This window comes from Novosphingobium malaysiense, assembly GCF_000802225.1.
GTDB lineage: Bacteria > Pseudomonadota > Alphaproteobacteria > Sphingomonadales > Sphingomonadaceae > Novosphingobium > Novosphingobium malaysiense.
In genome coordinates this window covers 170882-227810 of the sequence record NZ_JTDI01000004.1, presented here as the reverse complement: position 1 = coordinate 227810, position 56929 = coordinate 170882, and the positions used below count along the sequence as shown (strand labels likewise).

At 65.4% G+C, this 56929-nt stretch carries 50 protein-coding genes (2 of these 50 cut by a window edge); 25 read left to right on the top strand and 25 right to left on the bottom strand.

Annotated elements, in window-relative coordinates; genetic code table 11:
- The 7 genes from cysE to nifA form a co-directional block, all read left to right on the top strand.
- A protein-coding gene (cysE, locus tag LK12_RS15340; RefSeq protein ID WP_052223445.1) for a serine O-acetyltransferase crosses the window boundary here: on the top strand, positions 1–77 show its final stretch. 670 nt of this gene lie to the left of the window's left edge; the window shows 77 of its 747 coding nt (coding positions 671–747); its start codon lies beyond the left edge, outside the window; it ends in the stop codon at positions 75–77.
- Complete coding sequence (gene nifW / locus LK12_RS15335) at positions 64–423, top strand: nitrogenase stabilizing/protective protein NifW (protein ID WP_039285886.1); 360 nt, start codon at positions 64–66, stop codon at positions 421–423. The genes cysE and nifW overlap by 14 nt, the downstream gene beginning before the upstream one ends.
- Positions 424–425: 2 nt before the next feature.
- The gene (locus LK12_RS15330) at positions 426–1283 is read left to right on the top strand and encodes an electron transfer flavoprotein subunit beta/FixA family protein (RefSeq protein WP_039285884.1); all 858 of its coding nucleotides are present in this window, start codon (positions 426–428) and stop codon (positions 1281–1283) included.
- Between the two features lie 13 nt (positions 1284–1296).
- Entirely contained in the window at positions 1297–2397 is a 1101-nt protein-coding gene (locus LK12_RS15325) for an electron transfer flavoprotein subunit alpha/FixB family protein (RefSeq protein WP_039285881.1), read from the top strand.
- A 10-nt stretch (positions 2398–2407) separates the two neighbouring features.
- Positions 2408–3721 carry an FAD-dependent oxidoreductase gene (locus LK12_RS15320; RefSeq protein ID WP_039285878.1) on the top strand — a complete coding sequence of 438 codons (1314 nt, stop codon included), beginning with the start codon at positions 2408–2410 and terminating at the stop codon, positions 3719–3721.
- Positions 3722–3771: 50 nt separating this feature from the next.
- Positions 3772–4077 carry a ferredoxin family protein gene (locus LK12_RS15315; protein WP_039285875.1) on the top strand — a complete coding sequence of 102 codons (306 nt, stop codon included), beginning with the start codon at positions 3772–3774 and terminating at the stop codon, positions 4075–4077.
- A gap of 169 nt (positions 4078–4246) precedes the next feature.
- The gene (gene nifA, locus LK12_RS15310) at positions 4247–6004 is read left to right on the top strand and encodes a nif-specific transcriptional activator NifA (RefSeq protein WP_231568376.1); all 1758 of its coding nucleotides are present in this window, start codon (positions 4247–4249) and stop codon (positions 6002–6004) included.
- Positions 6005–6032: 28 nt separating this feature from the next.
- Here the strand turns inward: nifA and LK12_RS15305 are convergent, their stop codons facing one another.
- From LK12_RS15305 to cyoA, 7 genes are all read right to left on the bottom strand, one after another.
- Complete coding sequence (locus LK12_RS15305) at positions 6033–6575, bottom strand: response regulator transcription factor (RefSeq protein ID WP_039285872.1); 543 nt, start codon at positions 6573–6575, stop codon at positions 6033–6035.
- Positions 6572–7867: an ATP-binding protein gene (locus tag LK12_RS15300; protein WP_407938169.1), complete on the bottom strand. Its 1296-nt coding sequence runs from the start codon at positions 7865–7867 to the stop codon at positions 6572–6574. Before LK12_RS15300 ends, LK12_RS15305 begins: the two co-directional genes overlap by 4 nt.
- Positions 7868–7869: 2 nt before the next feature.
- A complete protein-coding gene (locus tag LK12_RS15295) occupies positions 7870–8553 on the bottom strand; it encodes an SURF1 family protein (RefSeq protein WP_039286128.1) in 684 nt (227 codons plus the stop codon).
- 77 nt (positions 8554–8630) lie between these two features.
- Positions 8631–9029 carry a cytochrome o ubiquinol oxidase subunit IV gene (gene cyoD / locus LK12_RS15290; protein WP_039285866.1) on the bottom strand — a complete coding sequence of 133 codons (399 nt, stop codon included), beginning with the start codon at positions 9027–9029 and terminating at the stop codon, positions 8631–8633.
- Positions 9026–9676, bottom strand: coding sequence for a cytochrome o ubiquinol oxidase subunit III (gene cyoC / locus LK12_RS15285; protein WP_039285864.1), 651 nt, complete (start codon positions 9674–9676; stop codon positions 9026–9028). The genes cyoD and cyoC overlap by 4 nt, the downstream gene beginning before the upstream one ends.
- Before the next feature lie 3 nt (positions 9677–9679).
- Positions 9680–11686 (bottom strand): cytochrome o ubiquinol oxidase subunit I, encoded by a 2007-nt coding sequence (gene cyoB, locus LK12_RS15280; RefSeq protein ID WP_039285860.1) that lies wholly within the window; start codon positions 11684–11686, stop codon positions 9680–9682.
- A 5-nt stretch (positions 11687–11691) separates the two neighbouring features.
- A complete protein-coding gene (gene cyoA, locus LK12_RS15275) occupies positions 11692–12936 on the bottom strand; it encodes a ubiquinol oxidase subunit II (protein WP_039286126.1) in 1245 nt (414 codons plus the stop codon).
- Positions 12937–13156: 220 nt separating this feature from the next.
- On the opposite strand from cyoA, the gene LK12_RS15270 reads away from it, so the two are divergent.
- The 4 genes from LK12_RS15270 to LK12_RS15250 all read left to right on the top strand — a co-directional run bounded on the left by LK12_RS15270 (position 13157) and on the right by LK12_RS15250 (position 21069).
- Positions 13157–14470: an MFS transporter gene (locus LK12_RS15270; protein WP_039286123.1), complete on the top strand. Its 1314-nt coding sequence runs from the start codon at positions 13157–13159 to the stop codon at positions 14468–14470.
- Positions 14471–15381: 911 nt separating this feature from the next.
- On the top strand, positions 15382–16899 hold the full coding sequence (locus LK12_RS15260; RefSeq protein WP_456237688.1) for a Y-family DNA polymerase: 1518 nt from the start codon (positions 15382–15384) through the stop codon (positions 16897–16899).
- Positions 16896–20084 carry an error-prone DNA polymerase gene (locus LK12_RS15255; protein ID WP_039285855.1) on the top strand — a complete coding sequence of 1063 codons (3189 nt, stop codon included), beginning with the start codon at positions 16896–16898 and terminating at the stop codon, positions 20082–20084. Before LK12_RS15260 ends, LK12_RS15255 begins: the two co-directional genes overlap by 4 nt.
- A gap of 199 nt (positions 20085–20283) precedes the next feature.
- Positions 20284–21069 (top strand): glycosyl hydrolase, encoded by a 786-nt coding sequence (locus LK12_RS15250; protein WP_231568380.1) that lies wholly within the window; start codon positions 20284–20286, stop codon positions 21067–21069.
- Between the two features lie 13 nt (positions 21070–21082).
- Here LK12_RS15250 and LK12_RS15245 read toward each other — a convergent pair whose 3' ends face one another.
- The gene (locus LK12_RS15245; RefSeq protein ID WP_039285853.1) at positions 21083–21976 is read right to left on the bottom strand and encodes a LysR family transcriptional regulator; all 894 of its coding nucleotides are present in this window, start codon (positions 21974–21976) and stop codon (positions 21083–21085) included.
- Between the two features lie 97 nt (positions 21977–22073).
- Here LK12_RS15245 and LK12_RS15240 point away from each other — a divergent pair, with 97 nt between their 5' ends.
- Positions 22074–23186, top strand: coding sequence for an S-(hydroxymethyl)glutathione dehydrogenase/class III alcohol dehydrogenase (locus LK12_RS15240; RefSeq protein WP_039285850.1), 1113 nt, complete (start codon positions 22074–22076; stop codon positions 23184–23186).
- Positions 23187–23277: 91 nt separating this feature from the next.
- Positions 23278–24108 carry an S-formylglutathione hydrolase gene (gene fghA, locus LK12_RS15235; protein ID WP_039285847.1) on the top strand — a complete coding sequence of 277 codons (831 nt, stop codon included), beginning with the start codon at positions 23278–23280 and terminating at the stop codon, positions 24106–24108.
- A gap of 67 nt (positions 24109–24175) precedes the next feature.
- Here fghA and LK12_RS15230 read toward each other — a convergent pair whose 3' ends face one another.
- Positions 24176–26569: an arylsulfatase gene (locus tag LK12_RS15230; protein WP_039285844.1), complete on the bottom strand. Its 2394-nt coding sequence runs from the start codon at positions 26567–26569 to the stop codon at positions 24176–24178.
- Positions 26570–26667: 98 nt separating this feature from the next.
- On the opposite strand from LK12_RS15230, the gene LK12_RS15225 reads away from it, so the two are divergent.
- Both LK12_RS15225 and LK12_RS15220 read left to right on the top strand, forming a co-directional pair.
- Complete coding sequence (locus LK12_RS15225) at positions 26668–27546, top strand: LysR family transcriptional regulator (RefSeq protein ID WP_039285842.1); 879 nt, start codon at positions 26668–26670, stop codon at positions 27544–27546.
- 140 nt (positions 27547–27686) lie between these two features.
- A complete protein-coding gene (locus LK12_RS15220; protein WP_039285840.1) occupies positions 27687–29774 on the top strand; it encodes a TonB-dependent siderophore receptor in 2088 nt (695 codons plus the stop codon).
- 24 nt (positions 29775–29798) lie between these two features.
- Here the strand turns inward: LK12_RS15220 and ggt are convergent, their stop codons facing one another.
- The gene (gene ggt, locus LK12_RS15215) at positions 29799–31553 is read right to left on the bottom strand and encodes a gamma-glutamyltransferase (protein ID WP_156135504.1); all 1755 of its coding nucleotides are present in this window, start codon (positions 31551–31553) and stop codon (positions 29799–29801) included.
- A 141-nt stretch (positions 31554–31694) separates the two neighbouring features.
- Between ggt and atpD the strand changes: the two genes are divergently transcribed.
- The 9 genes from atpD to LK12_RS15170 are packed head-to-tail and all read left to right on the top strand — an operon-like array spanning position 31695 to position 38210.
- Complete coding sequence (gene atpD / locus LK12_RS15210; protein WP_039285838.1) at positions 31695–33137, top strand: F0F1 ATP synthase subunit beta; 1443 nt, start codon at positions 31695–31697, stop codon at positions 33135–33137.
- Entirely contained in the window at positions 33134–33580 is a 447-nt protein-coding gene (locus LK12_RS15205) for a F0F1 ATP synthase subunit epsilon (protein WP_039285835.1), read from the top strand. Before atpD ends, LK12_RS15205 begins: the two co-directional genes overlap by 4 nt.
- The gene (locus tag LK12_RS15200; RefSeq protein WP_039285833.1) at positions 33577–33855 is read left to right on the top strand and encodes an AtpZ/AtpI family protein; all 279 of its coding nucleotides are present in this window, start codon (positions 33577–33579) and stop codon (positions 33853–33855) included. The genes LK12_RS15205 and LK12_RS15200 overlap by 4 nt, the downstream gene beginning before the upstream one ends.
- Entirely contained in the window at positions 33852–34133 is a 282-nt protein-coding gene (locus LK12_RS15195) for an N-ATPase subunit AtpR (protein ID WP_052223443.1), read from the top strand. The genes LK12_RS15200 and LK12_RS15195 overlap by 4 nt, the downstream gene beginning before the upstream one ends.
- Complete coding sequence (locus LK12_RS15190) at positions 34130–34822, top strand: F0F1 ATP synthase subunit A (protein ID WP_039285830.1); 693 nt, start codon at positions 34130–34132, stop codon at positions 34820–34822. Before LK12_RS15195 ends, LK12_RS15190 begins: the two co-directional genes overlap by 4 nt.
- The gene (locus LK12_RS15185) at positions 34819–35061 is read left to right on the top strand and encodes a F0F1 ATP synthase subunit C (RefSeq protein ID WP_039285828.1); all 243 of its coding nucleotides are present in this window, start codon (positions 34819–34821) and stop codon (positions 35059–35061) included. Before LK12_RS15190 ends, LK12_RS15185 begins: the two co-directional genes overlap by 4 nt.
- Positions 35062–35079: 18 nt before the next feature.
- Positions 35080–35820, top strand: a complete 741-nt coding sequence (locus LK12_RS15180; protein WP_039285825.1) for a F0F1 ATP synthase subunit delta — start codon at positions 35080–35082, stop codon at positions 35818–35820.
- A complete protein-coding gene (locus LK12_RS15175) occupies positions 35810–37351 on the top strand; it encodes a F0F1 ATP synthase subunit alpha (RefSeq protein ID WP_231568373.1) in 1542 nt (513 codons plus the stop codon). The genes LK12_RS15180 and LK12_RS15175 overlap by 11 nt, the downstream gene beginning before the upstream one ends.
- Positions 37344–38210: a F0F1 ATP synthase subunit gamma gene (locus LK12_RS15170; RefSeq protein ID WP_039286103.1), complete on the top strand. Its 867-nt coding sequence runs from the start codon at positions 37344–37346 to the stop codon at positions 38208–38210. Before LK12_RS15175 ends, LK12_RS15170 begins: the two co-directional genes overlap by 8 nt.
- Positions 38211–38364: 154 nt before the next feature.
- On the opposite strand, the gene LK12_RS15165 is transcribed toward LK12_RS15170, so the two are convergent.
- From LK12_RS15165 to LK12_RS15130, 8 genes are all read right to left on the bottom strand, one after another.
- A complete protein-coding gene (locus LK12_RS15165; RefSeq protein WP_039285823.1) occupies positions 38365–39627 on the bottom strand; it encodes an N-succinylarginine dihydrolase in 1263 nt (420 codons plus the stop codon).
- 224 nt (positions 39628–39851) lie between these two features.
- Positions 39852–40700, bottom strand: coding sequence for a DUF6895 family protein (locus tag LK12_RS15160; protein WP_039285821.1), 849 nt, complete (start codon positions 40698–40700; stop codon positions 39852–39854).
- An 11-nt stretch (positions 40701–40711) separates the two neighbouring features.
- The gene (locus tag LK12_RS15155) at positions 40712–40969 is read right to left on the bottom strand and encodes a hypothetical protein (RefSeq protein WP_156135503.1); all 258 of its coding nucleotides are present in this window, start codon (positions 40967–40969) and stop codon (positions 40712–40714) included.
- A 28-nt stretch (positions 40970–40997) separates the two neighbouring features.
- On the bottom strand, positions 40998–42440 hold the full coding sequence (locus LK12_RS15150) for a radical SAM/SPASM domain-containing protein (protein WP_039285816.1): 1443 nt from the start codon (positions 42438–42440) through the stop codon (positions 40998–41000).
- Between the two features lie 338 nt (positions 42441–42778).
- Positions 42779–43798 (bottom strand): arginine N-succinyltransferase, encoded by a 1020-nt coding sequence (locus LK12_RS15145; RefSeq protein ID WP_039285814.1) that lies wholly within the window; start codon positions 43796–43798, stop codon positions 42779–42781.
- Complete coding sequence (locus tag LK12_RS15140) at positions 43795–45000, bottom strand: hydrolase (RefSeq protein WP_039285811.1); 1206 nt, start codon at positions 44998–45000, stop codon at positions 43795–43797. The genes LK12_RS15145 and LK12_RS15140 overlap by 4 nt, the downstream gene beginning before the upstream one ends.
- Entirely contained in the window at positions 44997–46415 is a 1419-nt protein-coding gene (gene astD / locus LK12_RS15135; RefSeq protein ID WP_039285809.1) for a succinylglutamate-semialdehyde dehydrogenase, read from the bottom strand. Before astD ends, LK12_RS15140 begins: the two co-directional genes overlap by 4 nt.
- Complete coding sequence (locus tag LK12_RS15130; protein WP_039286101.1) at positions 46412–47443, bottom strand: 2-oxoadipate dioxygenase/decarboxylase family protein; 1032 nt, start codon at positions 47441–47443, stop codon at positions 46412–46414. Before LK12_RS15130 ends, astD begins: the two co-directional genes overlap by 4 nt.
- Positions 47444–47666: 223 nt before the next feature.
- Here LK12_RS15130 and LK12_RS15125 point away from each other — a divergent pair, with 223 nt between their 5' ends.
- Positions 47667–48470: an NAD(P)-dependent oxidoreductase gene (locus LK12_RS15125; protein ID WP_039285807.1), complete on the top strand. Its 804-nt coding sequence runs from the start codon at positions 47667–47669 to the stop codon at positions 48468–48470.
- A gap of 31 nt (positions 48471–48501) precedes the next feature.
- Here the strand turns inward: LK12_RS15125 and LK12_RS24275 are convergent, their stop codons facing one another.
- The 7 genes from LK12_RS24275 to zwf form a co-directional block, all read right to left on the bottom strand.
- The gene (locus LK12_RS24275) at positions 48502–48663 is read right to left on the bottom strand and encodes a YqaE/Pmp3 family membrane protein (protein WP_039285805.1); all 162 of its coding nucleotides are present in this window, start codon (positions 48661–48663) and stop codon (positions 48502–48504) included.
- Positions 48664–48876: 213 nt separating this feature from the next.
- Positions 48877–49503: a hypothetical protein gene (locus tag LK12_RS24675; protein ID WP_156135502.1), complete on the bottom strand. Its 627-nt coding sequence runs from the start codon at positions 49501–49503 to the stop codon at positions 48877–48879.
- 120 nt (positions 49504–49623) lie between these two features.
- Positions 49624–52410 (bottom strand): phosphoenolpyruvate carboxylase, encoded by a 2787-nt coding sequence (locus tag LK12_RS15115; RefSeq protein ID WP_039285803.1) that lies wholly within the window; start codon positions 52408–52410, stop codon positions 49624–49626.
- Entirely contained in the window at positions 52410–53048 is a 639-nt protein-coding gene (gene eda / locus LK12_RS15110; RefSeq protein WP_039285800.1) for a bifunctional 4-hydroxy-2-oxoglutarate aldolase/2-dehydro-3-deoxy-phosphogluconate aldolase, read from the bottom strand. The genes LK12_RS15115 and eda overlap by 1 nt, the downstream gene beginning before the upstream one ends.
- Positions 53048–54040 (bottom strand): glucokinase, encoded by a 993-nt coding sequence (locus tag LK12_RS15105; RefSeq protein WP_039285798.1) that lies wholly within the window; start codon positions 54038–54040, stop codon positions 53048–53050. Before LK12_RS15105 ends, eda begins: the two co-directional genes overlap by 1 nt.
- 52 nt (positions 54041–54092) lie before the next feature.
- Positions 54093–55919: a phosphogluconate dehydratase gene (edd, locus tag LK12_RS15100; protein ID WP_039285796.1), complete on the bottom strand. Its 1827-nt coding sequence runs from the start codon at positions 55917–55919 to the stop codon at positions 54093–54095.
- Positions 55920–56021: 102 nt separating this feature from the next.
- Positions 56022–56929: the 3' portion of a glucose-6-phosphate dehydrogenase gene (zwf, locus tag LK12_RS15095; protein ID WP_039285794.1), read on the bottom strand. 535 nt of this gene lie beyond the right edge of the window; only the last 908 of its 1443 coding nucleotides appear in the window; its start codon lies beyond the right edge, outside the window; it ends in the stop codon at positions 56022–56024.

Sequence of the window (56929 nt, the reverse complement as noted above, 5' to 3'; positions counted from 1 at the left end):
ACTTTCTCGAAATGCGCCTCGCCCATCGCGAAGGCCGCGAACCCACTTGCGAGGAGGACATCCATGAGCCTGCTTGACGATCTGCAAGGCCTGTCCAGCGCGGAGGACTTCTTCACGTTCCTCGGCGTGCCCTACGAGCCCTCGGTGGTGCATGTCGCCCGGCTGCACATCATGCGGCGCATGGGGCAGTACCTGCGCGGCAGCGAAGTCGAAGGCGCGCTGGAAGCGGCCGACGATGAAGCGCTCTTCGCGCTGTGCCGCGATCATCTGGCGCAGGCCTATGAGGACTTCGTCGGCTCCTCGCCGATCGCGGAGCGCGTGTTCAAGGTCCACAAGGACGCGGTCCTGCCCAAGCCCGAACCGAACGCGCCGTTTGTCCCGCTAACCGCCCTTACCGGCCAACCCCTTTCTGCAGGAGAGTGACCATGCATATCGTTGTATGCATCAAGCAGGTCCCCGATAGCGGCCAGATCCGCGTCCACCCCGTGACCAACACGATCATGCGTCAGGGCGTGCCGACGATCATCAATCCCTACGATCTCTTCGCGCTCGAAGAGGCGCTGCGCCTCAAGGACAAGCTGGGCGCGACGGTTACCGTGCTGACCATGGGCCCGCCCACGGCCGCGGATTCTCTCCGCAAGGCCCTGACGTTCGGTGCCGACCGCGCGGTGCTGCTGACCGACCGCTATTTCGCCGGGTCGGATACGCTGGCCACCAGTTTCGCGCTGTCGATGGCGCTCAAGAAGGTCGCCGAAGAGTTCGGCAAGCCCGAGATCATCTTCACCGGCAAGCAGACCATCGATGGCGATACCGCGCAGGTCGGCCCCGGCATCGCCAAGCGGCTGGATTACAACCAGCTCACCTACATTTCCCGGATCGTCGAGACCGATCTCGACGGCGGCAAGATCACAGTCGAACGGCGCGCGGAAGGCGGGCTGCAGGTTCTCGAAACGAAGCTGCCGGTGCTCATCACCATGCTGGAAGCCAGCAACGAGATGCGCCGCGGCTCGATCGAGAATGCACTGATCGCCGCCCGCGCCGATGTCGTCACCTGGAATGCCGAAGCAGTCGGCATCGAGGATCTGACCAAGTGCGGACTGCGCGGCTCGCCGACCATCGTGAAAAAGGTCTTCGCGCCCACGGCCCGTACGGAAAAGGCCGAAATCGTCGAAGCCGAAGGCAAGGCCGACGCCAGGGCGGCGGCGCTTGTCGAAGCCATTTTCGCCAAAGCTCCGGCCGTGGAGAGCGACCTGCTCGAACACGCCGCGCAGCACTACGTCTGAAGGAGGAACGACCATGGCCGAGGAGAAGAAACCCGCTCCCGCCGCTGGTGGAGGGCGTGCCAATACCAAGAAGGAACTGCCCGAGCACTTCAAGGCGTACAAACACGTCTGGGTCGCGGTCGAGATCGAGCACGGTCAGGTCCATTCGGTGTCGTTCGAACTGTTGGGTGAGGGCCGGAAGCTGGCCGACAAACGCGGTGTGGAACTCGCGGCAGTGGTTATGGGCGATGACCGGGCCAGCCTGGACGAGGCCGCCAAGGCCAGCTTCGAATATGGCGCGGACTGCGTCTATATCGTGCAGGACCCGGCGCTGAAGCACTACCGCAACGAGACCTCGACCAAGGTCCTCACCGATCTGGTCAACACCTATCAGCCGGAAATCCTGCTGCTGGGGGCGACCAACCTCGGTCGCGACCTCGCCGGCTCGGTGGCCACGACGCTGAAAACGGGCCTGACCGCCGATTGCACCGAACTCGCTATCGACGACGAAGGCTCGCTCGCGGCCACCCGCCCGACCTTCGGTGGATCGCTGCTCTGCACGATCTTCACGCTCAACTTCCGCCCGCAGATGGCGACCGTGCGCCCGCGCGTTCTTGCCATGCCGGAGCGCGAAGAAGGCCGCACCGGCAAGATCATCGAGTTCGATCCGAAGCTGGTCGAGGACGACGTCATCACCAAAGTGCTCGACTTCATTGCCGACCGCGATACCGACAAGGCGAACCTGCCTTATGCGGATATCGTCGTCGCCGGCGGACTGGGGCTCGGTTCGGCCGAGAACTTCCAGCTGGTGAAGGAACTGGCCGAGGTGCTGGGTGCCGAATACGGCGGCTCGCGCCCGCTGGTGCAGAAGGGCTGGATTACGTCGGACCGCCAGATCGGCCAGACCGGCAAGACAATCCGGCCCAAGCTCTACATCGCCGCCGGTATCTCCGGCGCGATCCAGCATCGGGTCGGCGTCGAGGGCGCCGACCTGATCGTGGCGATCAATACCGATCCCAATGCGCCGATCTTCGAGTTCGCGCACCTGGGTATCGTGGCCGACGCCGTCACCCTGCTGCCCGCGCTGACCGACGCCTTCGCGGCGCGGCTGCGCGTCAACCGTCTTGCAAGCTGAGGAGGCTCCGATGGGCGAATTCAACAAGCCGTTCGACGCCATCGTCGTGGGGGCAGGACCCTCCGGCAATGCCGCCGCCTATGTGATGGCCAAGGAAGGCCTCAACGTTCTGCAGATCGAGCGCGGCGAATACGCTGGCTCCAAAAACGTGCAGGGCGCGATCCTCTATGCCGATGCGTTGGAACAGATCATCCCGGAATTCCGCGACGAAGCGCCGCTCGAGCGTCATGTGATCGAGCAGCGCATGTGGACGATGGACGACAAGTCGCACACCGGCATGCATTACCGGTCCGACGACTTCAACGAAGAGAAGCCGAATCGCTACACCATCCTGCGCGCGCAGTTCGACAAGTGGTTCTCCTCCAAGGTGAAGGAAGCCGGCGCCCTCGTGCTCTATGAAACCACCGTGACGGAACTGGTCCGCGACTTGTCGGGCAAGGTGATCGGCGTGCGCACCGACCGGCAGGGCAGCCCGATCATGGCCAACGTCGTGGTTCTGGCCGAAGGCGTGAACGGGCTCGTCGGCCAGCGTTCGGGTCTGCGCGATGAAGTAGCGCCTGAAAGCGTCGCGCTCGCGGTCAAGGAAATGCACTTCCTGCCGCGCGAGACGATCGAGGCGCGCTTCAATCTCTCCGGCAATGAAGGCGTCGTGATCGAGGCCATGGGCACGATCACCAAGGGCATGACGGGCACCGGCTTCCTCTACACGAACGAGGAATCGATATCGGTGGGCATCGGCTGCATCGTCTCCGACTTCGCCGAAACCAACGTGACGCCGAACGAACTGCTCGAGGCGTTCAAGAACCACCCCTCGATCAAGCCGCTGCTGGCGGACTCGGAGTGCAAGGAATACGCCGCGCACCTCATTCCCGAGGGCGGCTACAAGGCGATCCCGCAGTTGACCGGGGCGGGCTGGATCGTCGTCGGGGATGCCGGTCAGTTCGTGAATGCGGTTCATCGCGAGGGTTCCAACCTCGCCATGACGACCGGCCGCGTAGCCGCGGAAACCGTCGTCTCGCTCACCCGCAAACGCGAGGAAATGACGGCGGCGAACCTTGCCGAGTACGAAAAGCGCCTCGCGCAGTCCTTCGTCATGAAGGACCTCAAGAAGTACAAGGGCATTCCCGAGCTGCTTCACAAGAACAAGGGCAACTTCTTCGGTACCTATCCCAGGCTGCTGAGCCAGGCGATGCAGACCTGGTTCCGCGTCGACGGGATCGACAAGGTCTCCAAGGAGAAAGCCATCTTCCGCAATTTCCGCGAGACGCGGTCCTTGTGGGGCATGATGGGCGACGCCTTCCGGGTGGTCCGCGCCTGGCGCTGAGCCGATGACGACAGCATTTCCCGAATTTGGATGAAACGAGGAGCAGGCAGATGAGTGACGTGATGACGGCGCCGCGCGCCAAGGTTGAGGAAAAGCTCTTCCAGAACCGCTATCTGGTCGATGCAGGCCGGCCGCACATCAAGGTGAAGGCGCACACCACGCCTTCGGCGAGCCTGCTGGCAATGACGACATTGTGCCCGGCCGGCTGCTACACGCAGACCGAATCGGGGCAAGTGGAAGTCGCTGCAGACGGCTGCCTGGAATGCGGGACCTGCCGGATCGTGACCCGCAAGACCGGCGAAATCGAGTGGAACTATCCACGCGGCGGGTTCGGCGTTCTGTATAAGTTCGGATAAACACTGGACTTTACGATAACGCAATTGAGAGTCTTTATCACTTTAAAGAAAGTGACATAGACGCTTGTAGAATCGCCGGAAAACTGAGACTTTTTTACTTCAACGCCCAGTGTCCCGGCAGTCGACCGGGAAGTTGCAAGCGGCGGTTGGAGAAGATGGCCTGGCGGTAATGAACTCTTCCGTCATGGGTGGTCTCGTGATCAGCTATTCGAACCCGTCACCGTCCGGATCCTACGTGAACACGTATAGCCGACAGCCGAGCCATACGCGGGCCGACATGGCCTTGCGCGGGGTTTATGAAATCTCCAAGGTGCTGGCCGTGCCGGGCCGGCTGGAGACCACGCTCGCCAATGTCCTGACGCTGCTGTCCAGCTTTCTCGACATGCGCCACGGTCTCGTCACCATCCTCGATGAGGAAGGCACGCCGATCAATGTCGTGGGTATCGGCTGGCGTGAGGAACGGGCAGGGGCCTGGTTCGGCCGATTGCCCGAGCAGGCGGTGGACCGGATTTTCGCCACCGGAATGCCGGTCGTGGTCCAGAACATGCAGAAAAGCTCGCTTTTCCCTGGTTGGCGTTTCGACGGGCCGATCGAACCCGATGGGCGCGTGTCGTTCATCGGCGTACCGATCAAGGACCGCAACGCCGTCGTCGGCACGCTTACGATCGAACAGGTCTGGGATGAAAGCACGACCTATCATGCCGCCGACGAGGACGTGCGTTTTCTCACCATGGTTGCCAACCTCATCGGGCAGACCATCCGTCTGCTGGAAATGGTCCAGCGGGATCGTGAGCGGCTGATGGAACAGCAGCGGATGCTGGAAAAGGGGCTGGTCCGAGAAGCTCCGGCTTCCGGTTCCGGCGCGAAGAAGGGCAAGGCCGGCAAGACGGGTATCGTCGGGTCGAGCCCGGCGCTCCAGAATGCCCTGCAGCAGATCCGGCGGGTCGCCCGCAGCCATTCCGCCGTACTGCTGCGCGGCGAATCCGGCACCGGCAAGGAGCTGTTTGCCCGGGCCACGCACGATTTCTCGCCGCGCGCGAAGAAGCCGTTCATAAAGCTCAACTGCGCCGCGCTGCCGGAATCCGTGCTGGAATCGGAACTGTTCGGGCACGAGAAGGGCGCCTTCACTGGCGCTGTTGCCCAGCGCAAAGGCCGCTTCGAGCTGGCCGATGGCGGCACGCTGTTTCTCGACGAGATCGGCGACACGACGCAGGCGTTTCAGGTCAAGCTGCTGCGCGTATTGCAGGAAGGCGAGTTCGAGCGCGTGGGTGGCACCCAGACCATCAAGGTCGATGTTCGCCTTGTCTGCGCCACCAACCGCAACCTGGAGGAAATGGTCTCCAGGGGCGAGTTCCGCGCGGATCTCTATTACCGCATCAACGTCGTCTCGGTCCGCCTGCCGGCCCTGCGCGACCGGCGCGAGGACATTCCCCAGCTCGCGCGGGAATTCCTGCGCCGCTTCGACGACGAGCACCACACCGAACACCAGCTTTCGCCCTCGGCGATTCGGGTGCTGGAAAGCTGCTATTTCCCCGGCAACGTGCGCGAACTGGAAAACTGCATTCGCCGTACAGCCACCCTCGCGCACGAAGATCGCATTGCCGAGGATGACTTCGCCTGCCGCCACGATGAGTGTCTTTCCGCCACCCTCTGGAAATCGGCGGTTTCGCCCCCATTCCCGATCGTTCAGCCGCGCACAGGCGAGGCGCCACCTGCCCGAGCCGACGTGCCACCACCGTTCTCGGCGGAACGAGACCTGATCGAAGACACGCCCGTCGACAACGTCAAGGTCGGACAGCGCGAATTGATGAAGGCGCTCGAGGCGACCGGTTGGGTACAGGCCAAGGCAGCACGGATGCTCGGCCTGACGCCCCGCCAGATCGGCTATGCGATCCGCAAGTACGGTATTGAAGTGCGCCGGTTCTGACAGCCGTCCGCCTCCTGCAGGCTGATCGTCAAAGCTGCCGTTTTTCCAGCTTGCGCGCCAGAGTGCGGCGGTGAAGGCCTAGACGGCGGGCGGCTTCGGAAATGTTGAAGTCGCACTCGACCAGCGTCTGGTGGATGTATTCCCACTCCAGCGTCTTGATAGAGCTCTTGCGCCCGTCGACCGGCACTTCCGGATTGCCTTGCGCGCTTGAAAATGCGGCTTCGATGTCGTCGGTGTTGGACGGCTTGGCTAGATAGTGCGCCGCGCCCAGCTTGATCGCCTCGACGGCAGTGGCGATGCTGGCATAGCCGGTGAGCACGACGATCAGGGTGTCGGGCCGCAAGGCGTGGAGCGACTGCACGACGGCCAGCCCGGAATCGTTGCCGAGCTTCAGATCGATCACCGCGTAGTCGAAGTCCGTTTCCTTCGCCTGTTCATCGGCTTCCTGTGCCGATGCGGCGGACGATACGCGATAGCCCCGGCGCTCGAACGAGCGGCGCAGCGTGCGGCCGAATGCCGGATCGTCCTCGACGATGAGGAGCGTGGCGCCGCCGTCCTGCTCTGTGCTCATGCCGGTTTCTCCTTCTGGTAGGCCAGCGCTGCAAGCGGCAGCGTGATCCGTACCGTCGCGCCGCCGGTTTCGCGGTTCTCGACCGTGACCTGGCCGCCCAGCTTGCGTACCACGTTGAAGACAAGAAACAGCCCCAGCCCGCCGCCATCGCGCCCTTTGGTGGAGGCGTAGGGCTGACCGACGCGGGCGAGCATTTCGGGCGCGAAACCGGGGCCTTCGTCGCTGACGGTAATCAGCAGGTCGTCGTTTTCGCGTGCAATTTCAAGAAGGACGAGGGCAGGAGAGACCTCCTGCGCATTGTCGATCACGTTGCCGATGATCTGGCGCAGGCCGGGGTCGGCAACGATGGCGACGTCGTCTCCGAAGCTGTCGACGAAGTGCAGCTCGCCGTCGATGCGCGATTGCCAGTCGGCGACGATGTCGGCGAAGAGAGCGTGCACGGTCGAAACACCGGGATTTTCTCCGCGAAGGTCGCCCGCGGACATCAGGATGCCGCTGACGATCGTCTTGCAGCGTTCCAGCTCGACCCGCATGTCGGCAAGATCCTCGCCGAGTTCGGCGTTGGAGGCGATGGCGGGCAGGTGGGCCCAGTCGCCGAGGATCACCGACATCGACGACAGCGGCGTGCCAAGTTCGTGCGCGGCGCCGGAAGCGAGCAGGCCCATGCGGATGATATGGTCTTCCTCGGTCGCCTGCTGCCGCAGCGCTTCGAGCGCCATGTCGCTTTCGCGCCGGTTGCGGTCGAGCCGGACGACGAAGAATACCAGCAGTACGGCGGCGAGAATGAAGCAGAACAGACTGCCGAGCTGGTAGAGGTGGAACTGGTTGGCAGCGTGCCGTGCGGGAAGGTCCAGAGGGACATAGGCGAAGGTCAGGAAGACCATCGCAAGACATGCCAGAACCGCGATGATCCAGCTCCAACGCGGTTGCAGGATCACCGCGCCTATCACGATCTGCAGCAGGAACAGGAACGTGAAGGGATTGGTGGCGCCGCCGCTGTGATAGAGCTGCCAGCATAGCGCGAGAACGTCGATCACGAGCGCCGCGAAGAGTTCCTGCTGCGAGAAGTCCTGCCGTCGCTGCAACAGGCTGGCGGTCGCGAAATTGACCAGAATGAGCAGCAGCGGCGCCATCAGCAGCGGCATCAGGGGCAGGCGCGCATCTAGGATCTGCGCCACGGCCACGATGGTCGCAAGCTGGCCGAATACGGCTATCCAGCGCAGTTGCAGCAGTAGCAGGACATTGCGCCAAGTCGCGCTGCGCGTCGGCGGAACGGGGGCGATCAGGCGCATCATCACACTGTGCGCGTTTTGCGCCGCCAGACAAGGCCCATCCCGACAAGCGAGAGCAGTGCCATCGCGAACCAGGTCAGGGCATATTGCAGGTGGTTGTCGGGAAACCGGATGACCGTGAGCCCGGGAACGGGCTTGGGAATGCCGGAGGGGCTCGTCGCCGTTTCGGTCTGCGCATCGACGAAGACGGGGGCGGCATCGGTGACATGCCTGGCTTTGGACAGCGCTGCCACGTCGCGCGAATACCAGCGGTCGTCCTGCGGCCGGTTGGACTGGAGCAGGCTGCCGCCCGGTTCGCTGGACCGGACGAGACCGACGACGCTTACCGGCCCCGTGGGCGTCGCCCTGCCGGCCTGCGCCGCCGTTGTGCCCGAGGGCACGAAGCCGCGGTTCACCCAGACCGTGCGCCCGTCGTCGAGGTGCATCGGGGTCATCGTCCAGTACCCGGTACCTAGCTCGGTCGCGGCGCGGACGAGGGCGGTCTGCGATCCGGCGTAAGTGCCCGCAAGCTTCACGTGGAGGTAGTTGAAGGCTTTCGGGGGCTGCGCGGTCAGACGCTTGCGGGAAGGCAGTTCTACCGGGGCGGCATGAACGCGGGCATCGACGCGGGCGATGAGGGCATGCTTCCAGTGCATGCGCTGCACCTGCCAGACGCCCAGCGCCACGAAGGCGGCGAACGCGAGCAGGAGGAACAGGGTAAGGCCCCAGGGGCGCCGCGCAGGGTGCCCCGGGCGTGTGTGGTCCGCTTCTCCCGCCGGGGGGATCAGGGCACCTGCCCCATATCGTGGCTCATCATCGGCATCATGTTGTGGTTGAGGTGGTACATCACCCATAGCGAGCCCGAGAGCGCGATCACGACAATGATGATCGTGAAGATCAGCGCCATGACCGTCCAGCCGTTCTCCGACTTGGTGTTCATGTGCAGGAAGTAAATCATGTGGACCACGATCTGCACCACGGCGAAAGCCATGATGACCAGCGCGGTCGCCTGTTTGTCGGCAATCGCGCCGCTCATCACCAGCCAGAACGGGATGGCGGTGAGCACGGCCGAGAGGATGAAGCCGATCAGGTAATCGCGCAGCGAGCCGTGGCTGCCTTCGTGATCGTCGTGATGCCCGTCGGCGTGCGGATTGGGGTGGGCGTGGTGGTCAGCGGCGCTCATCTCAGCATTCCCATCAGGTAGACGAAGGTGAAGACGCCGATCCAGATGACGTCGAGGAAGTGCCAGAACAGCGAAAGGCACATGAGGCGGCGCTGGTTGGCCGGGATCAGGCCCTTGGCCCCGATCTGCACGACCAGCGTGAACAGCCAGATCAGACCGAAGGTCACGTGCAGGCCGTGGGTGCCGACCAGCGAGAAGAACGCGGTCAGAAAGCCGCTGCGCATCGGCGTGGCGCCTTCGTGGATCAGGCCGGCGAACTCGTGCAGCTCGATCCCGATGAAGGCCATGCCGAACAGCGCGGTGACGAGCAGCCAGGCCTGGGTCGCGCCCCTGCGGTTCTTCGCCATCGCCAGCATCGCGAAGCCATAGGTGATCGAGGAAAACAGCAGCATCGCCGTGTTCACCGCAACCAGCGGGAGCTCGAACAGGTCCTTGGGGCCGGGCCCGGCGGCATAGTTTCCGCCGAGCACGCCATAGGCGGCGAACAGCATCGCGAAGATGAGGCAGTCGCTCATCAGGTAGATCCAGAAGCCCAGCATGGTGCTGCCGCCTTCGGGATGATCGTGCTCGTTCAGGTCATAGAACGCGGCGGTGATCTGCTCGGGGCTCGCCTTCGGCGTCGTTGCGTCGAGAGTGGTGGCGCTCATGGTTCAGGCTCCCGCCGCGGCCAACTGGCGCGTGCGCGCGTCCTCGGTCTCCACCACGGTCTCGGCCGGGATGTGATAGTCGCGCTTGTAGTTGAAGGTATGGGCGATGGCGTAGCCGAGGATGCCGGCGAAGGCGGCGGCGGCCAGCCACCAGATGTACCAGATCATCGCGAAGCCGAGCACTGCCGAGAGGCCCGCCAGCACCACGCCGGTGGCAGTGTTCTTCGGCATGTGGATCGGCCGGAAGCCGCTGGTCGGGCGCTGCACGCCGCACCGCTTCATGTCTTCCCAGGCATCGATGTCATGGACGATCGGGGTAACCGCGAAGTTGTAGGCGGGCGGCGGCGAGCTGGTCGACCACTCGAGCGTGCGGCCGCCCCAGGGATCGCCGGTCTCGTCGCGAAGCTGGTCGCGCTTCATGATCGAAACGCCGAACTGGACGAACATGGCCGCGATACCGACGGCGATCAGTACGGCGCCGATGGCGGCGATCACGAACCAGATCTGCAGGCTGGGATCGTCGAACACGCGCATGCGGCGGGTCACGCCCATCAGGCCGAGCACATAGAGCGGCATGAAGGCGAGGTAGAAGCCGACCACCCAGCTCCAGAAGCTGACCTTGCCCCAGAACGGATCGAGCTTGTAGCCGAAGGCCTTGGGCCACCAGTAGTTGATGCCTGCGAAAGTGCCGAACACCACGCCGCCGATGATCACGTTGTGGAAGTGGGCGATCAGGAACAGCGAGTTGTGCAGCACGAAGTCGGCAGGCGGCACGGCCAGCAGGACGCCCGTCATGCCGCCGATGGTGAAAGTGAGCATGAAGGCCACCGTCCACATCATCGGCAGTTCGAAGCGGATGCGGCCGCGGTACATCGTGAACAGCCAGTTGAAGAGCTTCGCGCCGGTCGGGATCGAGATGACCATGGTAGTGATCCCGAAGAACGAATTGACGCTGGCGCCCGACCCCATCGTGAAGAAGTGGTGCAGCCACACGATATACGACAGGATGGTGATGACCATCGTCGCGTAGACCATCGAGGTGTAGCCGAACAGGCGCTTGCCCGAGAACGTGGCGGTCACTTCGGAGAAAACGCCGAACAGCGGCAGGATCAGGATGTAGACCTCGGGGTGGCCCCAGATCCAGATCAGGTTCACGTACATCATGGCGTTGCCGCCGAAGTCGTTCGTGAAGAAGTCGAAGCCCAGGTAGCGGTCGAGCGAGAGCATGCACAGCACCGCCGTCAGCACCGGGAAGGCGGCGACGATCAGGATGTTGGTGCACAGCGCAGTCCAGGTGAAGACCGGCATGCGCATCATTGTCATGCCCGGCGCGCGCATCTTGACGATGGTCGCGATCAGGTTGACGCCCGAGAGCAGCGTACCGACGCCCGCGACCTGCAGAGACCATATCCAGTAATCGACGCCGACCCACGGACTGTAGGCGAGGTTCGACAGCGGCGGATAGGCCAGCCAGCCGGTCTGGCCGAATTCGCCGAGGAACAGCGAGGTCATCACCAGCGCCGCGCCCGAGGCGGTCATCCAGAAGCTGAAGTTGTTGAGGAACGGAAAGCTGACGTCGCGCGCGCCGATCTGCAGCGGCACGACATAGTTCATCAGGCCGGTAACGAAGGGCATCGCGGCGAAGAAGATCATGATCACGCCGTGGGCGGTGAAGATCTGGTCGTAGTGGTGGGCGTTGAGGTATCCCTCGTTTCCGCCGAAGGCCATCGCCTGCTGCAGGCGCATCATGATAGCATCGGCAAAGCCACGCGCGAACATGATGAGGCCTAGCACCATGTACATGATGCCAATCTTCTTGTGGTCCACGCTGGTGAACCACTCCTTCCAGAGATAACCCCAGAGCCGGAAATAGGTCAGCGCGCCGAGCACGGCGGCAGCGCCGATCGCCACGATCACGAAGGTGACGAGGACGATGGGCTCGGTAGGAATGGCATCCCACCAGAGGCGGCCGAGCAAGGGGCTCCAGTGATTATGAACTACGGCTTCCATGCTAGTCAGTTCCGCGAAGTCAGGGAGAGGTGCGCCGTCGTGTCCGCGCCCTGATCCCAGGCGACGGATTGCGGGGCGGAAAGGCCGGCGCCGGTCAGCGATTGCGGGTTGGCGGGGGCTTTGACGGTATTGTCGGGAGCCTGGCCGGGCTCCTGCTTGCACAGCGCGCGCACCCAGGCGAGTTCACGCTGCGCGGCGGCATCGGGGTTGGCATTGGCCTTGGCCGAAGCCTCGCGCCCGTACTTGTCGTAGGCGAGCATCTCGACGTTGCGGATGCCGGCCTTGCCGAGCCCGCCCTGCGCATCGAGCGCCATCATCTCGCTCATGCACATCTTGCCGGGCTCGACGCACATGTCGAGGATGGCGCCGTAGAGGTCGGGCGATACCGATGCGTAGTGGATGACGGGGACCTTCTCGCTCGGCTTTTCGAGCTTGAGATAGGTCGCGCGGTCGAGCGCGCCCGCATTGTTCCGGCTGCCGGACTTCACGCCGCTCACCCACTTGGTGAAGTCCGCGTCGGTCACCGACCGGGTGGCGAAACGCATGTTGGAGAAGCCGGCGCCGCTGTAGTTTGCCGAAAAGCCGGTGAACTCGCCGGTCCGGTTCATCACCGCGTGCAGGCGCGTTTCCATGCCCGGCATCGCGTAGATCTGGCCGGCCATGGCGGGCACGAAGAACGAGTTCATCACGCTTGATGCGGTGATCTTGAACTGCAGCGGCCGGCCCTGCGGCACGACCAGTTCGTTAACCGTGGCAATGCCCTGTTCGGGGTAGATGAACAGCCATTTCCAGTCGAGCGCGACCACTTCGACCTGCAGCGGCGCGGCATCGTGCGCGACGGGTGTTTTCGCATCGATGCGGCCGATGGTGCGGTAGGGATCGAGCAGGTGCGTGCCCACCCATGTCAGCGCGCCCAGGCAGATGATGATCAGCAGCGGGGCGGCCCAGATGACGAGTTCGAGCTGCGTCGAATGATCCCAGTCGGGCTGGTAGTCTGCATCCTTGTTCGAGGCGCGGTACTTCCAGGCGAAGAACACCGTCAGCGCCATGACTGGCAGGATGATGATCAGCATCAGGATCGTCGACATGACAACGAGGTCGCCCTGTTGCTGTGCGACATCGCCGGCCGGATTGAGAACGACCGTGTTGCAGGCTGAAAGCCCGCCCGACAGTGCCAGGGCGGCAAGGATGCGCACTGTCGGACGGGCGGGGTTAGCCGCGCCGGGGGGATGAAGGGGGGGGCGCGGCATCTCGTGGGACTCGGTGGAGCACATGAAAGGGGCGCCTAGGCCGATGCTGCGAACGCGAACATAGGACATTTTGTCCAATCCCCTTGATCGCGATCAATGACGATAGGGCGAACCAGTAAAGGACGGGCGTTTGCGCGCCCGGCATTGATTCGCCCGTTGCCGGATGCTCAAGATTGCGGTCTCCAGCGGTGGGTGCAGACACGAAAGCCGCGAGATCGAGATGACCAGCACCACGCCCACACGAGAAGCCCTGGGGCTACCGATCTTCAAGGAGCACCATCAGGTGTCCCCGGCCGAGATCGCCATCGGCGTGATCATTGGCCGAACCTCGGAATTCTTCGATTTCTTCGTCTATGCCATCGCATCGGTGCTGGTGTTTCCGCAGCTGTTCTTCCCCTTCGTCGATGCGCTGACCGGGACGCTGTGGTCATTTGCGATCTTCTCGCTGGCCTTCATCGCCCGGCCTTTCGGCTCGCTCGTCTTCATGGCCATCGACCGCGCCTATGGCCGCGGCACCAAGCTGACGATCGCGCTGTTCATGCTGGGCGGGTCGACGGCGGCCATTGCCTTCCTGCCCTCCTATGCCGATGCGGGCACGACCTCGATCTGGCTGCTCGCGTTGCTGCGGCTGGGGCAGGGCTTCGCGCTCGGCGGTACCTGGGACGGCCTTGCCTCGCTGCTCGCGCTGAATGCGCCCGAGGACAAACGCGGCTGGTATGCGATGATACCCCAACTCGGCGCGCCCTTCGGGCTGATCGTCGCCAGCCTGCTCTTCGCGTTCATGGTCACATCGCTTTCGGCTGCCGACTTCCTCGATTGGGGCTGGCGCTATCCCTTCTTCGTGGCTTTCGCGATCAACGTCGTGGCGCTCTTCGCCCGCCTGCGCATCGTCGTCACCGCGGAGTTCGAGCACCTGTTCCGCACACGCGACCTGCAGCCGGTCAGCGTCTCGTCGACGATACGCACCGAATGGCGAACCATCGTGATCGGCGCTTTCGCTCCGCTGGCGAGCTTCGCGCTGTTCCACATGGTGACGGTGTTTCCGCTCTCGTGGGTCTATCTCTTCACGCGCGAGACGCCGACGAGCTTTCTGCTGATCGAGGTGGTCGCGGCGGCTTTTGGTGTCGTCGCGGTGGTGGCCTCGGGCCGGCTTGCCGATGCCTTCGGCCGCCGCCGTCTTCTCGGCGCCTGCGCGGTCGGCATCGCCGTGTTCTCCGGCTTTGCGCCGCAGCTTCTCGATGCCGGGACGGTGGGCGAGATCGTGTTCATGGTCGTCGGCTTCGTGCTGCTGGGGCTGGCCTTCGGGCAGTCCTCAGGCGTCGTCGCGTCCGGTTTCGCGACCGAGCACCGTTACACCGGCTCGGCGTTCACCAGCGACTTGTCCTGGCTGCTGGGCGCCGGCTTTGCGCCGCTCGCCGCACTGCTGCTCTCGGTAAACTTCGGCTTGATCGCCTCGGGCGCCTATCTGCTCTCCGGCGCACTGGCGACACTGATCGCGCTCTGGCTCAACACCGAACTTGCCGGTCGCAAGTAGGGCAACATCTGAATCAAGACCGCCTAGCCAACCGAATCCGACATACGCATTCCTATTCCACGTCATCCCCGCGAAGGCGGGGATCCCGCTTCTAGCCGTACAGGGTAAGGAAGAGCAGCGGGCCCCCCGCCTTCGCGGGGGCGACGGATTGTGGGGCGAACTTCGTTTCCACCGCACAGGATGTCGCTCTGCATTTTTCTTCGGCCATGGACAGGATGGTCACCGATAGAACATAATAGGAACATTGAAGTGATTCGAGATATGTTCCACCATGCTTGCGGACCAGAGCGACACCTGCCTGAAGGCGCCTTGCGCGCCTGAAATCGACGAGTCCGGCTTTCCCTGGCCTGCCCGGGGGCTGCTGCACGAGATCCATGCCGATGCCACAGCGCTTGCGGCAGCGATGGGCTTTGCGCTGGGCACGATAGACCGCGCCGGGGGAAAGCCTATCGTGCTCGCCCGCTGTCCACGCCGCGCAGCGATGCGTGTGCAGCTTTACGGGGAAGGGCTTCAGGCGCTGGGCGTCGATCCGGCTCGGCTGCTGCTCGTCGAAACGAGGGACGAGGCCGCGCTTCTGCAGGCGGGGCTCGATGCCGCGCGCTGCGGCGGGCTGGGCGCGGTCGTGCTGGAGACCTGGGGCAATCTGCCGCGCTACGACCTTACCGCAAGTCGCCGACTGGTGCTAGCTGCCGAGAAATCCGGCACCCCGGTGATTGTCCTGCGCGGCGATGCCGTGCCCCGTTCCAGTGCGGCGCACAGCCGCTGGAATGTGCGTCCTGCGCGGTCCGTCCCGCTGCTCGCCGATGCGCCGGGTTCGCCTGCCATCGAAGTGGAACTGTCCCGCCGGCGCGGCGGCCCTGCGGGGATGTGCTGGCGGCTCGAATGGGGAGACGAGAACGGAGGATACTTCCATGCAGAACGCGTCGATGCCGCGCCGGTATCTGGCGCTGTGGTTCCCGTGGCTCCCGTGCGAGCGGGTGCGCCGGGAGGCCGGGCGCTCGTGCTCCACGCCTTTGGCGCTCGTGGCGCGGTCGGGCAACGCGCTGCGCCTCTCGGCCGTGGACGCGCAGGCAGCCCGGCTGGGCCTTTCCCCGGGAATGACCCTGGCCGACGCACGGGCGCGCTGCCCGGAGCTGGAGAGCCTGCCGCACGACGAACAGGCCGATACGCACACGCTTGAGCGGCTGACCGCGCGCATGGTGCGCTTCACTCCCATGGCCGCGTCCGATCCGCCCCACGGCGTGATGCTCGACATCACCGCCTGCGCGCACCTGTTCGGCGGCGAGGCGGAACTGGCGCGGCAGGCCATTGCCGAAGCCGGCTTCACCGCGCGCCATGCCTTTGCGGATCATGCCGCTGCGGCACGCGCGCTGGCGCGGTTTGGAAGCGGTGAGGGCGATGTCCGCGCCCTGCCGATTGCCGCGCTCGAACTGTCGGAGGATGTGCTTTCGGGGCTGCGCCGGGCGGGGCTGGTCACGTTGGGCGACCTCGCGGCCCGGTCGATGGCGGCACTGGCAGCGCGCTTCGGCGAGGAGGCAGTGACGCGGCTGATGGCGGTGCTCGGCGAAAGAGATGTGCCGCTGACGCCGCAGCGCCCACCCGTCCGGCTGCGCGCGCAAGTCCGCTTTCCCGAACCGATCGGGCGCACCGAGGACGTGCTCGATGTGATCGAGATCCTGCTGGCGGACCTGTCGCGGCAAATGGAGGAGCGGCGTCTGGGCGGCAGGCGTTTCGTCGTCAGGCTGGAGCGTACCGATGGCGCGCGGCGGCGGCTGGCGGTGGATACGAGTCTCCCGAGCCGCGATCCGGCGCGGATCGTGCGGCTGTTCCGCGAGCGGATCGAGGCCCTGTCCGACCCGCTCGATCCGGGTTTTGGATTCGACGCTGTGGTGCTTGGCGTGACGCGGGCCGATCCCCTCGATCCGGTTCAGCCGGACATCGCCGGGAAGGCCTCTGCCGAGGCGGAGGGCCTTGCCGTGCTGATCGACCGGCTGACGACCCGCTTCGGGGAGGGCGGCGTCCTGCGCCTTGCCGCGCGCGATACCCATCGGCCCGAGGCGGCGCAGCGCCATCTGCCGGCCCTACGCGCCCGGCCGAAGCCATGGAACGAGCCGCCCTCGCAGCCCCGGCCGCTGTTCCTGCTCGATCCTCCGCAGCCGATCACGGCCATGGCCAGCGTCCCCGACGGCCCGCCGCACCGGCTGCACTGGCGCGGGCGCATGCACCGGCTTGTCCTCGCCGAAGGGCCCGAGCGGATCGCCGCCGAATGGTGGCGCAAGCCCGATGGTCACGTTCCGGGCGAGGCCGGGCTCACGCGCGACTACTACCGTGTCGAGGACGAGGAAGGCGCGCGTTACTGGGTCTTTCGTCACGGCCTTTACGACGAGGCGGGCAATCCGCGCTGGTACCTGCACGGCCTGTTCGCATGATCTTCGCCGAGCCCGTCGCGGCCACCGCCTACAGCTTTCTGCGCGGCGCCTCGCATCCCGGCGAGATGGTGGCGCGCGCCCATGCGCTGGGCATGGCGGGCATCGGCATTGCCGACCGCAATACCGTGGCCGGCGTGGTGCGCGCGCATGTCGCCTGGAAGGAGCCGGGCGTGCGCGACAGCGGCTTTCGTCTGCTCACCGGCGCGCGGCTGGTTTTCGCGGACGGGACGCCGGATGTGGTTGCCTATCCCGTCGATCGCGCCGGGTGGGGGCGGCTCACGCGCCTGCTCACGCTGGGCAACCGCCGCGCGGAGAAGGGCGAGTGCCTGCTGAACCTGCCCGACCTGCTGGATCATGCCGAAGGGCTGGCACTGATTGCCATGGACGGCACGCCGGACCTGCTCGCCAGTCTCAAGGCGGCCACCCCGCACCTGTGGCTGGCCGCGACGATGCCGCGCGGCGGGCGCGATGCGCGCGAACTGGAGCGGCGTAGGACACTATCGGCTCAGGCGGGCGTGCCGCTGATCGCTACCAACGATGCGCTCTATGCCGGGCGCGAGTGCCGGGCTCTTCACGATGTGATGACCTGCATCCGCGAGGGGACCAACGTGCAGGCCGCAGGCCGCAAGCTCGCGGCCAATGGCGAGCGCTACCTCAAGCCGCCTGCCGAAATGGCGCGCCTGTTCGCCCGCTGTCCGGCAGCGCTGGCGGCAGGCGCCGATCTGTTCGCTGCGATCACCTTCACGCTCGACGATCTGCGCTACGAATACCCGCACGAGCCGGTGCCGCCCGGCCACACCCCGCAAGGCTGGCTCGAGCATCTGGTCGACCGCAATGCGCGTGAGCACTTCCCCGATGGCTTGCCCGAGGCCTACGCCCGTACGCTGGAGGAGGAATACCGCCTGATCCGCGAGAAACGCTACGCGCCCTACTTTCTCACCGTGCACGATATCGTCGCCTATGCGCGCTCACTCGATCCGCCGATCCTGTGTCAGGGGCGCGGCAGTGCGGCCAATTCGCTGGTCTGCTATTTCCTCGGCATTACCCCGATCGATCCGGTCGAGCAGCAATTGCTGTTCACCCGCTTCCTCTCCGAAGCGCGTGACGAGCCGCCCGACATCGACGTCGATTTCGAGCATGAGCGGCGCGAGGAGGTGATGCAGTACATCTACCGGCGCTATGGCCGCGAGCGTGCCGGGATCGCTGCCACCGTGATCCACTACCGTCAGCGCAGCGCGATCCGCGAAGTGGGCAAGGCGCTGGGGATGACCGACGATGTGACCGCGCGCCTCTCGGGCACGATCTGGGGCAGCTGGAGCAAGGATGAACTGCCCGAACAGCGCCTCACCGAAGCCGGCTTCGATCCCGCCAATCCCGAACTCGCCCGGCTGCGCGATCTGGTGGGCAGCCTGCTCGAATTTCCCCGGCACCTCTCGCAGCACGTCGGCGGTTTCGTGCTCACCGAAGGGCGGCTCGACGAACTGGTGCCGATCCATAACGCGGCCATGCCCGACCGCACTTTCATCGAATGGGACAAGGATGACATCGATGCGCTGGGGCTGATGAAGGTCGATGTGCTGGCGCTCGGCATGCTGACCTGCATCCGCAAGAGCTTCGACCTGATGCGCACGCATGGGTTGGGCGATTACACGCTCGCCACCACTCCGCGCGAGGATGCGGCCACCTATCGCATGCTCCAGAAGGCCGACAGCATGGGCACGTTCCAGGTGGAAAGCCGCGCGCAGATGTCGATGCTGCCGCGCATGAAGCCGAAAGAGCTTTACGATCTGGTAATCCAGGTTGCGATCGTGCGGCCGGGGCCGATCCAGGGGGGCATGGTCCATCCCTATCTGCGCCGCCGCAATGGCGAGGAGTTGGTGGAATTTCCCGGTCCGCCGGACAATCCCGACGAACTGCGCGCGGTGCTGGGGCGGACGCTGGGCGTGCCGCTGTTTCAGGAACAGGCGATGAAGCTGGCCATTGTCGCGGCCGAATTCACCCCGGAGGAGGCCGATGGGCTGCGCCGCGCGATGGCAACGTTCCGGCGTCACGGGACAATGCCCCATTATCAGGACAAGCTGATCGAGGGCATGGTCCGGCGCGGCTATCAGCGCGATTTCGCCGAACGTTGCTTCGAACAGATCAAGGGCTTCGGCGACTATGGTTTTCCCGAAAGCCATGCGCAGGCGTTCGGCTGGCTGGCCTATGTCTCGAGCTGGCTGAAATGCCACTATCCGGCGGTGTTCGCCTGTGCGCTGCTCAACAGCCAGCCCATGGGGTTCTACGCACCCTCGCAACTGGTGCAGGACGCCCGTGCGCATGGCGTGGAGGTCCGCTCCATTGATGTCGGTGCCAGCCAGTGGGACAGCACGCTGGAAGGCGAGCGCATCCTGCGTCTCGGCTTGCGCCAGATCGGCGGATTTCGTCAGGAGTGGGCGGAGGCTCTGGAGAAGGCGCGCGGCACAAGAGCCTTCGTGGACATTCAGGATCTCGCCGCCCGCGCCGGCCTGCCTTCGCGAGCCATGACCCTGCTGGCCGATGCCGATGCGCTGGAGTCGCTGGGGCAGAGCCGCCGCCAGGCCGGATGGGACGTTCGCCGCCTGCCGCCCAAACAGCTCTCGCTGTTCGAAGCGATGGAAGCCCCCGAACTCGGTGCAGAACCCGATCCCGCGCTGCCCGCGATGCCGCTGTCGGAGGAAGTCGTTGCCGACTACCAGACGCACCGTCTTTCGCTCAAAGGCCATCCCATGCAGTTCCTGCGCGGCCAGTTCGCGGGAGAGGGCGTGCTGAGCTGCGCCGAGGTCAACGCCGCGAAGGACGGGGCGCGGGTGCGCTGCGCGGGCGTGGTGCTGGTGCGCCAGCGTCCGGGCAAGGGCAATGCCGTGTTCATCACCATCGAGGATGAGACCGGCGTGGTCAATGCGCTGCTCTGGGCCCGCGACTTCGAGCAGCAGCGCCGCCCGGTCATGGCCGCCCGGCTCGCCGAGATCGCCGGCGAGGTCCAGCGCAGTAAGGAAGGCGTGGTGCACCTGATGGCGAAACGCGTGACGGACCGCTCGGCCCTGCTCGGACAGTTGGACGGAACCCTGCCGGTGGACATGAAGGATGGCCCGCCCGCTGCAGCCCCGCGTTCATTCCACCCGCGCGACGTGCGAATCCTGCCGCGATCGCGGGATTTTCATTAGGGGAAGGGCATCGGAACCAAACGGATTGCGTTTCCGGTTCACGGCATATTCGCATTGAACGAACAGCACGCGTGCCTACAGTTCATCATGGTGTGTCTGCTGGTGCGTCCCGTGGGGATTTTGAAGAATGTTTGGCAGCCGATTACGAATCCTGGCGGCGCAAGCGCGCCTTTTTGCGATCGGATTGTCTGCCTGCGTGATGTCCGCACAGGCCGCGGCACAGGATGCCTGCGGCATTGATCATGCCGACAAGATCGGCGCCGGCGTCTGGCCGATATATGGCGATGCGCAACTGGCGGAAGACATTCGAAGGTTGGACCTGAGCTGGCACTACAACTGGCGCGCGTCGAGCGCGGCCACCGAGGACGGTTTCGTGCCGATGATATGGTCGGGGCGCGAGCTGCCCGCCTCCCAATCGGCGAAGGGCGACACGCTTCTGACATTCAACGAGCCAGACAAGTCGGACCAGGCAAACATGCCGGTCGAACTGGCCCTGGCATACTGGCCGACCCTGATGGCAAGCCACAAGCGGTTAGGTTCTCCTGCGGTTTCAACCGGCAACGAGATTGGACCGGAAAGCTGGCTCGGTGAATTCATGCAGGCGGCCAGGGCAAGAAATTATCGTGTCGATTTCATTGCCGTCCACTATTACGCCGCCAACCCGGATATCGAAGAATTCAAGCGGCGCCTGTCCGGTATCCACGAGGAATATGCCCTGCCTCTCTGGATTACGGAATGGGCCCTGGCCGATTGGAAGGACCCGGACCGATATTCCGTCGAGGAACAGCTGCAGTTCTTCAGGGACGGCTCCGAAATGCTGGATGACCTGCCTTTTGTCGAACGCCACGCTTGGTTCGGCCTCTATGACGGACTGGACGACTGGAATCTCAACTCGGGATTGATTGCCCAGGGACATATATCGGCGATCGGCCTCCAGATGAGGGAATTCATGGAATGTCCGGACAGGGGCGTCGATCAGCCGTAGCTCCCGTCATCCCTCAAGCCTTTCCTCCCATCCCGAGCATCCGCGGCAGTTCCTTGCGCAGCATGCCCACCAGTTCGGATATCTTCGGCTGCAGGTGCCGCCGCTGCGGATAGACGGCCCAGATCGGTTCGTCCGCCGGTTGGAGGTGAGGGAGCACCGCGATCAGGCGGCCCTCTGCCAGTGCCTGCCGCGCGTAGAAATCGGGGAGCTGGCACAGGCCCATGTCGTCGAGCGCCGCTTCCAGGACGGCGCTGCCGCTGTTGCAGCGCCAGCGGCTGTGCGGGCGGTAGGCGTGATTCTGACCGTCCACGCAGAAGCGCCAGCTCGAGGCGTTGCCGACGAGGCAATCGTGGTCGTCGAGATCGGAGAGGGCTTGAGGGCTGCCGCGCCGTTTCAGGTAGGCCGGGCTGGCGCAGGTCACCAGCGAGCGGCTGGCGATGCGGGTGCCGATCAGCCGCGAGTCCGGCAGGTGCCCGGTGCGCACAGCCATGTCGTAGCCTTCCGCGACGAGGTCCACGACGCGGTTGGTGAGGTCGATGTTGACCTGCAGGCGGGGATAGGCGCGGGCGAAGCGGCGCAGGATCGGGGCGATGAAACGCTCGCCCATGGCGGTGGAGCAAGTAAGGCGCAGTTCGCCCTGCGGCTCACCCTTCTCGTTGACGAGGGCGAAGGCCTCCTCGCGCTCGGTCACCATGCGCCGGCAATGTTCGAGGAAGACGCGGCCGGTGTCGGTCAGCCGCACCGAGCGCGTGGTGCGATGGAACAATTGGGTCTGTATGCGCGCTTCCAGCCGCATGATCGCGCGGCTCATGTGCGTGGTCGATACGCCCAGCGCCGATGCGCCGCCGCGAAAGGAGCCTGCCGTGGCTACGGCCACGAACTCGTCAATCCCGTCCCAGGAACTCATGATTGTCCCTCACATGATATAATGAGTTGCGATTTTCCGCCTTTATCACAACAGTCGCCCCGCGATAGACAGGCCGCAACAAATCAGGAGTTGCCCCATGAAAACCCGCGCCGCCGTCGCTTTCGAAGCCAAGAAGCCGCTGGAAATCGTCGAAGTCGATCTGGAAGGCCCCAAGGAGGGCGAGGTTCTGGTCGAAATCATGGCGACCGGCATCTGCCACACCGACGCCTACACGCTGGACGGATTCGACTCCGAGGGCATCTTCCCCTCGATCCTGGGCCATGAAGGCGCGGGCATCGTGCGCGAGGTCGGCCCGGGTGTAACATCGGTGAAGCCGGACGATCACGTGATCCCGCTCTACACCCCCGAATGCCGCCAGTGTAAGTCGTGCCTGTCGGGCAAGACCAACCTGTGCACCGCGATCCGCGCGACGCAGGGGCAGGGCCTGATGCCCGACGGCACCAGCCGCTTCAGCTACAAGGGCGAGACGATCTTCCACTACATGGGCTGCTCGACCTTCTCGAACTTCACCGTGCTGCCCGAGATCGCCGTCGCCAAGATCCGCGAGGACGCGCCGTTCCAGACATCGTGCTACATCGGCTGCGGCGTCACCACGGGCGTGGGCGCGGTGGTGAACACGGCCAAGGTGCAGGTGGGCGACAACGTGGTCGTCTTCGGCCTCGGCGGCATCGGCCTCAACGTGATCCAGGGCGCGCGCCTTGCCGGTGCCAACAAGATCATCGGCGTCGACATCAACCCCGACCGCGAGGAATGGGGCCGCAAGTTCGGCATGACCGATTTCCTAAACACCAAGGGCATGAGCCGTGAGGATATCGTCGCCAAGATCGTGCTGATGACCGATGGCGGCGCGGACTACACTTTCGATGCCACCGGCAACACCGAAGTCATGCGCACCGCGCTCGAAGCCTGCCACCGCGGCTGGGGCACTTCGGTAATCATCGGCGTGGCCGAGGCGGGCAAGGAAATTTCCACGCGCCCGTTCCAGCTCGTGACCGGCCGCAACTGGCGCGGCACCGCGTTCGGCGGGGCCAAGGGCCGTACCGACGTGCCGAAGATCGTCGACATGTACATGCAGGGCAAGATACAGATCGACCCGATGATCACCCACGTCATGGGGCTGGAAGAGATCAACACGGCCTTCGACCTGATGCACGAGGGCAAGTCGATCCGCAGCGTCGTGGTATTTTAAGCGCCACCTTCCCGTTCGTGTCGAGCGAAGTCGAGACACGATGGAACTGTACTAACGTGTCTCGACTTCGCTCGACACGAACGGAGACGGTATGGAAATAGTATCGACCAATCGCAGTCACGGCGGCGTTCAGGGCGTCTACAAGCATCAGAGCAGCGAGACGGGGACGGAGATGACCTTCTCCGTCTTCGTGCCCGATCATGCGGAAGGCGCGAAGCTGCCGGTGCTCTGGTATCTTTCGGGGCTCACCTGCACGCACGCCAACGTCACCGAGAAGGGCGAGTTCCGCGCCGCCTGCGCCGAGCATGGCGTGATCTTCGTGGCGCCGGACACCAGCCCGCGCGGCGACGATGTGCCCGACGATGAAGGCTACGATTTCGGCAAGGGCGCGGGCTTCTATGTCGATGCGACGCAGGAACCGTGGGCGAAGCACTTCCGCATGCGGTCCTACATCGAAAAGGAGCTGCCCGCGCTGATCGCCGAGCAGTTTCCGGCCGACATGGAGCGGCAGGGGATCACCGGCCATTCGATGGGCGGCCACGGTGCGCTGACCATTGCGTTACGCAATCCTGAGCGGTTCAAGTCGGTCAGCGCCTTTTCGCCGATCGTCTCGCCACTCGCTTGTCCCTGGGGCGACAAGGCGCTGACCGGATACATTGGACCGGACCGTGCGGCATGGCGCGAATACGATGCCTGCGCGCTGATCGAGGACGGGGCGCGGGTCCCGGACCTGCTGGTCGATCAGGGCACCGCCGACGGCTTCCTGGCGGACCAGCTCAAGACCTACCTGTTGTCGGACGTTTGCGAGAAGGCGGGGCAGCATGCGGCGATCCGCATGCAGGATGGCTACGACCACTCCTACTACTTCATTTCCACCTTCATGGCCGAGCATGTGGCCTGGCATGCCGAACGGTTGAAATAACGGGAATGGAGCCGGACCGGCTGATCCGGCTCCACCCTTTGTCCCGACTTCCGGGCGGCGCGACCCGTCAGGGATAGTCGACAGTCACGCGCGGCACGTCGCCTTGGATCTCGCCGTGCGGGGTGCTGTACTTGATCACCGGCACGCCCAGATCGCGGCCCACATCCAGCGTTTCGCCGTTGCCGGCGGGCTGGAAGTAGTTCACCGGCACGTCGAGCCGCGCATATTCCTGCCCGTCCGAACTCAGCACGATTTGCGCGGGACCGCCGGGCTTCATCGTCTGGAACTGCATGGTGAGCGAAGTATCGCCCTGCGGCAGCGCCTTGTCCGAGACGACCTTGAAGATCTCCTGCGGATCGGTCGAGCGCGCCCAGACGAAGGCCGGACGGCCCTGATCGAGGTAAAGGCTCCAGCCGCCGAACCAACTTCCGAGTGCCACGACGGCGCCCGAGGCCTGCGCGCTGTCCAACTTGAGATCGGCCTTGAGCGTGAAGGGCCGCGCCATCAGCGTCGGGCCGCCCACGGCCGGGATTGATACGTCCTTGCCCCAGAAGTCGTAGTGTTTGCGGGTGCTGGGATGCATCGTCGCCATGGCGCGCGCCATGCCGAAGCGGTGATCGAGCGGATAGACGTTGTTCTCCTCCGCTTCCTTGCGGAACAGCGCCTTCATGGCTTCAAGCCGCTCGGGGTACTTGGCCGAGAGGTCGGTGGACTGCGAGAAGTCCTTTTCGAGATCGTAGAGCGTCCAGGTGATCTTGGGCCTGGGGCCGGTCGGCGGAACGTTGGTCCACGATGTCCGGCCATCTTCGCCGCTGAGGAACCAGCCGTCGTGATAGAGGCCCATCTTGCCGGTGATCTCGAAATACTGCGTGCGTGGCTTGTCGGCCTGGCAGGTCTTGAGGCTCGGCAGCAGACTTTCGCCGTCCATCGGCTTTTGTGCGGTACCCAAGACTTCCTTGGGTGCCGGCAGGCCGGCGGCATCGAGAACCGTCGGGGCAATGTCGATCAGGTGCGAGAACTCGCTGCAGACCGAGCCGGGCTTCGCTACATGGCCGGGCCAGCTCAGGATCATGCCGTTGCGAATGCCGCCCAGCATGTCGGCATATTGCTTTACCCAGCGGAACGGCGCGTTCATCGCCCAGGCCCAGCCGACCGAATAGTTTTCGTAGGTTTCCGGTCCGCCGAGCTTGTCGATGTTGGCGAGCATCCATTCCTTGCGCTCGGGAATGCGGTCCATGCCGCGCAGTTCGTCGATGGTACCTTCCGGGCCCGCTTCGCCGCTCGCACCGTTGTCGCCGAGGACGACGGCCACCAGCGTGTTGTCGAGCTGACCCATGCGCTGGAGTTCATCGAGCACGCGCCCGACCTGTGCATCCTGAAACGCGAGCTGGGCAGCGGCGACTTCCATGGTGCGGGCGTGGAAAGCCTTTTCCTGCGGTGTCAGCGTGTCCCAGGCCGGAATGTCCGCGGGGCGCGGGGTCAGCTTGGTGCCCTGCGGGATAATCCCCATGGCCAGCTGGCGACGCCATGTCTCGACGCGCATCACGTCCCAGCCCTGGTCGAACTTGCCCTTGAAGCGGGCGATCCACTCGGGCGGCACCTGATGCGGCGCATGGGTGGAACCGGGCGCGAGGTAGGCGAGGAACGGCTTGTCGGGCGCGCCTGCTTTCTGGTTGTGAATCCAGCGGATCATGTCGTCGGCCAGACGCTCGTCGAGCAGCTTGCCCCGACCGTCTTTGGTGCCTTCGTCGGGATCGACGCGGGCTATGCCGCGATAGAGGTCGGGCGAATACTGGTCGGTGTCGCCGTAAGGGAAGCCGTAGAAGTATTCGAAGCCGAGGCCGGTCGGCCAGGCATCGAAAGGACCGGCCTCGCTGCGTTCCTCAGCCGGCACGTTGTGATGCTTGCCGAACATCGCGGTGTTGTAGCCGTTGAGCTTCAGGATCTGTGCGATCGTGGCGGTGTCGCGCTGCATGCGGCCGTCGTAGCCGGGGTAGCCCATCGAAATGTCGCTGAGCCAGCCTACGCCGGCATTGTGGTGATTGCGCCCGGTCAGCAGTGCGGCGCGGCTGGGCGAGCAGATGCCGGTGGTGTGGAAGCGGTTGAAGCGTTCGCCTACGCGCGCCAGCCGGTCGAAATTGGGAGTCGGCACCGGCCCGCCAAAGGCGCTGGCCATGGCGAAGCCGACGTCGTCTGACATGAATAGCAGCACGTTGGGCGCGCCCTGCGGAGCCTGCACCGGCGCGGAGGGCGAGGGCGTGGAATCCAGTGCGCTGTCGGCGATTGTCCCGGTGAATGGTGCGCGCGGGATCGGCAGCACGGTGCGGTCGGCCTGGGCGATGGCGGGAGCGCAGGTGCCCAGCGCCAGCCCGACGGCTGCGATCTTCAGGCGCTTGAATGCGCGCTGATTTTTCCGGTTATGGGGGCTGGCTTTCCCACCCGCAAATGTCCGCTGAACCATTGGCTTTCCTCTCCCGCTAGGTCGTCGCGGAAGATAGCGGGCAGAAATATGACGTCTAATGCATTAAAAGCCTAAGTTTGATGCTATCGGGGCATGCTATGGATCTCACACGTCTTCGCCACATCGTCGCCGTTGCCGATACGCTCAGCTTCTCGCGCGCCGCCGAACAGCAGAACATCACGCAACCGGCGCTCAGCCGCAGCATTGCCGCGTTCGAAAGCCGGCATGGCCTGAAACTGTTCGATCGCGGGCGTGGCGGGGTGACGATTACGCCAGCCGGGCAGTTCGTGGTGGAGCGGGCGCGTCCGATGCTGCGGGCTTCCGATGAGTTCACGCGCAACGTGCGTCTCTATTCGGAAGGCGCGGCAGGCCGCTTTGCCTTCGGGATCGGCCCCTTGCTGGCCAGCGTCCTGCTTCCCCAACTGGGCAGCCGTCTGCTGACGGCGAGCCCGCATCTGGAAGTGGCTACTCTGGTCAAGTCGCCGGGCGATCTCCTCGCCAACCTGTTCGAGGATGCCATCGAGATGATCATCGGCAACTCCTGGCAGCTCTCCGATCATCCGGGCATCATGATCGAGGACATCGGGCCCCTGGACCTGGAGCATGTGGTGCGTGGCGGCCACCCGCTGGCCCGGCTGGACAAGGTCACGCCGGAACAGCTTGCGGCCTATCCGGCAGCAAGGCCCGTCAGGTACACCAGCGGCTCGGCCGAACCCGGCGCTTTCATTTGCGACAACTTCCATGTGCTGCGCGAAACCGTCCTCGCGTCGGACTGCACCTGGATAACGACGCCCGCCTTCGTGCGGGACAATCTGGCCGACGGCAGCCTGAAAGTCCTTGACGTTGAAGGGCTTGCCATGGGGCCGAGCCGGATCTGCATCGTGACGCTGGCCGGGCGTACGCGGTCCCCGGCGGCCAACATGATCGCCGATCTGGCACGCCAGGCCATGGCCGATATCGCCATGCAGCAGGGCTGAACGCTCCCCCTCATTTTCGTCCCTCGCATTGACATCTCCTCACCGATCGCTATCCGCGCTTAAACGCTAATGCGAATCGTTATTAAAAGAGGTGAATGGTGATTGATATGAGGGCATGCGGGCGGATCGGGGCGTCGCGAATGGGGTGGTATCTGTCTGCGGCGGTAGCCGCGCTGACTGCCAACAGCCTTTGCGCCGGGACAGCCCTGGCGGACGATGCCGATCGCGAGACCAAGCGCGGCGAGATCGTGGTGACGGGGGCGCTGCCGGACGACTATGTGATCGGCAGCCAGGCCACCTCTACCCGTCTCGACCTGTCAGTACGCGAAACGCCGCAGGCCATGACCGTCGTCACACGCGCGCAGATCGAGGACTTCAACCTCAACAGCATCAACGATGTCCTGCTGATGACGCCGGGCGTCAACGTCGAACGCGCCGAGACCGACCGGACCTATTACAACGCTCGCGGTTTCGACATCGTCAATTTCCAGTACGACGGGATCGGCCAGCCGCTAAGCTATGGCCTGCAGACGGGCTCGGTCGATACGGCGCTGTTCGAGCGCGTGGAAGTCGTGCGCGGGTCGACCGGCCTGTTGTCGCTGACCGGCAATCCCTCGGCGGCGGTGAACTTTGTCCGCAAGCGCCCCGGGACCGAAACCGGCGGCCATGCCAGCCTCAGCTACAGCGCCTTCGATACGGTGCGCGGGGACGTCGACGTGAATGCGGCGCTGACCGAAAACGGCAGTCTGCGCGCCCGCTTCGTGGGGGCCTACGAGGAAGGCGACAGCCACCTCGATTTCTACCACAACTCGCGTCTGGTGCTTTACGGCATCTTGGCTGCGGACCTTGGGCCGAACACGACTGCCACAGTGGGCTATTCCTGGCAGAACTCCGACCCGCGCGGGGTCACCTGGGGCGGCGTGCCTTTCCTGGATGCCGACGGGAACATGGTCACCTACGATCGCTCGACGACGACGGCGCAGCCCTGGTCGCGCTGGGAAACGATCGACCGGGACTTGTTCGGCGATATCACGCATGACTTCGGCAGCGGCTGGCAGGGCAAGATCTCGGTGCTCCGCCGTGCGCGCGATCAGGCTGCGAAGCTGTTCTATCTCTATGGTGCCCAGGATCCCGATACCGGCGAGGGTCTGTTTTCCTGGCCCGGAGCCTACATTGACGAGGACCGTCAAACGACGGTCGATGCCCATGTCAGCGGCAAACTGAACTTTGCCGGGCGGGAGCATGACCTGGTTCTGGGGGTAAATTACGGCGAGGCTCAGATATTCGAATACGAGGCGAGTGACCCGTCGCTGACCTATCTGCCGCTAACGCCCGAACAGGCGTTCGAAGGCCAGTTTCCCTATCCCGATTTCGGCGACTATTCGCTCGAGGCGGACTTCAACACCAAGATCTATGGGGCCTACGGCCTGCTGCGGCTCTCGCTTGCCGATCCGCTGAAAGTTATGCTCGGGGGCACGATCACGCGGATGGAGCGTTCGGGCACGTCTTACGGAACGGAGAATTACTTCAAGAAGACCGCATTCACGCCATTTGCCGGACTGACGTTCGACCTTACCGGGCACCTCACTGCCTACGCCAGCTATGCCGCGATTTTCAATCCGCAGGTCCAGGCGGATGAGCAAGGGGCGATTCTCGACCCTGTCGAAGGCAAGACCTACGAGGCCGGGCTCAAGGGCGAGTGGAACGGCGGCAAGCTCACGGCGAGCGTTGCCGTGTTCAAGACCGAGCAGGACGGCGTGGCCGAATATGCCGGGTTCAGCACGGTGACCGGCAAGGACTTCTACCGGGGCGTCAACAACAGCTCGCGCGGCGTCGAGGTCGATGTCGCGGGTGAGGTGCTGCCCGGCCTGCAGGTGACTGGCGGCTATGCCTACGTCGATGTGGAGGACGATGACGGCAACGATGCGCGAACCTTTATTCCCAACCACACGATCCGGTTCAGCGCGGTCTATTCGCCGCCGTCGTTCGAGGCGCTGCGTCTGGGTGCATCGGCTCGCTACCAGAGCCGTATCACCAATGGCGATGCCTATCAGGACGCCTATGCCGTAGTGGACCTGATGGCGCGCTATCAACTGACCCGGAACCTCTCGCTCGCGGTCAACGTCGATAACGTCGGCGATGCCAAGTATTGGCAGAGCCTGCAGTGGGCTCAGGGGATCTACAGCGCTCCACGCACGGTGCGCGGCACTGTCGGCGTCAGCTTTTGATTGCGGAGGGGACGTGTCCGCGGCTCAGAAGCCGCGGGCGCGTCCCTCGCGGCGGGGATCGGCGCCGCCCTCGTAGCCGCCATCCTTGACGATCACCGCCTGCAGACCCGAGTTCTCGCCGCGTGCGGTCGACAAGGGCATGCCGCGGGCGGCGAGGCCCTGCATGATCGGCTCGGGGAAGGGATCGGCGCTGAAGCGGTCGCCCCGGGCCACCAAGTTGGGCAGCGAAACGGCGTCCTGCGGGCTCATCTTCCAGTCGAGCAGGGCGACCAGCGCCTTGAGGTTGTAGGCCTGGATCGAGCTGCCGCCCGGCGATCCGGCGGCCGCGTAGAACTTGCCGTCGTGGGTTAGCACGATCGCGGGCGCCATGCTCGAGCGGGGGCGCTTGCCGGGGGCGGGGGCATTGGCTGCCGGCGTACCGTCCTTGTTTGCGGGGGAGAACGAGAAGTCGGTAAGCTGGTTGTTGAGGAAGAACCCGTCGACCATCCGGCCCGAGCCGAAGATGCTCTCCACCGTCGTTGTCATTGATACGACATTGCCCTGCGCATCGACGATCACGAAGTGGCTGGTGCCGCCCGGTTCGGCGGTGGCATCCGGCCCGACCTGCGGTGCGCCTTCCGGAATGCCGAACGTCACCGGCCCGGCCTTATCGCCGATCAGCTCGGCGCGCTTTTCGAGGTAAGCCGGATCGAGCAGGCCCTTGATCGGCACGTCCACGAAATCCGGATCGCCGATGTAGCGGTCGCGGTCGGCATAGGCGAGGCGGCTGGCCTGCGCGAATTCGAACCACGCTTTTTCGTCCTTGGCGCTTCGCTCGCCGATGTCGGTCTGGTTGAGAATGCCGAGCGCGATCTGTAGGCCGGGGCCGCCCGAGGGTGCCGGCGGGGTGCAGACGAGATAGATGCGATAAGGCTTGCACAGCGCCTCGCTCTTGACGGGACGATAGGAGGCCAGGTCGGCCAGCGTCAGCGTGCTGGGACGCGGCCCTTCGTGGACGCGTTTCACGATGTCCAGCGCGACCGGGCCGGTCAGCAGCCCCGATGCCCCGAACTTGCCGATGCGCTTCAGCGTCTGTGCATAGGCCGGGTTCTTGAGAAGGTCCCCGGCGGCATAGGGCGTGCCGTCTGGCTTGGTGAAATAGCGCTTGGCGTCGGGCGCGGAGGGCTGCGGCGCCTGCTTGATGCGGATCATCCCGGCAAGGCGCGGACTGACGATGAAGCCGTCCTCGGCCATCTTCTCGGCAGGCTTGAGCAGCTCGGCCCAGGGCAGGCGGCCATGGTCGTGATGCGCCATGTCGAGCATCGCGACAGCGCCCGGCACGCCGGTGGAAATGCCACCCAGCACCGCGTCGAAGAAGGGCAGGGGCTTGCCGTCGTCGCCGAGGAACAGCTTGTCGGTCGCCCCCATCGGCGCCTTTTCGCGTCCGTTGTAGGCGGTGACCTTCCCGGTCCCGGCATCGTAGTAGACCATGAAGGCGCCGCCGCCGAGGCCGGAGCTTTGCGGTTCGACCAGCCCCAGAACCGCCTGAATGGCAACCGCGGCATCCACGGCCGAGCCGCCTTTCTTCAGCACGTCGACGCCGACCTGCGTCGCCAGCGGGTTGGCGGCGGCAACCATGGCGTGTTTGGCAAAGCCGGATTGTTTTTCCGCACTGGCGGTTTCCGCATGGGGCTGTGCGGCAAGCGGGCTGCCGGTGCTGACTGCGGCCAGGCTCAGCGCGGCTGCGCCCAGACTCAGGAGAAGGCGGCGCAGCGGCGTTTTACGGGGGGAATTGGGCATGGCTGCCTTAAGGCCATGCCTGCGCAGGAATTTCAACCCGGACCAATGGCCAAATGCAGTCGCTGCCGGATGCGAAAGATGCAACTCGAACCGTTGACATGGCGGCGCGCACGGCCGACCATCCCCTTGCGACGACAGGAAATGCCCGTGGGTCAGCCAGAACGCGAACAAGTGCATTCCGAAGGGACCGTGGCGGCCGTGCGCGGTGCCGTGGTCGATGTCGTGTTCCCGGAAGGTGAGCTGCCCGCCATCGACGAGGCGGTGACGATTGCCGAGCGTGACGGCACCGCCATTCTCGCCGAAGTTCAGGCGCATCTCGACACCCGAACCGTGCGTGCCATTGCACTGGAGCCGACCGCGGGCCTGCGCCGCGGCGACACTGCTCGCAGCATGGGCCAGCCGCTGACGACGCCGGTGGGCGACGCGGTGCTGGGCCGCCTGCTGACCGTTTCCGGCGCGCTCGGCGACAAGGGCGAGCCGCTGCCTCACGACGTGCCCCGCTGGCCGATTCACCGCGCGCCGCCGGCCTTGTCCGAACAGTCGGGCGTGATCGATACCTTCACCACCGGCATCAAGGTGATCGACCTGCTGACCCCGCTCTCGCGCGGCGGCAAGGCGGCGATGTTCGGCGGCGCGGGCGTCGGCAAGACGGTGCTGGTGATGGAACTGATCCAGGCCATGGTCACCGGCTATCAGGGCATTTCCGTCTTTGCGGGCGTGGGCGAGCGGTCGCGCGAGGGGCACGAAATGCTGCTCGACATGACCGAGTCGGGCGTGCTCGAGCGCACCGTGCTGGTCTATGGCCAGATGAACGAACCGCCGGGCGCGCGCTGGCGCGTGCCGATGACCGCGCTGACCATTGCCGAATACTTCCGGGATCAAAAGCACCAGAACGTCCTGCTGCTGATGGACAACATTTTCCGCTTCGTTCAGGCGGGCGCCGAAGTCTCGGGTCTGCTCGGCCGGCTCCCCTCGCGGGTGGGCTATCAGCCGACGCTGGCGAGCGAAGTAGCCAGCTTGCAGGAGCGCATCGCCTCTGTCGGCGGTGCGGCGATCACGGCGATCCAGGCGGTCTATGTGCCCGCCGACGATTTCACCGATCCCGCCGTCACCACCATTGCCGGTCACGTTGATTCGATGATCGTGCTGTCACGCTCGATGGCGGCCGAGGGGATGTATCCCGCCATCGATCCCATCGCCTCGACCTCGGTCCTGCTCGATCCGGACATTCTGGGCGAGGAGCATGTGAAGGTCGCCACTGAAGTGCGCCAGACTATCGAGCATTATCGTGAGCTGCAGGACGTCGTCTCGCTGCTGGGAATCGAGGAACTCGGATCGGATGACCGCCGGATCGTCGAGCGGGCGCGGCGCTTGCAGCGCTTCCTCACGCAGCCGTTCAATGTGACCGAGGCGTTCACCGGAACGCCGGGCAAGACGGTGAAGCCCGAGGATACCATCGCCGGCTGCCGCGCTATTCTCGATGGCGAATGCGACGACTGGCGCGAGAGTTCGCTGTTCATGGTCGGCACGCTGGAGGAAGCGCGCGCCAAGGAACAGGCCGCTGCCGGGAAGCAAACGGCATGACCCGGACGCTGCACCTCACCATCGCCACGCCCGAGACCGCCGTGGTCGACGGGGCGGCGCGCAAGGTGCGGGCCATGGACGAATCCGGCAGCTTCGGCCTGCTCCCCGGCCATGCCGATCTGCTGACGGTGCTGCCATCCTCGCTGGTGCGCTGGGAAGACGATCAAGGCGCCGTCCACTACTGCGCCGTGCGCAGCGGCGTGCTGACCGTGAGCGGCGGGGAGCATGTTGCGATTGCCTGCCGCAAGGCGCTGCTCGGCGACGATCTCCACGCGCTGGAAGCCGAAATCGAGGCGGCCCGCGCCAGCGAGGAAGACGCCGAGCGTTGTGCCCGCGTCAAGCAGGCGCAGACCCATGCCCGCGCGGTGCGGCAGCTCATGCGCTACCTCATGCGCGATGGCGACGACGGCCTGAGCGAAATCCTGGCGGAGCATGAGGGATGACGCGCGATCACGATCCCATGGCCAAGGCCGCGCGGCAGGCGTCCGAGCGCGACCGCGCCGGCCGCGCCGATCCCGAGCCCTCGCTCGGCACGCGCTTTGCGCAGATCGGTGTGCTGGGCTGGATGGTGGTGCTGCCGATGCTCGCCTTGCTGGCTGCGGGGCGCTGGCTCGACCACCGCTTCGGCACCGGAATTTTCTTTTCCGCGCCGGCCCTGATGATAGGGGCGGCGATCGGTTTCACATTGGCCTGGCGTTGGATGCATCGAAAGCTGTGACTGTTCCCGAACCTCTCGTATGGCTTGAAGTGATCGGCGCGCTGGTCGGCGGCTTCGTGCTGGGCCTCGTCCATTTCGGCACGCTGGCCTCAGTGAGCGAGGACTACCTTGCCGGCCGCACGACCCGGGCGCTGGCGCTGCATCTCCTGCGCATGGCGGTCATGGTCGCAGCGCTGATCGGGCTGGTCCAACTCGGCGCCATGCCGCTGCTGGCAGGCGCGCTGGGCATCGTTGCCGCGCGCGCCGTCGTCCTGCGGCGTACACGGAGAGAGCCATGAACTCGCCGTTGGTCATCGAGCCTCTGTTCTATGTCGGCCCGGTGCCGATCACCCAGCCGGTCGTGGCGACCTGGGTCATCATGGCAGTGATGGTGCTGTTTTCGCTCCTGCTGTCCCGCCACTTGAAGCCGCGGCCCGGACGCACGCAGGCGGTGATGGAATTGATTACCGGCGCGCTGGACCATCAGATCGAAGAAGTGGTGCAATCGGACCCGGCACCCTATCGCGTGCTGATCGGAACCATCTTCCTTTTCGTGCTCATCGCCAACTGGTCGGGCATGCTGCCGGGTGTGGAGCCGCCCACCGCGCATCTCGAAACCGACGCCGCGCTGGCGCTGCTCGTCTTTGCGGCAACGCTCTATCACGGCGTGCGGTCGAACGGCTTCGTCGGCTATCTCAAGACCTTTGCCGAGCCCACCTGGATCATGATCCCGCTCAACCTCGTCGAGCAGATCACCCGGACTTTCAGCCTGATCATCCGCCTGTTCGGCAATGTGATGAGCGGGGTCTTCGTGATCGGCATCATGCTCTCGCTGGCCGGTCTGCTCGTGCCCATCCCGTTGATGGCACTCGATCTGCTGACCGGCGCGGTGCAGGCCTATATCTTCGCCATTCTTGGCTGCGTCTTTATCGGCGCCGCGGTCAGTGAGGGCCGCGACGCCGCTTCGCAGGAACGGAGTCCTTCATGACAGTTGAGGAAATCAGCATTCTTTCGGCGGCGATCGCCGTGTCCTTCGGCGCGCTGGGGCCGGGGCTGGGCGAGGGGCGGGCCGTGGCCGCCGCGCTCGATGCCATTGCCCGCCAGCCGGAATCGGCCGGCACGATCTCGCGCACGCTCTTCGTCGGTCTGGCGATGATCGAGACCATGGCGATCTACTGTCTTGTGGTCGCGCTGCTGGTGCTCTTCGCCAACCCCTTCGTGAAGTAAGCGCAGGAGCGCGCCGCCATGCGCATCGACTGGTGGACCATCGGCCTGCAGACCATCAATCTGGTGGTGCTGCTCTGGCTGCTGGGGCGGTTCTTCTTCCGCCCCATGACCAAGGTCGTGGCCGAGCGCCGGACGGCGGCCAACGAAATGCTCGATGCCGCCAGAGCAGCGCAGGAAAAGGCCGAAGCGGCGACGAAGGAAGCCGAGGCTGAACGGCAGCGCGTCGCAGCTTCCCGGCAGGAGGCGCTGGAAGCTGCGCGCAAGGAAGCCGAGGCCCAGCGCGCCAAGCTGATCGAGGCCGCCCACGAGGAAGCCCGCCGCGAACGCGCCGAGGCCGAGGCGGCGCTGGATCATGCGCGCGGTCAGGCCGAGGCGCAGCTTGCCCGTCAGGCCAATGCTCTGGCGGCGGACATGGCCGCCCGACTGCTCGAAGGCCCGGCGGCGAAGCTGCCGCTGGCATCTTTCCTGCCCGAACTCGAACATGCCCTCGCCGCACTTCCCAAAGCGACGCGGGCGAAGCTGGCGACCGAAGCAGCACCCGCAACGCTTGTCAGCGCCCGCGCGCTCGACGAGGCGGAGCAGCAGGACGTGCGTGAGGCTCTGGGCCGGGCGCTCGGCCATGAGGCCACGCTTACCTACGACACCGATCTCACGCTCATTGCCGGCTTGCAGCTGAGCGGGGGCATGGCGGTGCTCGACGTCAACCTGCGCGCCGATCTCGACCGCGTGACCGCGAGGCTCGATGCCCGTGACGAGTGACCCGACCTTCTCGGCCGATCTTGGCGAACGCTGGCTGGAGCGCGGCCGCAAGCGCCTGCAGTCCGCCGATCTCACGCCCCATGCCGAGACTTTCGGCGTGGTCGAGGAAATGGCCGACGGCATCGCCCGCATCTCCGGTCTTCCCGATGTGCGGCTCAATGAACAGCTCCGCTTCGAGGGCGGCGAGATAGGGCTGGCGCTCACGCTCGATGCCGACAGCATCAGCGCCGTCCTGCTCGACGACGCCGCGCAGATCGAGGCGGGGATGCGCGTGTCCGGTACCGGCGAGGTCGTGCGCGTGCCGGTGGGTGAGGGGCTGCTCGGCCGCGTCGTCGACCCGCTGGGGCGTCCGCTCGACGACGGGACGCCGATTGCCGAAACCGATACCCTTCCGGTCGAGCGTCCGGCCCCCGCGATCATCGAGCGCGATCTGGTGTCCAGTCCGGTCGAGACCGGCGTTCTGGTGGTCGATGCGCTCTTCGCGCTCGGGCGCGGGCAGCGCGAGCTGATCATCGGCGACCGGGCCACCGGCAAGACCTCGGTCGCGCTCGATGCGATCATCAACCAGAAGCACTCCGACATGGTCTGCGTCTATGTCGCGGTGGGCCAGCGGGCGAGCGCGATCGACCGCGCCATCGAGGCGGTGCGCACGCACGGCGCGCCGGAGCGCTGCATCTTCGTCGTCGCCTCGGCCGCCGAAGCCTCCGGCCTGCAATGGCTCGCGCCTTTCGCGGGCTTCACCATGGCCGAGTATTTCCGCGACAAGGGGCAGCATGCGCTGATTGTGATCGACGATCTCACCCGCCACGCGGCCACCCACCGCGAACTGGCGCTGCTCACCCGCGAGCCGCCGGGGCGCGAGGCCTATCCGGGCGACATCTTCTACCTCCACGCCCGCCTGCTCGAACGCGCCGCGCGGCTTTCGCCCGAGCTGGGCGGCGGATCGCTCACCGCGCTGCCGATTGCCGAGACCGACGCGGGCAACCTCTCGGCCTATATTCCCACCAACCTGATCTCGATCACCGACGGGCAGATCGTGCTCGACAGCCGCCTGTTCGCGGCGAACCAGCGCCCGGCGGTCGATGTCGGCCTCTCGGTCAGCCGCGTCGGCGGCAAGGCGCAGAAGCAGGCGCTGCGGCAGGTTTCGGGGCGGATCCGGCTCGATTATGCGCAGTTCCTCGAACTGGAGATGTTCACCCGGCTCGGCGGCGTCTCCGACCCGCGCTTCAAGGCGACGCTGACCCGCGGCGAGCGGATCCGCGCGGTGCTCGCCCAGACCCGCTTCAGCCCGATGCGGCAGGCCGATCAGGTGGCCCTGCTCGCCGCGCTCAATGCCGGTGTCCTCGATACCATCGAGCCCGAGGCCATCGCCGGGCTCCGTCCCCGGATCGGCTCCGTGCTCGATGCCTCTGCCGACGATCTGGTCGCGGTGGTCGAGGCCAACGAGAAGCTGGACGACGCGGCGCTGGAGCGGCTTGTCGAACTGGTCCGCTCGCTGATTGGACGCGCGGCGGGGCCGGGCCATGGCTGAAAGGCTGAGCGACGTCGAGGACCGGATCGACAGCGTCCGCCAGCTCTCCTCGGTGATTTCGGCCATGCGCGGTATCGCGGCGGTGCGCAGCCGCGAGGCGAACGCGCGGCTTGCCGGCATCCGCGAATATGCCGAGACGATCGGCACTGCGATTGCCCAGGCTCTGGCGCTCTATCAGGCCGGTGGGGCCGATCCGGCGGTCGATAGCGGCGAGGCGGGGCGGCTGCTGATCCTCGCCCTCTGCGCCGAGCAGGGCTTCGTCGGCGCCTTCAACACTCATGTCCTCGACGAGGTGCAGGCGCTGGCCGACTCCTTCGGGGCCGAGCGCGCCGATCTGCTCATGGTCGGCAGCCGGGGCGTCGCCGCCGCGCGCGAACGCGGGCTGGAGCCGGTGGACTGCCTTGCCATGGCGGGTCATGCCGATCAGCTTTCCGCGCTTGCCAATCGCCTCGGCGACCGGCTTTTCGCGCGGCTGCAGGCGGGTACGATAAGTCGCGTGGTGATCGTCAGCGCGCGCCCGGACGAGGCCCATGCGGCGCCCTATTCGGTGGTCCGGCAGACGCTGATCCCCTTCGACTTCGACCGCTTTCCGCCCGCCAATCTCGCGCAGCCGCCGCTCATCCATCTGCCCGCCGCCGTGCTACTGGCGCGCCTCACCGACGAATATGTCTTCGCCGAACTGTGCGAGGCGCTGACGCTGTCCTACGCGTCGGAAAACGACGCCCGCATGCGCGCGATGATCGCCGCGCGCGAAAACGTCGCCCGCAAGCTCGACGAACTGACCGCCACCTCGCGCCGCCTGCGGCAGGAGCAGATCACCGAGGAACTGATCGAGCTTTCGGGGGCAGTGCGGGATTGAGGAAACCGCCGTTAAAATATTGACGTCATGCCAGCGAAGGCTGGCATCGCTGGCAGCCAATTCTGCCCGGAAAGCAATTCCGGATGGAGCGATTTGATTGACCGTCTTGTCTGACAGCAAGCGATCCCAGCCTTCGCTGGGATGATGAGCAATTCTAGAAAAATTCCCGGTCCAGCTCCCGCAAATCCAGCTCCACGCACAGCGCCGCCCGCGCCGCGACAACCTGACGCCACAAGGCCGGGTTGCCCAGATCCTCGACGGCCACTGCCTCCGGCCAGTACTCGCGCACAAGCGCCTCGATCCGGTCCAGCTTTTCGGGCGTCGCCATGAAGCGCGGATCGACGGTTTCGGGATCGGCCACCACGCGCAGGCGCAGGCAGGCGGGGCCGCCGCCGTTGGCCATGGACTCGCGCAGGTCGTGGACGAAGAGCTGGCGGATCGGGCCGTTGCCGGCGACATGCGCCTGCAGCCAGGTCCACACAGGGCCGTTCTCCTGCGCCTCGCCGGGCAGCACCAGCGCGGGCTCGCCGGACGGCAGCGTCACCAGCTGCGCGTTGAACAGGTACGAAGTGATCGCATCGGCCAGACTGACCGCACTCGCCGGCACTTCGACGATCTCCACCTCGGGCAGCTTTTCGCGCAGCTCGGCGTAGAAGCCCTCGCGGTCAGCGAAGGCGAGTTCGTGGGTGAACAGCACCCGCTCGTTGGCGACGGCGACGACGTCGTTGTGAAAAGCACCGGCGGCAATCGCCGCGTCCGACTGCCGGGTGAAGATCGTGCGCGCCGGGTCGAGCCCGTGGATACGGGCAATCGCCTCGCTCGCCTCGCGGTGCTGGCGCGCGGGGTAGGGGCCCCCGGCCTCGCCATAGACGAAGACCTCGACGCCCGGCGCATCGTGGCCGGCGCACAGCCGCATGTGGTTGGCCGCGCCTTCGTCGCCGAACGGCGGCGGGACGGGGGCGTGGACCGCGAAGTGCGCGTGATCGGCGAAGGCGAGCTGCAATTGCGCCAGCGTCTCGCGCCATTCGTGGCTGCGGTGGGGCATCGTCACGAGGTTGGCGACGGTGAGGTGGCAGCGCCCGTCCGCCGTGTCCGCCGCGGGCGAGACGGTCGCGGCATTGGCGGCCCACATCGACGAGGCCGACATGGCATTGGCCCGCAGCGCCGCGCTGGCATCGGTCATCGTCGTACCGAGCTGCTGCAGCCAGCCTTCATCAGGGCGCCGCTGCGGCAGAAAGAAGCCCTGCGGCAGTCCCCGCTCCAGATTGGCCCGCATCTTCGCCAGCCCCTGCAACGCCGCATCGCGCGGCCGCGAAACCTTCCCCAGATTGCGCGTCGAGGCGAGATTGCCGAGGCTGAGGCCGGCGTAGTTGTGGCTGGGACCGACGATGCCGTCGAAATTGATTTCGGTGATCATGGCCTGGCTTCTAGGCGGGGGAGAGAGGCGTCACAAGGTGACAGGTTTACACGGGTGACACGGTCCAGGGGATGGAGCGTCACCTTGGGGTGGATGTGTAACTTCGCGTGAATTTCGGTGTCACCTTGTGTTGGTGCGGCCAGGAAGGGGGCGTCAGGTTCATCGCGCGGAGCCTAAGGCAAGGAGGGGCCTGTAGGAAAGTTGGCGGTGAGGCCTTTATGGCCTCACGCTCGGTTTTGGTTCCACGCTGAGGCAGCCGATGGCGGGACGCACATGGCGTTCAGCACTGCGATGATCAGCGGATGATAATCGCACAAACGCAAGGGTTCGGCGCAGCCATCGAGCGCGGATATCAGGGCCGCGCGCTGAATTTCCTGCCATCCTGCGCGTTCCATGCCCGTCAGTTGCGCCGCGAACACCAATTCGAGGGCAAGGTCGGGATTGTCCCGCAGGATCGGGCGTCCCCGCGCATCCTCCAGCAAGGCCGCAGCCGTCGCCGAGAGCGATGGAGGCAAGCTGGCGCAACGAAAGCGCGCGCGATGGAACACCTCGTGAGTCAGTTCATAGGCTGAAGCGGTGTCGATCACCGCGCGTCGCGGGTTTTCGAGCATGGATGGCCGGTCGGGGTCCCGGCGTTTGCCGCCCAGCGCCGCGATCAGCCTCGACGCCTCGCATTGCTGCCACCATGTCGGCAGAACCCCGATCAGGTCTTCCGCGTCGGCCCTCGCGAAAAGATCCTCCAGCGCGAAGGTGCAGGCGCGCGGCGCCGAAATTGCCATGACGAGGGGCGCGATCAGCGCAGGCGTAGGCCCGCTGGCGACGAGTCCGGAAATTGCCGGGTGCCCGGCCTGTTGCGCTACCCAGCGCGGCAACAGCGATAGCAGCGCTGCGACCGCAGGAGAGGCCTCGCCTGGTGGATTCGTCCTCGCCACCTGCAGCAGGAGCGCGATCTCGCAGGCGCGGGTGATCTCCGCTTCGCCTGCATTCGCATCGAGAGAAAAGCTGTCGAGCGAGGATATCAGGCGGTTCGCGCAGTCATCGGTTGCTGCCGAGATGTCCTGCACGAACCGCACTGAGGCGCTTCTCAGCCGAGCCGCTCGCGCGACAGGCTGTCGAGACGGCGAGCGTTGAGCGTTCCGTTGTCGACCAACTCGCGCAGCTTTTCGGTCTTGATGGCACTGGCGTTGCTGCCGCAGGCGATGATCGTCAACCAGGCGTCGGGCGGAGTGGTGGGATCAAGCCCCAGCTTGTCGAGCACCTCCTCGCGGTCCAGCATCTTGCCATCGGGCATGATGGCGTGGGCCTCGTTGATAGAGAGCAGTTCGCCGAGGTTGACGCTCACGTTCAAACCCCTGCCTAGTCGCGTGAAATCAGGCATCCACTTTCTCCTCTTGCTTGCAATCGTGGTCGAGATATCGCTCGACCGTACGGGTCAGCGCGCTTCGAAACGTGCGCTGGAAATCGTCGCAATAGGAGGCGTAGAGCGTGTCGCTCTCGTACTCGGCGTACTGCGCGCAGCCGCCTCCGCAGACGAGTGCAAAGGCGCAGCGCTGGCAAGTGGGAAGCCGCGCAATCGAACGCCCGAACCACCGGTCGGTCGCCTCGGCGTCCAGTTCGGCGCCGCTTTCGCCGAAGGTGCCGATCCGGCTGCATTCCTTGCCCACCGATTCCCAGCAGGCATAGATGCTTCCGTCCGGTGCGAAGATGTAGTTGCCTGTGTTCGCGCTGCAGTATGTACCCTTGAGCTTCATCGGCTCGCCGGCATTGAGGGCGGGCAGGATGGAGCGCTCGGCATGGACTTCCGGCGCGCTCGTGTAGATGTTCCTGGCCGCTTGCGCGATCGGCGACAGCGTGGCGTCGATATCGGCCACATCGATGCGCGACGTGACTCCCCCATCGCCGGTTCGTTCGTAGACCGTATTGCCGTAGATCACGACTTGCGGGTGATCGAGCCATCCCTGGCCTGCGAAGAAGTCGACGAGTTCGCCGAAAAGCTCGATGTTCTGCGGGTCGACATGGCTGCGGATCTGCACTTCGGCATCGGTGTGCTCGAGAACGCGATTCACATTGGCAACGATGGCATCGAACGAGGATTCCTTGCCGACATAGATGCGGCGTTTGTCGTGCACGCGCTTGGGACCGTCGATCGAAACCTGGATCTGTTCGATTCCGCCGCGGCCGATCAGATCGAGATAGGCGTCGAGGTCATGGCCGTTGGTAATGGCGGCAAAAAACGTGCCCCGCGCGCGTCCCTCGCTCACGATCTGCCGGACCACGGCCTGGTTCCTGCGGTCGAGCGGTTCGCCGCCATAGAGGATGATCTGGCCTTCCTCGCTGAGGCCCTGCTCGGCGCGCAACAGGGCGATGGCGTCGAGCGCCTGGCCGACCTGTTCGGCCTGCATGACGACGTTGTTCTTCTTGTGGCTGATGGCCGTATTCGAGCTCTTGAGCCCGTTTTGCATCGGTCGTTCGAAGCAGTACGTGCAGCGGTAATTGCAGTCGAGGTTGGGCACGATCATGAAGCTGGGGCGCCGCGCCATCGCCTTGTGCGCCTCGTCCGCCAGGATGTTCACGATCGCGCGTTCCTCGTCCACACTCCATTCGGTGAGATGGCCGCGATTCAACAGGGATTGTCGCGCCTCGTCGCTCATGTGGGCCAGCGCAGCCGGGACGTCGCCGGTTTCGAGCGCATTCTCGATCACCGGCTCCAGTTGCGGACCGAGCAGGTCCACGGCGCCGGTTATTCCGTTGAGAAGTGTCCGCGGAATGCCCTCTTTCTTTTCAGATAGGATTGAATAGCTGCTGAAGCGCATGGCCTGACCTCTCCGTAGATGATTACTTCGCGAGATGGCGACCGCTTTTTATTTTTTATTTTGTTATCAACTGTATTCGAGTCGAGTCAAATAAATAGAGCTATTTAAATATCGCGTGTTTGCAGCCTCTTCGATAATTAATACGAAATTAACTATCGTATTGTTTGTCATAGCTGCATGAATGCCGGCCGGGATTTACAGGTGCGTGACAAAAGGGCGATCACCCGCAGCATGCTCCGGAAGAGCGGCGCATAGGGGCTTATCCTGAAAGGCAGGGTCGGTTTTACGTTCCGTCCGAGCGGTGAGGACTATAAGCGGGGCGTGTCAGACTGTGCGCCTCACGCCGGTGCGTAGGTCACCGTATCCCCCACGCCTACACCCATGGCCGCCGCGGTTTCCTCGTCCAGCGTGACGCCCTCCGCCGTCTCGGTCAGCTGGCCGATGCAGGCGCGGAACTGGGCGAGGCGGCCGCAGGAGACGATGTGCGTCGGGCCGTCGTCCTCGGGCACGGTGAGCGCGGTGATCTTCGCGTCCTGCGCGACCTGTATGGTGCGGATGCGGTCGGTGTCGGCCATCATCGAGGGGCCGCCGTCGAAGATGTCGACGTAGTTCTGGAAGCGGAAACCCTCGTTTTCGAGCATGCGCATCGCCGGGCGGCCCGAGTAGTGCGGCTGGCCCATGACCTGCCGCGCGCCTTCGGAGAGCAGCGCGGTGTAGATCGGGTGCTTGGGCATGAGATCGGCGATGAACTGGTTGCCGTGGCGCGCGTTGAACTCGTCGGCGTCGCGAAAGCTCATGTCGAAGAAGCGGCCGGCGAGGCCGTCCCAGAACGGCGAGTTGCCCGCATCGTCGATGGCGCCGCGCAGTTCAGCCAGGGTGCGGTCGGCGAACTTGGCGCGGTGGGCGCGGATGAACAGGTAGCGGCTGCGCGCGAGCAGCTTGCCGACGCCCGAGGAGCGCTCGGTCGGGTCGAGATAGAGGCCGCCGACTTCGCTCGAGCCGTCGAGATCGGTGCACAGCGTCAGCATCTCGGCGCGGAAGGTGCGGTCCAGTTCCTTGGAGTGCTGGGTGATGCGACCGATGCGGTAGGAATAGAAGGGCAGCTCGGTGCCGACCTGCGAGAAGATCTGGCAGGTGCCGCGCACTTTCCCGGTCTCGGTATCCTCGAGGATGAAGACGAACAGGTCGTCGTTCAGCGTGTCGTCTTCGCGGGCAAAGGCCTTTGCGGCGCGTTCCAGCTTGGCTTTCAGCGTCGGCTTGTCGGGCGGCAGGTTGGTGAAGCCGCCGCCGGTGCCCTTGGCCATGCGGTAGAGCGCTTCGAGGTCCTTTTCGCGGGCAGGTCTGAGGATGAAGGTCATGGCTGCACACCCTGCCTGTCGAGACGGTGCATGACCAGAGCCGTCAGCCGCGCGCGGGCTTCCAGCGAACTGGCGAGCATGAATTCGTCGGGCGAGTGGATCGCACCGCCCAGCGCGCCCATCGTGTCGAGCACGGGTACGCCGCAGGCCGCGATGTTGTTCCCGTCGCACACGCCGCCGGTGTCTTTCCACGTCATCGCCTGACCGAGGTCGGTCGCGGCCTTGGAGACGAGGCCGAACAGGGCTTCAGTCTTTTCGCCGATCGGCTTGGGCGGGCGCGAGACGCGGCCAGTGAGATGGATCGAGACGTCGTGCTCCACGGCGACGGCGGCGATTGCCTCGTCGATCAGCTTGCGCGCGATCTGGCCCAGTTGGGGCGTGCGCGGGCGCAGGTTGAAGTGGAGGATGGCGAGGTCGGGCACGGTGTTGTTGGGCGCGCCGCCCTCGATCCGCGCGGGGTTGACCGAAAGCCCGTCCTGCCGCCCCGCAGCGAGACGCAGCGCGAGGTCGCCGGCAGCGACGACGGCATTGCGTCCGTCCTCGGGATTGCGGCCCGCATGGGCGGAGCGGCCGTGGATCACCGCGGCATAGTTGCCCGAGCCGGGGCGGGCGCGCGCCATCGACCCATCGGGCAGGCCGGGCTCGTAGGTCAGCGCCGCCAGCTTGCCTTGCGCCAGTTCGGCGATCAGCGCGGCGGAAGAGAGCGAGCCGGTCTCCTCGTCGCTGTTGATCATCACGTCGTAGCCGAGCGTAGGGTTACCGCGTTCGTAAGTGAGCAGGCCTTCGAGCATCAACGAGAGGCCGCCCTTCATGTCGGCGGTGCCGGGGCCGTGGAGCGTGTCGTCGTCGAGCCAGTCACAGGTCTGGAAGGGGTGCTCCCTGGCGTAGACCGTGTCCATGTGGCCGGTGAGGATCACGCGGCGCTCGGCCTCGGGCCTTACAGAAACGACGAGATGGCGGCCATGGGCGACCGCGCGCATGTGGCCTTCGTCGTCGACTTTCTCGACCGGGGCGGGATCGACCAGTCGCACGTCGCCCGGCAGCGCGGCAAAGGCATTTGCCAGCCGCTCGGCCATCGCCGCGACGCCATCGAGATTGGCGGTGCCGCTGTTGATCGCCGCCCATGCTAGCGTGCGTTCGAGGATCGGGCCGCGCTCGACCGGGGCGAGGAGGTCGCTTTCGTCGTTGGTCAGGCCGCTCATGCGCGCAGCTTTCCGGCCAGAGCACCCGAATTGCCTTCCGCGCTCGCCGCTTCGAAGCTGGCGACCGGATAGGCGCAGTAGTCGGCGGCGTAGTAGGCGCTCGGGCGGTGATTGCCGCTGTCGCCCAGCCCGCCGAAGGGCATCGATCCGGCGGCACCGGTGGTCGGGCGGTTGCGGTTGACCACGCCGGCGCGGCATTCGTGGATGAAACGCTCCCACAAGGCATCGTCGGCGCTGATCAGGCCTGCGGAAAGGCCAAAGCGGGTGTGGTTGGCGGCAGCCAGCGCGGCGTCGAAGTCGCCGACGCGGCGGACCTGCAGGACGGGCGCGAATATCTCCTCGTCGGGCACGCCCACGCCGGTCACGTCGAGGATGGCGGGGGTGACGAAAGCGCTGCTGCGGCCCTCGATTCCGGTGAACGGGCGGATCACTTTGGCGCCGTGGCCGATCAGAGCTTCGACCTGCGCCTTGGCGCCGGCTGCGGCGGCCTCGGAAATCAGCGGGCCCATGTAGGGCTCGGGCGTCTCGTCCCAGGCGCCGATGACCAGCTTGCCGGCGAGCGCATCGACGGCCTCGACCAGTGCGGTGCCGAATTCGTTGTCGGGTACGATCAGGCGGCGCGCGCAGGAGCAGCGCTGACCGGTGGTGACGAACGCCGACTGGACGACCACCGAGGCGGCCTCTTCCACATCGCCATCCCATGCGATCAGCGGGTTGTTGCCGCCGAGTTCGAGCGCGAGGATCACGTCTGGGCGGTCGGCGAACATGTGGCGGAAGTGCGCGCCCGCCTTGGCTGAGCCGGTGAAGAGCAGCCCGTCGATATCGCCGGAAAGCAGCGCTTCGCCGGTCTCGCGTCCGCCCTGCAGGATCTGGAACACGCCTTCGGGCAGACCCGCCTCGGCCCAGCATTCGGCCATGGCCGCGCCGGTGGCGGGCGTCATCTCGGAGGGCTTGAACACCACCGTGTTGCCCGCGAGCAGGGCGGGGACGATGTGGCCGTTGGGCAGGTGGCCGGGGAAGTTGAACGGGCCGAGCACCGCCATCACCCCGTGCGGACGGTGGCGGAGCACGGCCTGGCCGAAGGGCATGTCGGAGCGTTTCTCGCCCGCGCGTTCGGCCTGCGCGGTGATCGAGATGCCGACCTTGCCGATCATCGATCCGGCTTCGGCGAGGCCCTCCCAGCGCGGCTTGCCCGTCTCGCGCGAGATCGTTTCTCCCAGCGTGTCCTTGCGGGCTTCGAGTGCGGCCTTGAATCGCTGCACCGCCTCCACGCGCGCCTCGACGGGCAGGGCGGCCCATGCCGGAAACGCCTTGCGCGCTTTCTGAAGCGCGGCGGTGACGGCCTCGGAGCCGGCGGTCTCACCTTCCCAGACCAGATCGCCGGTGGCGGGATCGAAGGATTGGAGCATGATCATGTGTCCCTTGTCACCGCGAAGATGCCGGTGGCGTTGCCGCTGTCGAACGTGAGGTCGAGCAGTCCGCTGTCCGGATCGGTATCGCGGGTGATGAATTCATAGAAGGAGCCGGGCACGTCCAGTTCGGTTTCGCTGCCGTCGGGCATGCGAAAGGCGCGGCGTACCTTGTCGGCGAGAATGGCGGTCTGGCGCACGCGGCCGTTCTGCGAGATCTCGACCGCGGGCTTCATCGGGAATCCCTGCGCCTTGAGGTCCTCGGCCAGCGCCACGACATCGGCAACGCGTGTCGTGGCGTGATTGAAGGCATTGCCCTCGGTCGCGATCCAGGCGCCTTCCTTGCTGTGTTCGAGCAGGGCGCGGTAGTCCTGCAGCGTGGGCACCGGATGCTGTCGGTTGAAGGCCCGCAGCGCTCCCGTCACGATGGTCCCCGCCTCGTCCATCGAACAGGTCCCGTCGCGGGAGAGCGCTTCGAGCGCCTGCCATTCGGCCTCGCCCAGCGGGTCCTGCGAGTCCCCGAATATCTTCTCGGCATGGCCCTGCGCCGCTTCAGGCAGTTCGCGCACGTGAAGTTCGGACACGAAGAACTGCGGGATCATCTCGGGCAGGTCGCGATGCACGAAGGCGCGCCCGGTCATCCTGAGCGCAGGCAGCGGGTAGAGCCCGCCGACTTCGTAGCCCAGCGGTTCGAGGAGACGCGAAAATGCGGTATAGCCCGCCGGCAGGTCGCCGCAGGGGCCGTCGATGGTGCGCAGCGCGCCGTGATCGAAGACGATGGGCTCGCCGGTCTTGCGCACGTCCTCCACATAACGCGCGGCGGTAGGCACCCGCTCGAGCAGGTCCATGAACAGCGCGGCATTGAGAGCCATGGCCACTTGCGCGCGGTTCGGGCGGTCGCTTTCACCCAGCAATTCTGGCGCGATGGCAAGGGTAGAGAGTGCGTCCTGGGCAGGCTCTGCGCCGATCACGGCCGTGAGCAGGCGGGAGAGCGTTTGCTTGTCGTCGGCGGCAGGGAAAGCTGCAGAAGCCATGACATCCTCGTTGTTAAAATATTGCGCGTACATGCAACATAAGTAGTGAATAGCGCCATGTCCATGCCAGTGCCCGGACTGCCGCATATAGCCGGAATCGGTCCTGCGTCGCCCCGACGATGGCATGATCGGCCGGTCTGATCTTTGGGAACAACGGCTGGACACACGGCCGGGTTGCCGCTTCGATGGAATCGAAAAGCAGGATCGAAGGGAGAGGCGCATCATGGCCATCAGGACGGGTTTCATCGGCATCGGCAGCCAGGGCGGACCGATGGCGCATCGCATGCTGCTGCGCTTTCCGCTCACCGTCTGGGCGCGCCGCCCGGAAGCGACGGTCGAGTTCGCAGAGAAGGGCGCGGATGTGGCGGCGAGCGTCGAGGCGCTCGGTGCGGCGTGCGATCATGTGGGCCTGTGCGTGGTGAACGATGCGGACGTGTTGGAAATCTGCGCGCGGCTGGTGCCGGCTATGAAGCGCGGCAGCCTGCTGGCACTGCATTCGACAATCCTGCCCGAGACTGCCGCCAAGGTGCAGACGCTCTGCGCCGAACACGGCGTCGCCATGATGGACGCCCCGGTCAGCGGCGGCGCGCCGGGCGCCGAGGCGGGTACGATGACGGTGATGTGCGGCGGATCGCAGGCGGCCTTCGATCAGGCCAGACCCGTCTTCGAAAGTTTCGGCAAGCTGATCGTCCTGCTCGGCGAGGCCGGGGCCGGGCAGAAGGCCAAGATCGTCAACAACTCTCTGATGGCCGCGAACATGGGGCTCGCGCAGGCCGCGCTGCAGGCCGGCGAGGCGCTCGGCGTGGACCGCAAGGCGCTCGCCGAACTGGTGAAGGAAAGCTCGGGCAAGAGCTTCGGCTTCGAAGTCTATGCCCGCATTCCCGAGCCGCGCATGTTCGAACACGGCGCGAAGATGCTGCTCAAGGACACCAACCTGCTGGCCGAGATCCTACCAGGCTCACCGGATTCGGCGATGCTGGAGGAGACGGCCAAGTCGTTCCTGCTGCTGGCGACGGACGGGAAGTAGGGTTCCGCCCCCGCACTCCTAACCGGCCTCCTCAGCGCATGTAATTGACATAGATGCCGTGCAGCAGGCCCGGCAGGTACAGGATGATCGTAAGGATCAGATTGATCAGGAACGTTTTGCCCAAGCCATGCTTGAGAGCGACGCCAAGCGGCGGCAAAAGAACGGTAGCAATAAGCGTAATCAATGCCTTCATCGGCTTGTCTCCTTTCCGAAGACAACCCGACGTCGATCAAGTGGTTCCGCTGATGCGAAACCGCACCGCGCGATCAGGTCACCATATTAGGCCTGCCCGGAAAGGCTGCTTCTCGGTGAAAGCGTTGAAATGCCGTCCTTCACCTGAATGGTCGACCGGCTACCGGCGTTGGGTCAACCATCCTGGGGGGCGGCTAAGTCGGGGTAAGCGGACTTAGCGATCCGATTGCGGATCTTGCCAGACGCCCAGCCTGCAAATGTCCCGCCACGGGCGCAAAAACACTATCGCAATCGCCAAAGCCACCCCAGTGATCGGAAGTGCAAAGTGCAGGGGGGCGAGCAATACTATGCTGTTGAAAGCTGAATGTATGCATAGACAGACGATCAATTGCTTATTTCGTTGCCCGTCTAGATGGAACGCATAAATAATTGCTGTCAGAACGTGCAAAAGAAGTGCTGGTACTGCTTCCAAAGTTTCAATAATGCCCAAATATCCATACAAATGAGACATCGTAAGTACCTTTGACAGCATAAATTCCGCAACGCCAAACAAGCACACCAATGCGAACGAATGAATTCGATCAGTTTGTGATTTTGCGGCATAATATTTTATTGTTTCTTCAACAAAAGGCGCAAAAAGAACGGCCGCAATAAATTCCCACCAATAATGCTGACCCAATATTGTCGTTGCTCCAAGCAGCCATGGCAAGAGGTTTAGTATACTGGCTAAGAGGCAGTAGCCCACAGCTAGCCATAACAAGCGCCAAGCTGTTGCCCCGCCGCCGACAACAAGAAAGCAGCTAGCGATTGCTGCGGCGGCGAGAAGCATCGTGAAGAACATGAATGTGACTATCTAGGACCATTCAGAGCAATCAACCAAAATGAATTGATGACCGCTTTGTCGGCGTGTCCGGAACGGCAGGTTTCGGCTTAAGGTGCTGAAACACTGCCGGTCCCGTTGTCAGCCATGCGCCCCGAACTCGTTGGCGATGGCCGTCGTGATCCGCAGGCTCAGCGTGTGCGACCGTGCGATGGGGTCGATGAAGTCGCGGTGGATCTGGGCGTAGCCGCTGGCGCTTGAATCCGGGTAGTCGCTGGGCTCGTCCACCGCGAAATCGTTGATCGAGGGGAAGTGGATCGGGAAGGCGCGGCGGAGCTGGGCGAGGCCGTCGTCGACGCGCAGGCTGAAGAACATCTCCAGCACGTCGTCGCGGCTGATGTCGTTGGCGCGGCTGAAGGGCGGGACCATGACCGCGCGCAGGAACATGTGCTTGAACAGCGCTATGCGCAGCGACTGCAGGACGCCGAGGCTCCGGCGGGTGTGCTCGCGGTCGGGCAGCGGGGCTTCGTCCGGGATCAGCTCGAGCAGCTTGTAGAGCTTCATCGCATCGACCCGCAGGCGCGAGGCGAGGCGGCGGAAGACGCCGGTGCGGTCGTCCTTGGTGAGGTATTCGGCCAGCGTCAGGCAGGCTTCGGAAATGTGCTGCTCGTCGCCGCGGTAGGGGCGGCTGGCCCAGTAGGCGGAGTTGAACAGCTCGCCATAGGCCGCGACGGTCTTGATCGATGCGAGCGCATTGGCGGCGCGCACCAGCCGGATGAGCTGCCGGCCGCGCACGCTTTCCTGCAGCATCTCGGCGATTTCCTCGCGGTTGCCGTCCGAGGCGGTGCCGACGCCGGAGATCACGTTCACCGGATAGCCGAGCTGCTGGAGCACGGCATTGTGCGGGATCGCGCGGATCTGGCGCAGGCTCATCGTCCGATCGGCATTGAGGTCCGACTGGCGGCGCGACTTGCGGCTGCCGGTGTCGTTGAGCATGCCTAGGCCGAAGGCGGTGATCGCCCGGCTGTAGGTCGCGCTTTCGAGGTGGCCGTGCTGGACGCGGCGAATGGCGCGATAGAAGTCGAGGCTGAGGTCGGTGCGGCGGTAGAAGACGTCTGTCGGCGCGCGCGGATCGGCAGCCCACAGCGGTTTTTCGGCCATGCGGGAGAGCGTCGCCAGCGCCAGTTCGTCGGAGCCGAACCACAGGTAGCCGTCGCCGCCCTGAAAGCTCAGTTCGGGCTCCAGCCGGATGCCGGCGCGCAGGAAGCGGCGGCGGGCCCAGGGCGACATCTGCCACTTGAAGCGGTCTTCGATGTCGGTGGGATGGCAGCCGCGGCCCATGGATTCGCCGCCGGTGTTGAAGATCAGCGCGGCGACATCGACCATGCCGTTGGCGGCCATGGCCTCGGCCAGCCGGCCCTGCAGGCGCTCGATGGCGAGTGCCGCCGGGATCTGACCGACGAAGCGCCCGGCGTCGGAAAACCCGGTCTGGATCGAGACGCGACCGCGCTTGCGGGCGTAGTCGCGATAGGCGGGTTCGGAGAGCACCGCATCGAGGAAACGGCCGCCGTGTTCGAGCGCGGATTCGGTCTCGAACAGCGGCGAGACGTCGACCTTGTCTTCCACACCGAACATCTTGGCGAAGTAGAGCGCCGCCAGCACCGTGGTGGGTTGCTCGCATTCGGCCACGAGCATGCGGATCGGTGCATCGGCATCGATATGCTCGAGGATCTGCGCCATCGCGAGGAACTGGCGCACGGCGGTGCTGTTCTCGATGGCGAGCGCGGCGAAGTTGGACTTGAGCGGCCTCACTTCGCCCAGCAGCTCGCGCATGCGCACCAGCGCGGCCTGGCTGGCGAGGTTGAGCTTGCCGTCCGGGTCCATGCGGCGGCGGATCGCGTTCTGGAGCTGCGACGAGTTCACGCGGAAGTGGATCCAGCCCATGCCGAGCCCGTCGGCGCGCATGGCCGCGGCCACGACCAGCAGCTTGCGCGCGGCGTCCTTGCCGCCGTGGCGGGCCTCTTCCTCAAGCTCGGTGATGATGCTGGAGAGGCTGATCAGCTTGTCCGGGTGATCGGCGGTGAGCGCATTGGCGGCCTCGGACACGTCTTCCGGCGCAGCAAGGTCCTCGCTGAAGCGGGCGACCATGTCCTCGGTATGGGCGGCGGCGCGTTCGAGCTTCTCGGCGATCTTCGGCTCGATCTCCTTCAGGCTCGCGGCATAGCCGGCAAGGCGCATGGCCTTTTCCTGCAGACGGTAGCGGATCGAGGTCGACCAGCCGATGTCGGTGCGCCCGTCCATGTCGTAACCGACCCAGGTGGCGAAGCGCACCGGCATCGGCTGCAGGCTCTTCCAGCGCTTGGGCCAGCGGCTGGCGGCGATGTCGAACAGGCGGCCGTTGATGCGGTCGCGCGCATTCTGGCCGCGGGCAATGGCGGCCATGGCCTTGCCGTGCTCGTAATCGAGCGTGATCGTGTCGCGCTCGGCCGAGGCAACGCAGACGGCGGCCTCGCTGTGATCGCCGCTCGACGCCGCGCCGGCGACCGCTTCGGTCTGCGCTTCGGTGAGCAGGAAGGTGGGGTGCGCGGTGAAGACGACATGCGCGGCCGGGCGCTGCCAGCGGACTGCGAAGGCGGTGAAGTCCTCCTCGTCGGCGGCGGCATCGATGCGGGCGTCGTTTTCTTCGACCGGGATGGTTTCGAGAATGCGGTCGAGACGGGCGGCGCGGGCGCGCAGGCCCTCGCATTCCATCTCGGCGACCAGCGCCTCGATATCGTCGAGGCTCATCTCGCCGTTTTCCAGCTTGCGCGAGAGTTCGAGACCGAGCTGGAATACCGGGTTGTAGAGCGGGGTCTGCGCGGTGAGCTTGTGCAGGTCCTGCAGGCGCGCGGTCAGGTCAGCGACGGTGGTAAGCGCCGGTCCGGTCATCATGCGGTCTCCTTGGAGCCAAGCTGCGCCGCGGCGCGTGCGGTTGCTTCGATCTTGGCGACGTCGGGCGAACCCTTGGGCACCATCCAGCTGCCGCCGACGCAGAGCACGGCATCGAGCGCGAGCCAGTCGGGCGCATTGTCCGGCGTCACGCCGCCGGTGGGGCAGAATTTCGCGGCGGCCAGCGGGGCCGAGATCGCCTTCAGCGCCGAGGGTCCGCCGGCCGCCATGGCGGGGAAGAACTTGAGCCGGTCGAACCCGAGTTCGAGTGCCAGCATCACGTCGCTCGCATTGGCGGTGCCGGGCAGGAAGGGAATGCCCGATTTCGCCGCCGCTTCGCCCAGAGTGGGGGTGAGACCCGGCGAGACGATGAATTCCGCCCCGGCATCGATCGACTTTGCAAGGTCATCCGGCGTCAGCACGGTGCCCGCGCCTACGGTCGCGCCGGGGACCTGCTTCATCACCTTGATCGCCTCGATGGCGCATTCGGTGCGCAGGGTGACTTCCAGCGCGGGCAGCCCGCCCGCGACCAGCGCTTCGGCAATAGGCAGGGCGTGCTCGATATCCTCGATTACCAGCACCGGGATGACCGGCGCGAGACGCATGACCTTTTCGACGGCGGCGGATTTGGCGGTCATTACTGGAGGTGCTCCCTGGCGAAGGCTGCAGCGGCGCCGAACAGGCCGGGCTGCGGGTGGGTGATCAATTTGACGGGAAGGCCGGCCATCAAGCCGGCAAAGCGGCCCTTGGCACAGAAACGCTCGGCAAAGCCGGATTTCAGAATGGTCTCGCGAATGCGGTAGCCGAGGCCGCCGGCAATGACGACGCCGCCCGCGCCATGGGCAAGCGCGTAGTCGCCTGCGGCAGCGCCGAGCGAGAGGCAGAAGCGGTCGACGGCGGCGGCGGCGAGCGCGTCCTCGCCCGAGGTGCCGGCCTGCCAGATCTCCACATCGGTGCGTTCGATGACGGCGCGGTGCTCCATGGCCGCAAGCGTCGCGTAGATTTCGACGATGGCGGGTCCCGAAACGACGCGCTCCACCGAGACGCGGGTGTGGCGCTTGCGCAGGCGGGCGAGGATGGCGTCCTCGATCTGGTCGAGCGGCGCGAAGTCGATGTGCCCGCCTTCGGTGGCCTGCACATGATAGCTGCCGCCCTGGGCGATGGGCCGGCCGTCGCGCCAGAGGTGCGCGACGCCGAGGCCGGTTCCGGGACCAAGTACGCTCAGCGTTCCGGATGCGGGCAGCGGCATTCCGGGCGGCCCGGCAAGGTCGACGAATTCGCTTTCATCGGCGCGCGCCACGGCGTGGGCGACGGCGGCGAAGTCGTTGACGATGGTATAGCGCGTGGCGCCCAGCTTCTCCTCGATCAGCGCGGGGCGGATGATCCAGGGATTGTTGGTGAACTTGATGACGTCGCCGCCTACCGGGCCGGCGACCGACATGGCCACGGACGCGGGCAAGGCGCCACCGTTCCTATCGCGAAAGGCTTCCCAGGCGGTCTGGAAACTGGCGTGGTCGCTGGTGTGCAGCGTCGCCGGTTCGCTCATCGCGATGGTGCCGTCCGCGGACACATCGGCGATGGCGAAACGGGCGTGGGTGCCGCCGATATCGACGGTCACGAGCTGGGTCATGCTACTCTCCGCTTGCCGGGTCTGCCGGTTTCTTCGATGGGCTGATTCCCGCTCACAGCCCCGCAACCTCCAGCATCGCCGATCCGCCCTGTTCGGCGCCGCCTGCGTTCATGCGGAACATGGCGAAGAGCTCGCGGCCCATGCCCATGCCGGCAGGCGGGGCCTGTGCGGGCTCTCGGGATGACAGGTCGGCACTCGTGGAAAGCACGCCATCGCCTGCGGCAAGGCGCACCACGTCGCCATCGCGCAGATAGGCGAGGGGGCCGGGCTTGCCGTCCTTGGCCAGGGCTTCGGGCGTGACGTGGATCGCTGCCGGAACCTTGCCCGAAGCGCCCGACATGCGCCCATCGGTGACGAGCGCGACCTTGTGGCCGCGGTCCTGCAGCACGCCGAGCGGCGGGGTGAGCTTGTGCAGTTCGGGCATGCCGTTGGCGCGCGGGCCCTGGAAGCGCACAACGACGATAACGTCCTTGTCGAGCTCGCCCGCCTTGAAGGCCTGCGCCACGGCTTCCTGGGTATCGAACACGCGGCAAGGCGCCTCGATGGTCCAGCGTTCCTTGTCGACGGCGCTGGTCTTGATCGTCCCGCGGCCGAGATTGCCCGATACGAGCCGCATCCCGCCGTCCGGCTGGAACGGATCGGAGACCGGGCGAAGCATGGTATCGTCGCCGCTCTCTGCGGGCGCCGGGGTCCAGGCGAGGGTGTCGTCCATCAGTACCGGTTCGCTGGCATAGTCGCTCATCCCACCTTCGGCGACGGTGAGAATGTCGGCGTGGGCGAGGCCGGCGCCGAGCAGCTCCTTTACCACCCAGGCCATCCCACCTGCCGCGTGGAAGTGGTTCACGTCGCCCGAGCCATTGGGATAGACGCGGGTGATCAGCGGGACGGCGGCGGACAGTTCGTCGAAGTCCTCCCAGTCGATGATGACGCCGGCCGCGCGGGCCATGGCGGGCAGGTGGATCGCATGGTTGGTCGATCCGCCGGTCGCCAGCAGTCCGACGATGGCGTTGACGATTGCCTTCTCGTCCACCAGCTCGGCCATCGGGCGATAGTCGTTGCCCTTCTTGCTCATCGCCGCGACGCGGTGGACGGCGGCGCGGGTGAGCGCCTGTCGCAGCGGGGTGTTCGGCGGCACGAAGGCGGCACCGGGAATGTGCAGGCCCATCATCTCCATCATCATCTGGTTGGAGTTGGCGGTACCGTAGAAGGTGCAGGTGCCGGCGGTGTGATAGCTCGCGCTCTCGCTCGCCAGCAGCTCCTCGCGCCCCACCTTGCCTTCGGCGTAGAGCTGGCGGGTCTTCTGCTTTTCCTTGTTGGAAATGCCGCTGGGCATCGGGCCCGAGGGCACGAAGACCGCCGGCAGGTGGCCGAAGCGCAGCGCACCGATGACGAGGCCGGGGACGATCTTGTCGCAGATGCCGAGCAGCGTCATGCCGTCGAACATCGCATGACTGAGCGCCACCGCCGTCGACAGGGCGATTGTGTCGCGGCTGAACAGCGACAGCTCCATGCCGTCGAAGCCCTGCGTCACACCGTCACACATGGCGGGCACGCCGCCTGCGACCTGTGCCGTCGCGCCGACTTCGCGGGCGAAGAGCTTCATCTGCTCGGGGTAGCGGCCATAGGGCTGATGGGCGCTGAGCATGTCGTTGTAGGCGGTAACGATGCCGAGGTTGATGGCGCCGCCGGTGGCAATCGCGGGCTTGTCGTCGCCCGCAGCGGCAAAGCCGTGGGCGAGGTTGGAGCACGAAAGGAAGCTGCGGTCGGAATGCCGGTCCCGTTCGCGTTCGACGAGTTCGAGATAACGGCTGCGGCTCGGCCTCGATCGCTCGATAATGCGATCGGTGACGCGCGCGACCACGGGGCTGAGGTTGCTCATGGGCTACTCCTGATTTCCTGGCCGGTCCGCAATCGGCTTGCGGGGCGCTGCTGCGGGCGCCTTGGTACCGGCATCAATTCAAAATCCCGGGCCGGCCGGGGCTTATTCGTGCCAGGTCACCCCGTCGCGCTCGGCGAGCGCGATGGCGGCTGACGGCCCCCAGCTTCCGGCAGTATAAGTCTTGGGCTCGAGTTGGTGTTCCTCCCAGCCGGCACGGATCGCATCGATCCACTCCCACTGGGCCTCCACCTCGTCGCGCCGGACGAACAGCGTCTGGTCGCCCTCGATGAGGTCGAGCAGCAGACGTTCGTAGGCGATGCGCCGCTGCGGCCCGGCGAAGGCATCGGGCATGGAGATTTCCAGCGGGATAGAGCGCAGGCCGACGCCTTCGCGATCGAGGCCGGGAACCTTGGTCATGAGCGAGAGGGTAATGTTCTCGCTGGGCTGGATGCCGATGACGAGCCGGTTGGACACCATCTTCGCGCTGCGTCCGGAAAAGATCGAGTGCGGCACGTTGCGGAACTGGACGACGATCTCGGTGGTGCGCCGGGGCAGGCGCTTGCCCGTGCGCAGGTAGAAGGGCACGCCCTGCCAGCGCCAGTTGTCGATATGCGCCTTGATCGCGACAAAGGTCTCGGTGTCGGAATCCTTGCCCAGTTCGTCGTCGTAACCCGGGACTGCCTGGCCGCCGATGGCGCCGGCGCGGTACTGGCCCGTCACGGTTTCCGCGACTTTCACCTTGCGCAGCGAGCGCAGGATCTTGACCTTCTCGTCACGCACGTTGGTGGCATCGTAGGATACCGGAGGCTCCATCGCGACCAGCGCGAGAAGCTGAAGCATGTGGTTCTGCACCATGTCGCGCAGCGCGCCGGAATCGTCGTAGTAGGCGACGCGCGATTCCAGGCCGACGGTTTCGGCCACGGTGATCTGCACATGGTCGATATGCGCCGCATTCCACAGCGGCTCGAACATCAGGTTGGCAAAGCGCAGCGCCAGCAGGTTCTGGACGG

Bases quoted from the DNA above. Each gene is read 5' to 3' on its own strand.
- LK12_RS15255 (WP_039285855.1), top strand. From the start codon at position 16,896: ATGATCTTCGCCGAGCCCGTCGCGGCCACCGCCTACAGCTTTCTGCGC.
- LK12_RS15140 (WP_039285811.1), bottom strand. From the start codon at position 45,000: ATGAGCGGCCTGACCAACGACGAAAGCGACCTCCTCGCCCCGGTCGAG.
- ggt (WP_156135504.1), bottom strand. From the start codon at position 31,553: ATGCCCAATTCCCCCCGTAAAACGCCGCTGCGCCGCCTTCTCCTGAGT.
- LK12_RS15320 (WP_039285878.1), top strand. From the start codon at position 2,408: ATGGGCGAATTCAACAAGCCGTTCGACGCCATCGTCGTGGGGGCAGGA.
- nifA (WP_231568376.1), top strand. From the start codon at position 4,247: ATGAACTCTTCCGTCATGGGTGGTCTCGTGATCAGCTATTCGAACCCG.
- cyoD (WP_039285866.1), bottom strand. From the start codon at position 9,029: ATGAGCGCCGCTGACCACCACGCCCACCCCAATCCGCACGCCGACGGG.
- LK12_RS15220 (WP_039285840.1), top strand. From the start codon at position 27,687: ATGGGGTGGTATCTGTCTGCGGCGGTAGCCGCGCTGACTGCCAACAGC.
- LK12_RS15245 (WP_039285853.1), bottom strand. From the start codon at position 21,976: ATGAGTTCCTGGGACGGGATTGACGAGTTCGTGGCCGTAGCCACGGCA.
- LK12_RS15105 (WP_039285798.1), bottom strand. From the start codon at position 54,040: ATGACCCAGCTCGTGACCGTCGATATCGGCGGCACCCACGCCCGTTTC.
- atpD (WP_039285838.1), top strand. From the start codon at position 31,695: ATGCCCGTGGGTCAGCCAGAACGCGAACAAGTGCATTCCGAAGGGACC.
- cyoC (WP_039285864.1), bottom strand. From the start codon at position 9,676: ATGAGCGCCACCACTCTCGACGCAACGACGCCGAAGGCGAGCCCCGAG.
- LK12_RS15130 (WP_039286101.1), bottom strand. From the start codon at position 47,443: ATGGCTTCTGCAGCTTTCCCTGCCGCCGACGACAAGCAAACGCTCTCC.
- LK12_RS24675 (WP_156135502.1), bottom strand. From the start codon at position 49,503: ATGTTCTTCACGATGCTTCTCGCCGCCGCAGCAATCGCTAGCTGCTTT.
- LK12_RS15300 (WP_407938169.1), bottom strand. From the start codon at position 7,867: ATGCGCCTGATCGCCCCCGTTCCGCCGACGCGCAGCGCGACTTGGCGC.
- LK12_RS15225 (WP_039285842.1), top strand. From the start codon at position 26,668: ATGGATCTCACACGTCTTCGCCACATCGTCGCCGTTGCCGATACGCTC.
- LK12_RS15125 (WP_039285807.1), top strand. From the start codon at position 47,667: ATGGCCATCAGGACGGGTTTCATCGGCATCGGCAGCCAGGGCGGACCG.
- LK12_RS15260 (WP_456237688.1), top strand. From the start codon at position 15,382: ATGCAGAACGCGTCGATGCCGCGCCGGTATCTGGCGCTGTGGTTCCCG.
- LK12_RS15205 (WP_039285835.1), top strand. From the start codon at position 33,134: ATGACCCGGACGCTGCACCTCACCATCGCCACGCCCGAGACCGCCGTG.
- edd (WP_039285796.1), bottom strand. From the start codon at position 55,919: ATGAGCAACCTCAGCCCCGTGGTCGCGCGCGTCACCGATCGCATTATC.
- LK12_RS15230 (WP_039285844.1), bottom strand. From the start codon at position 26,569: ATGGTTCAGCGGACATTTGCGGGTGGGAAAGCCAGCCCCCATAACCGG.
- LK12_RS15305 (WP_039285872.1), bottom strand. From the start codon at position 6,575: ATGAGCACAGAGCAGGACGGCGGCGCCACGCTCCTCATCGTCGAGGAC.
- LK12_RS15180 (WP_039285825.1), top strand. From the start codon at position 35,080: ATGCGCATCGACTGGTGGACCATCGGCCTGCAGACCATCAATCTGGTG.
- LK12_RS15190 (WP_039285830.1), top strand. From the start codon at position 34,130: ATGAACTCGCCGTTGGTCATCGAGCCTCTGTTCTATGTCGGCCCGGTG.
- cyoA (WP_039286126.1), bottom strand. From the start codon at position 12,936: ATGCCGCGCCCCCCCCTTCATCCCCCCGGCGCGGCTAACCCCGCCCGT.
- LK12_RS15270 (WP_039286123.1), top strand. From the start codon at position 13,157: ATGACCAGCACCACGCCCACACGAGAAGCCCTGGGGCTACCGATCTTC.
- LK12_RS15115 (WP_039285803.1), bottom strand. From the start codon at position 52,410: ATGACCGGACCGGCGCTTACCACCGTCGCTGACCTGACCGCGCGCCTG.
- LK12_RS15315 (WP_039285875.1), top strand. From the start codon at position 3,772: ATGAGTGACGTGATGACGGCGCCGCGCGCCAAGGTTGAGGAAAAGCTC.
- LK12_RS15240 (WP_039285850.1), top strand. From the start codon at position 22,074: ATGAAAACCCGCGCCGCCGTCGCTTTCGAAGCCAAGAAGCCGCTGGAA.
- LK12_RS15325 (WP_039285881.1), top strand. From the start codon at position 1,297: ATGGCCGAGGAGAAGAAACCCGCTCCCGCCGCTGGTGGAGGGCGTGCC.
- nifW (WP_039285886.1), top strand. From the start codon at position 64: ATGAGCCTGCTTGACGATCTGCAAGGCCTGTCCAGCGCGGAGGACTTC.
- LK12_RS15185 (WP_039285828.1), top strand. From the start codon at position 34,819: ATGACAGTTGAGGAAATCAGCATTCTTTCGGCGGCGATCGCCGTGTCC.
- LK12_RS15250 (WP_231568380.1), top strand. From the start codon at position 20,284: ATGTCCGCACAGGCCGCGGCACAGGATGCCTGCGGCATTGATCATGCC.
- LK12_RS15170 (WP_039286103.1), top strand. From the start codon at position 37,344: ATGGCTGAAAGGCTGAGCGACGTCGAGGACCGGATCGACAGCGTCCGC.
- cyoB (WP_039285860.1), bottom strand. From the start codon at position 11,686: ATGGAAGCCGTAGTTCATAATCACTGGAGCCCCTTGCTCGGCCGCCTC.
- LK12_RS15330 (WP_039285884.1), top strand. From the start codon at position 426: ATGCATATCGTTGTATGCATCAAGCAGGTCCCCGATAGCGGCCAGATC.
- LK12_RS15150 (WP_039285816.1), bottom strand. From the start codon at position 42,440: ATGCGCTTCAGCAGCTATTCAATCCTATCTGAAAAGAAAGAGGGCATT.
- LK12_RS15165 (WP_039285823.1), bottom strand. From the start codon at position 39,627: ATGATCACCGAAATCAATTTCGACGGCATCGTCGGTCCCAGCCACAAC.
- LK12_RS15200 (WP_039285833.1), top strand. From the start codon at position 33,577: ATGACGCGCGATCACGATCCCATGGCCAAGGCCGCGCGGCAGGCGTCC.
- fghA (WP_039285847.1), top strand. From the start codon at position 23,278: ATGGAAATAGTATCGACCAATCGCAGTCACGGCGGCGTTCAGGGCGTC.
- eda (WP_039285800.1), bottom strand. From the start codon at position 53,048: ATGACCGCCAAATCCGCCGCCGTCGAAAAGGTCATGCGTCTCGCGCCG.
- LK12_RS24275 (WP_039285805.1), bottom strand. From the start codon at position 48,663: ATGAAGGCATTGATTACGCTTATTGCTACCGTTCTTTTGCCGCCGCTT.
- astD (WP_039285809.1), bottom strand. From the start codon at position 46,415: ATGATCATGCTCCAATCCTTCGATCCCGCCACCGGCGATCTGGTCTGG.
- LK12_RS15145 (WP_039285814.1), bottom strand. From the start codon at position 43,798: ATGACCTTCATCCTCAGACCTGCCCGCGAAAAGGACCTCGAAGCGCTC.